The organism is Pelagimonas sp. (assembly GCF_050633425.1).
Lineage (GTDB): Bacteria > Pseudomonadota > Alphaproteobacteria > Rhodobacterales > Rhodobacteraceae > Pelagimonas.
The window spans coordinates 1-57,418 of the sequence record NZ_JBOEGM010000024.1 but is presented as its reverse complement, the minus strand read 5'-3'; the positions used below and the strand labels follow the sequence as shown (position 1 = coordinate 57,418).

Genomic DNA, 57,418 nt, shown 5'->3' with positions numbered 1-57,418 from the left:
ATTCTTGGGCACCAGAAGATAGGTTTTGCGCCCGCTGCGAATGATCAGCGTATCTAGAACTTCCTTCACAGTCTTGGCCCGAGCTTTTTGTTCCTTGGTCGGCGGCAGAACATCCGTAGGGCCTTCAAACGGCAACCGTCCATTCATCGCGCGGGTGATCCCCAGGAAAATACAGATCATCTCGATCATCAGACTAAAGGCCCAGAATGGGGCATAAGTAGCAGTAGGTTCTGCCCCTAGGATCGCTCCAATTTTTTGTGGCTCGGCCAAAATAGCATTGGCCGCATCTTTCAAGGCCGACAGGTTTTCCTTGGCGACATAGGTAATGTCCACCACAGGCAATTTGTCAGCGACCAATTGGCCCGTATCGGGCGTGGGAAGCGCCGCGAGGATCTGATCTAACTGCTGTACGGCTTCAGCGTCACTACAAAACACCGTCTTGCCATTGATCACGAATCCCGCGCCGGCGAAACTCGCCCGCTCAGTGGTTGCCCAAGACTTGATTTCACGAAAAGAATCGTCTCTTGTCAATGCGTTAGCCTTACTGAACATTCCACCCAATTTGGAGTTGTCAAGGCCAATCCGGGCATAGGCGCGCAGGTCATCCACTTGGGTCAGCAGATCTTTGGTGCTGGTGCGACGGGTGTTGGCTTCAAGGGATTGGCGCTTGCGCAATTCGCACATCGACCCGCAAGTTGCCCCAAGGTTGACGCCATCGCAGGACTTGCCGGTTTCTGTTTCCAGACGAGCTTCGCGGTTAGCAAAATCCGCGTAATCCCCAAGCAAGTCCATTGTGGTCAACGCGCTTGTTGTCACGTCTCTCACCGGGGCCAAGGTCCTTTCAATGATTCGTGTCTCAATCTCGGTCTCGATGGCGTTTCGATTGATCAAAAGAGCATTGGTCGAAGAGGCCAGCGTTCCACTCAACACTGTCCCGCTCAGCGAAAACAAAAGCATGAAAGTGCCGGCGATCAGGTTGCCACGGCCGGTCTTGCGAGCGGCTTCAGGCCAGGTCACACCGATGATGGTCTGAATAAAGGCGCTTAGCCCCAACGCTGCACCCAGGCGCAACTCTTGTCCCCAATCAACCGGCATATAGTTTTGCAACGCGTAACCCGTGGTCCCAAAGGACCACGTCATCGCGAACCAGTACAGGGTGTCGGTCTTGTTCTGAATGGGAAGTTTCATCACTTTTCTCCGGTTACTGGATTGATTTTGTCAGGGAGTGAGCCGTCAATTTGGCCAGGTCACTGCCAAAGATATCTTTGCCAAGCGGGATGTCGGCATCGGGCGAGCCAAGTGCGCCATAGGCAAAGTGCCAATGTCCTTTGCACAAAGCGCCAAGAACAAGCAGGCGGTCGCGGGCCAGACCAGTGGTACCGTCAGCGGTTCCGCTTTTCCCGACCAGGGTCTGATCGCAATCCTGCGCCGCAAGGATCGGTTTGGCGGCTCGAACCGTGCCGTAGGACACAGGGGCCGAAAGGATGCGGGTACTGGCAGCCAGCATATTGCCCGAATAGTCTTGGGTCAGGTCGAGACGTTCATCGCTATCCGGCCCAAAAACAGGCTTGCCGCTGACAATGGCCGCCATGCCACGGATCAATTGGTCGGGGGTCACCGTGGCCAGGTTACCGATGATCACACCGCGGCGCAGGTCTTCACCAAGGCGATGCGTCACTTCAAATCCGAACTGTTCAAGCCAGGCGTTGAATTCGGCATCTGCGATTTGGCGCAGCCCCCAATAGAAGGCAAGGTTAGACGAACTAGCCAAGGCATCTGAAAGGGATACCCAGCTGCTGTCATCCGAACACTTGCCGCCCTTATACCCCTGGTCGCTGAGATGAGGCACCTGTTCGCGGCACAACCGGGTCAGGCCATGTTTGACAAACAGTGGCACCATTAGCGCTTTGACTGTCGAGGCCTTGGCGCGACGCGATGGCCCGGAGACTTCCAGAACCCCACCATCGGACTGATAGACACCGCGCACCGAAATTTTGCCATCGGGTTTCAGAACAGCGACCATTTGGCCGAAATTGATGGTTTCCCCAAGACAGGTGTCATCACCGGGAGCGCATAGGCCCGGCGAAAGGCGAGGAGCGATGCTTTCATTCAAATTGCGCTCGAGCATCTCGATGAGCTGTTTTTGCACCTGCGGATCGATCGCGGTGACAATCCGGCCATCCGCAATGGTTTCGGTCTTGGCTTCCCGCGCCCAAAGGTAGGCCATCGCACCGGGCAGCTTGGAGGCGGCGCTGTTACCAGAGGTTCGGATGGATTGAGCGCTTGGCAAAGGCAGCACATCCAGCACCGCGCGATGGGCCTCCAGCTCTGACCCGTCGTACAATTTGGACAGGCAGCGCTCTTCAGCACGGTCAATGGTGTCAGCCCATTGGTTTGTGTAGGCCGCCATGTGGACAGGCTCGGCCTTGGGCCCTGGCACTTTCAGCGGTGACTTTCGAAAGCCGGACAACTGGCAACGCTCTGCCGGTATCAGCTCTTCAAGGCTTTCCTTGCCAAAAAGCTTGGCGCAATGATCACCCGCAAGGGCGATGAACCCGCCAGTGCCCGGCATGCCCTGCGCACAGATCAATTGGCCCGTGACAAACAAAGCCTTGTCTTCATAACTATAGAAATCGCGCGCCGTGATCGCTGGCACGCGGTAAAAGCGGTTCGCGATCTTGTCATAGGTTCCGGGCGACGTCATGCCCACCACTTGTTCAACGGTGGTCTCCTCAAGCCCGCTCCCGCCGACTTTGATGCCCTGGGTCACCCAATAATAAGGAATACGGGCAGTCCCAGGCACAGAGATGGAAAGCACCACACCAGGCCCACCAAGCGGGCCTTCCGCGGGCTCTTCGAAAGGTGCCTGCGCCAAAGCCCCTGTCAGTGTCGGCTGTAGAGAGCGGTAATCACGGTTCGGACAGCCGGGCTTGGCCGATGTTGTCCCCAGCACTGTGCCGTCTTCTGACACAATGCGGATGTCCTTGGCACACTCCATGTTTTCCTGAAGAGTCGCGGCCATGGCGGGTACTGGCAACATTTTATAGACAACGCGGGCCACAGCGTTCACTTGTTCAGGCACAACAAAAGAACTGGTGACAGCCGCAGCAGAGGTGGCGACAAAGAAAAGAGCAGCTGTCGCCACGCGGGATCCATCAAAGCTCAATCCGATCTTAACAAACGGTTGTGCCTTGGTGTTGCCATTCGCGGCTCTGGCTTTTTGAGGTTTGTTGCCGTTCGCGGCGCGACGGGTTGATGCAGAACCTTGCTTTCGACCAAACCCAGTCGCGGTCGATTTCAACGCGGCCAGCAGACTCGACTGACTTTTCTTAAACTCCAGGGCACCGCGTTCAAAATCTTCAATATCGCTGATGGAATCCGGTCGAAGAAGAATCTTATCGATGCCATCTTCACGTGCGGCTTCGCGGTAACCGTTTTGGTGGGTCTGTTCAGACATGGCTTCCTCCGGGCAGTGGTGAGGAAACAATGAGCACGAATCTCAGGGATCGTTCGTGAGTTAGAAAGAAATTAACCGTACGGAATTTCTGGAGCGAATTAAGATCTCAGTAACCAATTTGGATTTCGAGAGAAGGCAAGAGGTTTCTCATGAAATTGGACGTAAGAAAGTGTTTATCCGAAAAAATGAGCAATCAAGTCGCAGTCTTCTCATATTTTAGCGCTTTTGTTGTCAGAGCGACCTACCTAAAGTGGCAATCATTTACCATTTCCACGTAAAGACGAAGGTTCCGAATGCCGAAGCATCCCTTGAATTCCATTGAAGGTCTCGACCTGGCATGGCGGTCGTTTTTGGAAAATGGGGTTGAATGGGAATTTGTTCCAATTGACGGTCTCACGCATCAGGTGCGATGGCCCAAAAAGCAGATGTCTCTTGACAATGAGGCCTCGGTCCCGGTCTTGGCGCGTCATCCCCGTCGGATGGTGCTCTTTCACTGTCTGAAATCTCTCTTGGGTGACGCAGGTCAGCCATGTAGCGACGCGACACTGCAAGAAAAGCTGAAACCATTTGTGGATGCCCTACAGGACGACACAGACGAAGGTCGAAAGGTCGGTAAACTCACCAGTTATTTTAATAAGCTGAAATTGACCCACGAACTGCCCGGTGCCGAACAACAAAGAACCATGCCAGTTTGGCTGGCTATCGAAAAGGCGATGATCCAGTTGCTGGCCAAGCGGCGGGATGTCGCTCAAGATTGGTCGACCGTCTTTGAAAGTATACAGTTCAAAGGCACCTCCGCGGTGCTCGAACTCGAGAGCTTTCTTATGGGCAAGCCGGTTAAGAAAGTTGCCCCTCATAAAAACAAGAAATCCGCGCCTCGGGCCTTTGTCTACCAGAATTTTATGCTCAACGAACGGCGAGTTTTGTTTGAAAAGGTGGAGGGCTTCGCCCTGGCGCCAGAGCTCGAACAGCATGCGGTGCCGGTTTTCAATGTTTATCATTCAGGGCGATGGCGGGACGGCACCGCTTTTAGCGAAACGCTGGAAGATAAGCTAAACACAAAGTTAAAGTCCCAAGGGCGCTACCACACCCAAAACGGCGTCGCAGTATTGCGGATCGCGTTATCAGGGTACGCTCAGCAAGCAGAGCCGGGAAAGCCGGTTGCGCCCACACGATCTTTCGACGACATCCTTCTGACTTTGGCCGCGGGTGTGGGTGTCGACGAAACACATTGCGAAATCTATAAACGTAGTTACGATGCCGCGCGTCTTGTGCGTGAAATCCAGCTGGTTCTCGCCAAAAAACCTCATGTCCTGATCTTCGACGGATATTATGACGCGCTCGATACGTCTATCTGGGATGAGGACTCCATTGGGCGCGACTTGTTGCGCACTATTCGTGACGATCATTTCAGTTCCCTGATCCTGAGACTGGTCGACCCTCCGATCAGCGACACCCTAAAGGGCAACGGCCAGGATGGCACCACGGGTGACCAGTTCCTCGACCTCAAGCAATATCAGCGTAACCGCATTGTTGTGGTCTCAAACCGGCCGACCGGTCATTTTCGCCGCGAACAAAAACGCGCTGTTCTCCAAGTTCTCGAAGCCGAGATCGCGAAGCCGTCCGAGGCTGAGATTCGCCAGATTCTAGATCTGTGCCCATTGATCTATCGCGATGTGTTTAAGGACCTGATGGAAGCTCATGACTCAGAAGTCCGCGATAATGCCGATGAGACTCTCTTTGATGCAGTGGACCTTTATCTGCGTCTTGACGAAGGGCTGAGCCCCGAAAACCCAGCCGAGGCTGCAGAGGCGGTTTGGTCGCTTTTGGAAAACATGGATGAAGAGCTAGCACACGAGCATTCACCGATGCTTGCTATTGTTGAGCGCATCCTCCAGAGAATTTCAGAAACTTCAGCCCTCGCGCTGCAAACCATCCTAATGCTCGCTCAGGTGCCTTGTGGCCTCAAGGCACATAGTTTGGCCCGCATCTGCCGGCGCTTGCGTGCAATGACATCGCCAAATCTCGACGAATCCGAATTGACGGTTCTGACAGATGCCGAGGCGCTCAAAGAGTTTTTTGAAAACATCGAAGCTAGCACTGGGGGCATGATCCGCCCGACCCTGAACGACGGGTTTCCAACCTACGACAAGGCCCCGCCGATTTTTGAGACATTGGCATTAGAAAGCGACGCCCCCTGGTTACAAGGTCAAAGCGATGTCGCTTTCGAATTTGCCGACCCAATGTTCAAAGAAGCGGTCATCAAGCTGATCGCCGCAGGGCGGTTTCATACCGGAATTCACGATTTCGAGATCGTGCATCGGTCGCTGTTCGAAGAAGCCATCAGTCAGCAAACCCACGCGCTGCGGAATTTCGGAAGCGATCATGTCCCGAATGTTCGTGCCTTTCGCCGCATTTTCAGCGCGGTCTATCATGGGCTTCTCAGTCTGCCTCTGAAACGCAGCAAATTCGGGGTACGTGTCAAAAAGACCCCCGTGATGGCGAGTTGCTACTTTGAAGGTCCCGAAAACCCTCGCGAGCTTTATGTCTGGATCTACCAGTTCTTGTTTCGCCGGATTGTTGAGCGTCCCCCGGCCTGGAACCTGGCCCGCCATTACGCACGGGACAGTCTCAAGCGGGATATTCTAGCCTTGTTTGATCAACCTTGGCTGTTGAATCCATACTATGATGTTGAAAGCGACGATCATGAATCCGTCTCGTTGATCAAAGCTGAATTTCGGTTCCAGCCCAAGATCATTGAGGACTTCCTGATCAATCAAGGCCATGCGGCCATGGCACTCAACCAAAGCGACGAAGCCGCGCGCGTTATCCAACGTATCCAATCGATCCCAACTCGCAGCGTTGAAGAGTCACTGCGTCGCAAGGCACCTGCGTTTCAGCTGCGTCACCTCAAGGATGAGTTCAACATCTCCCTCCTTGATGAAACCATCGACAGCGAAACGGGATGGGAAAGACTGTGGACCTGCCTCGACGAGTTGCCTGCCGCAGGACAGAAGCTCCGCGACGTGATCGAAGCCCAACGCGACGTAGCAGCGGACAGGTATTTCAGTCTGGTCCAGTCCGGCGAGGCCTCCCAACGCAGCCCCGATACTGAGACGTTTCGGGAATGTGCGATCACGATCTTGACCTACTTTGACGACGTTGCTGATCCGATCGACCTGGCAGTAAATTTTGCGGATGCCTTGTATCGGATCAGTGAAAGAGTGGCCATTGATGCGGATTTCCTACGCGCCCGCCCATACAAGGGTTTATTGCTGAAACAAAAGCGCCGCGTCGGGGACCAGCTGACCGAGCTCGAGATCCGCTATGCAGGCGACGATCAAAAAATCAAGGACCCTTTGCGCTTGTTCTGCGAATCGCTGTCCATCTATAAGATCGCCGAAGCTCTCCGTATGGAGGTGTTTCGCCGCGAGCCCGACGGGCAAAGGTTCTTTCATTCCGGCCATGCCGGACGGTCCTGCATCCGAACGTGCCTGATCCTTGAAAGAGCGGCGCGGCGCAAGCGTATCAGTCACCAGGTTGGAAAAGAGAAGCCTGCCGGCCTTCTTCTCGGGTCCTTTTCTCGCGAGGCGCGCTGGGTCAGTGACAAATTGTCGAAACACTTGTTTCGCTATTCGCGCGAACGTGCAAGCCTGATGATCTTGGAAGCCTCGGTCTTACGAATTATGAGCCAGCCACTGGATTATAATTCGGAAACCCCGCAGGATCTCGAGTTGCACCGACAAGCTCTTTTGGACGCACGCAGGTATCTGTCGTATGCCGAAACAAATATCATCGGTCTGGATCGCAGCAACCGCGCCAGGATGCGACTGGCCTTGGAACGAATGAAGAATAGCAAGGCTATGGCGTGTCTGGCCACAGACAACACAGAACGCAAGAAATTTGTCGACTACACGAGATACGACATGGATAGCTTGGAAGAAAAGGCCGAATTGGCCAACCTTGATACGTGGTTCGCCATTTCGGCAATCCAAAGGATCAAGATTGAGGAGTCGTTTCGAAAGCTAAACGTTCAATGGTAGCACGACGCATTGGTCCCTTGGGAACACAACACCACGAAGTTTGCGATGACGCCAGATCACCTTTTTCGTTCGTATTCGGTCGGCCTCACAGCTTGTGGTAACAGTGGACGGGGCCCCATTAAGACCGCCCAACCTAAATGCACCATGTTGATCATCATTGTGAATCTAAACATGAGTGCGACAAAACTGGCTTCTAAACCGATGGCAATTGCAACATATCTGCGCTGATGTAGGTCCTCTTCGAATTTGGGATACCAAAGGTGATGCTCAACTACGCTCGGCACAAGATCAATACTTCACCGCAGCTTTGGTACGCCCGATGTGTCCACCTCGAAATCGAACGGCAACGCTAGTCAGGCCATTTGGGTAGGACCCATGGACTTGCCGACTTGGGTACGCGACGTGGTGCTAAGGTTCAGCTATAGGTGGGCATGAATGTCCGCTTGAATAAACTACGGGCAAAAATTTTTGCACACGCGGCGAATGTCGGCAATCCGCCCATCGTAGTCAAATTGCGCTTTGCACGAGTGGCTTGTAAGGGCTGAAAGCAGCCACTGGGCAGCGTTGATCACACATGATTTCGCCGCAGGTGTGCTGCCGCATCGCCGCAAGGCGGCTTGGAGCCCATGTGTCCGCCGTTCTGCATTGCGGCAGATGTCTGCTTCGGAGAATAGAACGAAAGACCTTGAATTTCTGGTCCATTGCACCAGAGTTCGTATCACCTTGTTAGCTACAATGGTGCCTGGGCAGGGTTCTTGGAACATCGCTGGTCAATCATCCCTCATTTGTGTCGCGAACGATGAACCATTGCCCCCTTCACGCCGCCCGCGCTGTGGCCAGCAGCTTTGCGATATGCGCAGGCCCTGTGGGACGAATGCCAAGCGGGTTCAGCGCTTTGATCGAATAGTAGCCCTGGGTGATGTGGTCCATGTTCACGGTGTCGATGACGCCGGGCAAGTTGAGGATGCGTTCCATATATGTGGACAGTTTGGGATAATCTGCGATGCGCAGACGGTTGGTTTTGAACAGCCCGTGATAGGCGGCATCAAACCGGATCAAGGTCACGAACACGCGGATGTCGGTTTCGGTCAAACGATCGCCGAAAAGGTATTCGCCTTGCAACAGGGACTCCAGCCGGTCGAGCGTGTCGAAAATGCCGGTGGTCGCCTCATCATAGGCCTCCTGCGAGGTTGCGAAACCTGCGCGGTAAACACCGTTGTTCAGCTTCTCGTAAATCGGCTCGTTCAGCGCCTCGATCTGGTCGGCGAGATCGTCTGGACACAGGCGCAGGTCAGACGGAACCAACCCCTCAAACGCCGTGTCCAACATGCGCAGAATATCGGCGCTTTCGTTGTTCACCATGACGTTTTGCTTCATGTCCCACAGGACGGGCACCGTCGCGCGACCGGTGAAATTCGGATCAGCCTGCGTATAGATCTGGTGCATATAGCTGGCCCCAAACAGCGGGTCATCATCGGCACCGGGATATCCGCCAAAGCGCCACCCTTGGTCGGTCAGAGTGGGGTTCACCACAGTGATTGGCAGGATGTCCTCAAGCCCTTTCAGTTTGCGCGCGATCAAGGTGCGTGATGCCCATGGGCAGATCAGCGCAACGTAAAGACGATAACGTCCTGCCTCGGCCTTAAAGCCCCCTTCGCCTGTTGGGCCTGCGCTGCCGTCAGGTGTGATCCAATTGCGAAAGGAAGAAACCTGACGCAGAAAGCGCCCGTTTTCATCCGCGTTCTGTACCGGTTGCCAATTCTCAACCCATGTACCGTTCACAAGCATCGTTTCATTCCTTCACATCGCGTGGAAAACAAAGGAGCGCATCGAAAGCGTTCCAAGATCAAAACTGTTATTCATAAAAGTCAGCTGGTCGCGCGCATCCGAAGCCCCCGCAATGGTCAGCGTCGGGATATAGTGATCCAGCGTCGGGTGCGCCTTGTGCAATAGCGCGCCAAGCTGCGGTCGGTTTGTCAGGGCACCAAAATCGCGCTCGGACAGGCGATCAGTAAACAGCGTGTCAAATTCGGTGGCCCAGTCTTTTGGCCGCCCCTGTGCCCAATCCAACGCCCGCAAATTATGCACCACATTGCCAGAGCCAAGGATCAACACGCCACGATCGCGCAAATCTGACAGCAGCTGTCCTGTTTCAAGATGCCAGTTCAGACCTTTTGTCATGTCGATGGACAGCTGAAACACCGGCACATCCGCATCTGGGTAAAGGTATTTCAGAACCGTCCAAGCCCCGTGATCAAGCCCCCAAGTGTCGTCCTCTTGCGCGTGATGGCTGGCCAACAATGAGACCACCTCGCGCGCCAATTGCGGGTTTCCGTGGGCGGGGTAAGTTTCATTGTACAACGCTTGTGGAAAGCCGCCAAAGTCGTGGATCGTTCGCGGCATGGCTGAAACGTCAACCAACGTGGAACCGCGTGTCATCCAATGGGCCGAAACCACCAATATCGCCTGTGGGCGGGGCAGCGCGCGGCCAAGATTGATCCAGCTGCGGCTATATTCAGTGTCCTCGATGGCATTCATCGGCGATCCATGCCCCAAAAAGACAAGAGGCATACGGTCGCTCGCTTTGAGGCTGCTTTTCAACTGCTGAAGGGACTGGGTCACGCTCATTGGGACTCTCCTAGACTGGTCAAAGGCCACCGAAGTGGCCTTTGAGGGATCATGTTAATCAGGCGTATTGACCCAGAACTTTTTCAATGACGGGGAGTTTCAACGCGTAGGTTCCGCTGCCCAGCAAGGCCACGACGCCTTGTGCGACGGCCCAGAACAGTGGGAATTCCCAGCCGCCACCTGCGCTACTGAACATCCAGCCATTGCCGGAATGCACCCATACAGCACCCAAAAGAACCGGCAGGACGGCCAGTGATATCAGCCGCGTTGCGACGCCAAGGATCAGTGCTGCGCCGCCAGCCAACTCGGCCAGAATGGTCAGATAGGCCACGATAGCGGGCAGGCCCAGACTTTCGAAGTAACCGACGGTGCCGGGCACGGTGAAGACCATAACTTTGGTTAGCCCATGGGCGATAAACGTGATGCCGGTCGCGACACGCAAAACAGTCGCGGCATAGGGAGCGGTTTTTTGGTCAATCATTTCAAGTCTCCTTCTCGGGGTTCAGGCTGGCAGCTCGATCTGAGCCGTCTCGTCCTTTTGAGAAGACATTAGGCCTTGCAGACCATCAACAGAATGGCGACTTTGTGGAATGACTTTCCACATTTTGTTCCTTATCGAAAGGGGACGTCTTTCATGGATATCGTCGATGGGCTCCGCGCCTTTGTGGCCACAGCGCAGACCGGCTCTTTCACGGCAGCGGCCGATCAGATGGGCATTTCAAACCGGCTAACGTCGAAATACGTGGCCGAGCTTGAGGCCCGTCTTGGTGTTCGCCTGTTACAACGCACCACCCGCAAAGTGGGTCTGACCCCCGCCGGCGAAGATCTTTTGGCGCGCGCCCCGGCCCTGTTGGACGAGCTTGACGATCTGCTGACCGAAGCGGGCGAAGGCTCGCGCGGGTTCACGGGCACCATCCGGGTGTCCGCCCCGGTGACCTTCGGCGAGATTTATGTGGCTGGAATGCTCGGCCGGTTTGGTACGGAACATCCGAACCTGCGGATAGACTTGCGGCTTAGCGATCGTTATGTCGACTTGGCGCGCGACGGGATTGATCTGGCATTTCGCATTGGTGTGACCCAGACCTTGTCCGTCAAAGCGCGCAAGCTGGGGATGCTGGAAATCATGGCTGCGGCTTCGCCCAGCTATCTGGCGGTCCACGGAGAACCCAGCCAGCCGCACGAGCTAAGCGACCATGCGTGCATCGTGGACACCAACCGCCAAGCCACACACAAATGGGGGTTCTTTAAGGGCGGGGAAGACCACAGCGCCTCGACCGCCGGGCGGTATATGGTGAACTCGGCTCATGCCGCCTGCGAGCTGGCGTTGGACGGGCATGGCATTGTCTATGGGCCGAAGTTCTCACTATCGGCGGCAATTGATGCTGGACGTTTGAAACGCCTCTTTCCCGGTTTCGAGGGCGAGACCCTTCCCGTCAGTGCCGCCTATCTTGAGGGGCGGACCTTGCCGCGCAAACTGCGCGCGCTGATCGACTTTGCGCACAGCGACATCCGTCGTTCGGGGCTTTTGTAGGTCATAAAAGTATGAACCTACAACCGTGCTTCAATCCGTCGTTCGCGCTCGATGGTAGAAATTCGACAGTCATGTTTTCACCTGACATGTTTGGGTACGTGCGCTTGTTAAATTAGGGAAATGTAGACATTCAACGCTCTCGTCAGAACGGCTGCTTCGTCCGCCCTCGGGACTTCCGCCTACACCTGAACGAAAGTCTGCTTCGGGCTGAAAGTAGCCATCGCCTAAACTATGTCGGCGTTCGGAACTGGGGGATTTGCGACGCTTACAACACGTATTCCGAAGGCGTCTCTTGGAATTAACCAACCCTACCCGAATTTAATCAAAAACCGTCGGCATATGAACTCTCAAGTGCCGATCCTCCCCCAAATTGTTCGAAGCTTCGATGGAATCGGACAGATTGGTATAAAGAGGTTTTATCTGAGCCATCAAAGCTGCGGGGCAATCTCCCCTAACCCTTCGGTGTTTTGTACAAATTGCCCTGTTGCAACAAAAGCGCCCGGTCCGTTACCGGCACCGAGCGCTCTGAAACTTGACAAGATTACGAGGTGTTTAAAACGCCTCGGGTTTGGCTTCCCGCGCCATATGATCAAGCACCGCATTGACGAATTTGCTCTCTTTCCCATCCGGGAAAAACGCCTCAGCTACGCTGACAAATTCAGAAATAACCACCTTGGGCGGTGTGTCCAGCGCCACCATTTCCGCGCCAGCAGACCGGAACAGCGCCCGCATTGTTGTGTCGATCCGGTTCAGCGGCCATTTGGCGACAAGGGCGCGATCTGTCATCTGATCAATCTTGGCCTGATAGCTCACGGCGTTCTCCAACAGGTTGGAAAACAGGGAAATATCGCCCTCAAGCATATCAACCCCGGCTTCGAGTTCAGCTCCAAATCGGTGGTCGATAAATTCTTGCCGAACCTTGTCCAGGCCCTGTTCAGACTGTTCCATCTGGAACAAAGCTTGCACAGCAAAGAGCCGCGATGCGGATTTCATTTTGCGTTTCTGGTTCCCAGAAAGATTGTCACCGATTTGGCTCATGCGAGGTCAGGTCCTTTGGCAGCGCCCGCGATTTTATACTCATCAGTGGTGGGCTTAAAACCCACCCCCTTGCGCGGACCGCCCCACTTACGAGCAAGCGCAACCAAATGCAAGGCCGCCGCCGCCGCACCGCCGCCTTTATTTTGCTCAGCGACCTCGGCGCGAATCCGCGCTTGTTCATAGTTTTCAACGGTTAAGATGCCATTGCCGATGCAAAGCCCCTGCAGCCCAAGCAGCGTAATTCCGCGCGAACTGTCGTTGCAAACCGTGTCGTAATGGGTGGTTTCGCCGCGGATCACACAGCCAAGCGCGACATAGCCGTCAAAGTTGCTCATCCGCTCCGCAATCCCGATCGCTGTTGGTATCTCCAACGCCCCCGGCACTTCGACCAGCTCCCAAGTACCGCCGGACGCTTCGATCTCGGCTTTGGCCCCGGCGACCTGCTCATCCGCAATGTCTTTGTAATAGGGCGAGGTGACGATCAGAATTTTGACCGGCTTGTCAAATTCGGCCCGCGGCATGACATGGTGATTGATTGACGCGGCCATTAGCCCAGCTCCGAAATCTTGCGAGTTCCAACAATTTCAAGGCCATAGGCCTCAAGCCCAACGACCTTTGGAACCTTGGAGTTGGTCAGCAATGTCAGTTTGGACAGGCCCAATGACGACAGGATCTGCGCGCCCAGTCCGTATTGGCGCAAGGTTTTGGGCGACACGCCCTCCCCCAGATCAAGCTTCATCGATGTATCACGCAACAAGACAACAACGCCGCGCCCTTCCTTGGCGACTTCGGCCATCGCGTGCTCAAATTCATGGGCACGCTCTTTGGGGCCGGTGCCGATCATATCCAGCATCGGATCCATCGCATGCATGCGCACCAAAACCGGATCATCACCGGAAAGATCGCCTTTTGTCAGGACGATATGCTCATCCCCATGCGTCTCATCGGTGTAAATACGCATATTCCATTCGCCGCCAAATTCGCTTTGAATGACCTCTTCGTTGCGCACTTTGACAAGGTTATCATTGCGGCGGCGATAAGCGATCAAATCGGAGATCGTGCCAATTTTCAGACCATGGCGTTGTGAAAAGGCAACCAGCTCAGGAAGACGCGACATGGTGCCATCTTCGTTCATGACCTCACAGATCACCCCGGCCGCATTCAACCCCGCCAGACGGCTCACATCGACGGCGGCTTCTGTATGGCCAGCGCGCACAAGAACACCACCCGCTTTGGCGCGCAGTGGGAACACGTGCCCCGGCGTGGCAATGTCAGCGGCCCCTTTTGACGCATCAATTGCGACCGCAACAGTGCGTGCCCGGTCGGCCGCCGAAATGCCTGTGGTCACGCCTTCGCGCGCTTCGATTGAGGTTGTGAACGCAGTTTCATGACGCGAGGAATTGTTGGTCGACATCAACGGCAGACCCAGCTCTTCGATCCGCTCACCGGTCATGGCAAGGCAAATCAAACCGCGGCCATAAAGCGCCATGAAATTGATCGCATCCGGGGTCGCCCATTGCGCCGGGATCACCAGATCGCCTTCATTTTCGCGATCTTCATGGTCGACCAAAATGAACATGCGCCCGTTGCGCGCGTCTTCGATGATCTCTTCGACCGAAGAAATGGCATCTTTCCAGTCGTCTTCAACTGGACCCGGTTTTTCGTAGTCAGCCATGTTGCCTCCTGAATGTCACCCGCGCAGATACCGCGCAGAGCCGATTTTGACCAGAAGAAACGTCGCGACACGAGTGGTGCAAAAGTCTAGTCAATAATGTCTTCGATAAAGTCGAAGGCCTCTTTGAAGAAGGAACGCCCCAGGCTTTTGGGCTTTTTCTTCTTTTTGCCTTTGCGTTTCGGCTCATCCCGACGGGCGGACCGCATATCGCCGCCAACACCAAACGCGGCTTCTTGTTTGGATTTCTTAGATTTTTTGACCTTATGGGGCCTGTCATCAAGCTTTTTGATATTCTGCAAAGGTGCTCCACATGAGCCGCAGACCAATTCATGACGTGCTTTATCCATAATCAGCGCGGCGCGGGCCCCGCAATAACAACATGTCGCGATCTTTTGGGTCATATGCACCTTGCCTCAGTCACCTATCCTCAGTCTCGGGTTTCATATGGGGCTGAAACGCTAATTTTTAAGCCCCTGCGACAAGAGATTGCGGCGCGCGCCCTGCCCGCCCATGTTCGCCTAAAAACGGCTGCCTTTGGGACAAGATATGATAGCATGATGTAAACAATTGGTGAGGATTTGGTCATGAGCAGCCAAGAAGACGGCCTTCCGTTTCGACTTAGCCTAGAGGCGGCCAACCGCACGGTTGGCGTGATCTCACTGTGTTTGCCGTTTGGCTTGCTTGGGGTGTCTCAACTTGGGCATATCTGCCCGGATCTCGACTCGCTCAGTCACTATTTTTATGCGCCAATCGGCGGTGAGCTTTTTGTTGGGGCGCTGTTTATCATCGGGCTGCTTTTGACCTTCTTTTACAAGTTACCAACCGATGACAAAGGAAACCTATTATCGGTTGAGGCCTATCGAGGGCATTACAAACGCGACATCTGGTTTGTCCGCTTTGCGGGTATCTGCGCCTTTGGCGTTGCGTTGTTCCCAACAGACGGTGCGGGGTGCGAGGCCTATGCCTCCCAAAGCGCGCGGGTCTTTCTTAGCGGGATTTCGGGGGGGAATCTGCCGCCTGACCTGCCCATTGATGGCATTGCTGGCTTCGATCTCTGGGCCACTCTGGGGCTGCCGGACGGCTGGTGGGGAGTGTTGCACTATGGGGCTGCGGGTGGGCTTTTCGCGGTGCTGGCCTATTTTGCCTTTAGCGTGTTTCCACGTCCTCAGACCAAAGACACCTGCGCGCCCAAGCGATACAGCCGGAAATGGTGGCGAAATGGCATCTATCGAGGCTGCGGCTGTTTGATCTTGATCAGCATGGCAGGGCTGATTTGGCAGATGCGTCATGTGCCCGGCACCCAAGAGCAAATCGCCTGGGACGCCAAGAACCTGACATTTTGGTTTGAAACACTTGGGCTTGTGGCCTTCGGACTAAGCTGGTGCGTCAAAGGGCGGTTGTTTGGGCTGATGCGCGACCCCGGAGATGTTTCCCCCAAGGTCGCAGCGTGCCGTCTGTGAGCGCCGGTTAAGGCCGCGCGGCGTATAGGGCAACTGCGGCGGCGTTCGACACATTGAGGGATCCAAATTCACCGGCAAAGTCGATCTTGACCAGACGATCGACAGTTTCCTTGGTCTTCTCCCGCAAGCCCGGCCCTTCGGCACCAAGCACCAAAGCCACTGGCATGTCACGGCGACCGTCCAAAGCCTGTTCAATGGTTTGATCCGCCTCACCATCAAGGCCAAGCACCAAGAACCCCATTTTCTGCAACTCAAGGATCGTGTCAGACAGGTTTCGCATCCGCAGATAAGGCTGACGTTCCAGTGCGCCAGAGGCGGTTTTTGCCAAGGCCCCGGTTTCGGGCGCGGAGTGGTGGCGTGTGCCAATCACCGCCTGCGCGCCAAACACCTCTGCCGACCGTAAAATCGCGCCAACATTGTGCGGATCGGTCACCCGATCCAGCAAAACCAACCGCAACGCATCAGCCCCACTGGGTATCGCCACCTCTTCGAGCGGCCCCCAATTGAGCGGCTTCACCTCAAGCGCGGCCCCCTGATGCACCGATTGCGGATCAAGCGGAGCTTTGAACCGGCGCGGATCATGGATTTCGGGCTCGACCCCTGATTCCTTAATGGCATCATCAAGCTTGCTGGCCGCGTTCGGTGTCAGAATCAGCCGCAATTTTTCCCGTTTAGGGTTAACAAGCGCGTCGCGCACCGCGTGTAAGCCGAACAGCCAGACGGTTTGCGCCGCCGCAGCCCGTTTTGCTTGTTCTTTTTCAATCACCCATTTCGGTTTTTCTGACATGACACGCGCCTTTTTCTGCTTGAATGCCTCCTTGCACCCATGTCGTGCGCTTGCCAAGAGATTTTCCTGTTGACGGCGCTTTTGCACGGCTGTAATCCCCCCCTCACGCCGACGATGTTGGCGCAACGGTGGGCGACAGGCCGCAAGGTGTGGCAGGGGACTGTAACTCCCTCGAGGCGACTCACGCCTGGTTCGATTCCAGGGTCGCCCACCATTTCATCACAAAGATAAGCATGTTGACGAACGTAGAGTAGACGTTTGTTTTCAATGCACTATACCAGCGCCCCCTATTTCATGTGATATGCTTCCCCTTCGCCCACCCTAGATTGCCAAAGTTTTAAGCAGTTCGGATTCACTTTTGTCGCTGCGTCTCGAAAGACTTGGCGAAGCGACGCGCCATGATTAAACTGCCGACATGACTGAGCAATCCTATACCATCACCAAAATCACCGCGCCCAATGCCGGAGTGAATGCGCTTCTGGCCCGGCACTTTTCAGATATGCGCGCCGGTTCGCCCGAAGAAAGCTGCCATGTGATGACCGCAGATGACCTACGTGCCGCCGGAGCGCAGGTTTACGCTCTGTCCGATTCCGACGGTCAGGTCTGTGCGGTCGGCGCTTTCAAGGCCTTTGACGACGGGGTTGAGCTCAAGAGCATGCACACCGCCAGAGAGGCGCGCGGCAAAGGATATGGGCGCTTGGTGTTGGAGCGTTTGATGGCCGAGGCGCGCGCCAAGGGCGCACAAAGTGCGTGGTTGGAAACCGGAACTGCCGACAGTTTCGCCCCGGCGCGTGCGCTATACAAAAAGGCGGGATTCGAGACCTGCCCCCCCTTTGGCGAATACACAACCGACCCGCTGAGCACCTTTATGACACGCAGGCTCTAGAGCGGCCCAAATCAGCTGCCCCCCCATTCAGCGACGGCCTATCAGGTGGCTCAGGGCGAACAATCCGGCGGCGGCGCACACAATGCTGGGTCCGGCGGGGGTATCGAACTCCCAGGCCGCCCACAGCCCCAACAATGCCGCGCAAATTCCGAGGCCCGCCGCCCCAACCAACATGTGCTCTGGAGTGCGTGCAAAAGGGCGCGCCGAGGCCGCAGGAATAATCAACATCGCCCCAATCAACAGCGCTCCGACGATCTTGATCGCCACGGCCACAACCAGCGCAAGCGCCACCATCAAAACGTATTTTTCGCGGCCCGGGTTCATGCCCGAGGCATAGGCAAGATCAGGCGATAGCGTCGACAACAGCAACCCGTTCCAACGCCACACAATCAGCGCCCAGACCACAGCGGCCCCAATCCAAATCAGACCAAGATCACCATGAGATACTGCCAAAATGTCGCCAAATAAGTACGCCTGAAGGTCAAGCCGCGGCCCCTCGATCAGCGTCACAGCCACCAATCCAAATGCCAACGCGGCGTGGCTTGCCACACCCAGCACCATGTCTGCCCCAAACCCGCGCCCCGTCAATCGTGCAACGGCAAAGGCCATGCCAAGCGAGACCAAAAGTGTCCCCGCAAAAATCGGGGTCGAAAACGCCAAAGCCAGCGCGACCCCAAGCACAGCAGCATGCGCCGTCGCATCTCCGAAATAGGCCATACGCCGCCAGACAACAAAGACGCCCAAAGGTGCGGCAGCCAAGGCGACACCGATCGCGCCAAAGACCGCGCGGGTCAGGAAATGGTCAAACATCAGGCGTTTTCCTGCGCTTTTTGATCCGGTTTTGCATCGTCAGAACCGTGATCGTGATCACAGTCGTCATCATGATGGTGGTGTCTATGCTGGTGGCGATAGAGCGCCAAAGTGCCGCCCGTGCCTGAGCCAAACAACGCCCGATATTCTTCGGCCTGGGCCACAACTTCGGGATGGCCTTCGCAGCAAATATGCCCGTTCACACATAACACCCGGTCAGAGGCGCTCATCACCACGTGTAAATCGTGGCTCACCATCAACACCGCGCAACCAAGGTTGTCTCGCAGCTCTTCGATCTTGCGATAGAAGGCCGCCTGCCCCGGTTGATCAAGCCCAGTTGTCGGCTCATCCAGCAACAAAATTTCCGGGCGGTTTAGCAAAGCGCGCGCCAACATCGCCCGCTGAAACTGGCCGCCAGACAAGTCAGTCAACTGGCGCTCCGCCAGCTCTTCGGCACCGGCTTCCACCAGAGCCGCATGGCTTTCCGATCGCGCCGCGCCGCGCGGCAAATCCAAAAACCGTGACACAGTCATCGGCATCGACGGATCAACGCTTAGGCTTTGGGGCACATATCCAAGGCGGAGTTTTCGTTTGCGTGTCACGATCCCCTCAGACGGAGGTACAGCGCCGATAAGGGCTTTGATCAAGCTCGATTTTCCCGAGCCATTCGGCCCGACAATCGTGACAATTTCCCGCGGTTGGATCGCAAAATCAACACCACGCAGGACCGTTGCTTCGCCGCGTTTTACCGACAGGTTCTGCGCTTGTAAAAGCGCGCTCATACTTGGGCCTCCTGACAGGTTGGGCACAGCCCCTCGGCTTCAATTGAAACCTTTTCCACCACAAACCCCAGTTGCAAGGCCGATTGGCTCACCACGTCTGCAACCGGTTTTCCCGGCGCTTCGGCAACAGTAGAACAATCACGACAAATCAAGAAACAAGGGGCGTGCTGTTCGCCCGGATGTGCGCAGGCCACAAAAGCGTTGAGACGCTCAATCCGGTGCACAAACCCATGGCTGACCAGAAAATCCAGCGCTCGGTAAGCGACAGGCGGCTGCGCCGATTTCCCATCCTCGCGCAGATGATCCAACACTTCGTAGGCCCCCATAGCGCTATGTTTTTGTAACAAAATTTCAAGAACGCGGCGACGGATCGGCGTCAGCTGCGCCCCATTTTGGCGGCATACGTTCTCAGCCACTTCGAGAGAGGACGCGATGCAATGGGCGTGGTCATGGGTTTCGAATCCCTTGGCGTTCATCGGGGCCTCATACAGCTGCATTTTCGGGGTTGATATGTTATAGACTAACAATCTACAAGGCGACTTGTTATATCATAACACTTCAAAAAGAGACCCTGATGCTTCTACGCCCTGCTTCCTGTGCCCTATTAATGACGACCAGCATTGCAATGGCGGAAGTGCCACGTGTTGTGACTGACATTCTCCCTGTTCAAAGCCTTGTCGCCATGGTGATGGACACTGTGGCCGAGCCCGATCTGCTGCTTGCGCCCGGAGCGTCGCCCCACGATCTGGCGCTGCGCCCCAGTCAGGCCAAGATGCTCAGCAAGGCAGATGTGGTGATTTGGATTGGGCCGGAATTGACCCCATCTCTGTCTGATCACCTTGAAACTCTGTCACCGAATGCGATGCAGATGGTGCTTATGGAGGCTCAAGGCGCGCATTTGTTGCCCTATCGCGATGAGGCCGTTTTTGGCGGTCATTCTGAGCATGATGATGAGGACAACCATGATGAGGATCACGCCGAAGATGGGCATGAGGACAATCATAAAGACGGGCATGAAGACGGGCACGGCGATGCGCACCATGACGAAGACGGCCATGATGACGCGCATGACCACGCGCATGGCGACGGTGAGAACGACCCCCATCTGTGGCTTGACCCGGACAATGCGATACTGTGGCTAGAGCACATCGCGCAGGCCCTTGGGCAACTCGACGAAGAAAACAGTGACACCTATTTCTACAATGCCACCAATGCGATAGAGAGCATCAAGGCCGCTCAGGCCAGTGCCCAAGAGATTTTGGCTCCGGTTAAATCTGTGCCAATGGCGGCCTATCACGATGCTTATCAGTATTACGAAACCGCCTTTGATCTCAATTTGATTGGGGCGATTTCAGACAGTGATGCGGTGCAGCCCGGTGCCAAGCGTCTTGGGACTTTGCGCGATTCATTCGAACAGCAACAGCCCAAATGTTTCCTGATGGAACCGGGGGCCAATGCCCGGCTGATCCTGTCGGTCGGTTGGGCCGGGTTGTTGGGTAACGACAGCGGCAAGGAGCCAATTGCCCGTCTTGATCCGCTCGGCGCGCATTTGGAAACGGGCCCCAAACTTTATCCGACGATGCTCACGGATTTGGCCACGCGTATTGCCGATTGCGTGTCTGAGTAACACAGTTTTGCCAGGCGGGTGATGAATTGCCCGCCTGTCGTTTCAGCAACTGCGCTGACCTTGAAACGGCTGTAAAACAACGCCCGCCGATTCCAATTTGGCCCGGACCGAGCGGGCGATTTGCAGAGCCGTTTCGCCATCACCATGCAAACAAATTGTATCAACAGCCGCCGGGATCGGATCGCCCGTTTCTGGCAAAATAGCTCCGGCTTGGACCATTTCAAGGATACGCTCGGCGGCATGGTCTGGGTCATGTATCACAGCGCCCGGCAGGCTGCGATCAACCAAAGTTGCATCCGCATTATACGCCCGATCAGCAAAGATTTCGCCCGCCCACAAGCAGCCGAGCTTTTCCACTGCCTTTTGCTGGGCCGTTGCCGCCAAAACCATGACGATAATGTCCGGGGCGATCTCCAGAGCGGCCTCATAACAGGCTGTGGCCATGGCTTCATCCGCCGAACACATATTGGCCAGCGCCCCATGCAATTTTAGATGTCGAACCTGCGCGCCCTGCGCCCGTGCCATCGCCAAGGATGCCCCCAATTGATATTGGACCAGATTACGTAGGCTCGGCAGCGCAAGCTTCATATTCCGCCGGCCAAATCCCTGCAGGTCGGGGAAACCGGGATGACAGCCAATACCAACACCGTTTTTATGGGCAGTGGCAATGGTTGTGGCCATAACGTCGGGGTCACCGGCGTGAAAGCCGCAAGCGATATTGGCCGATGTCACCACCTTCAGGAGTGCCTCATCCTGCCCCATCACCCAAGGTCCAAAGCTTTCGCCCATATCGGCGTTGAGATCGACGGTCAGTTTGGTCATTAGATGTCCTCTCCGGCGGTAACACCACTGATCAGGGTGTAGGATAAAAGGTCAGCGATATCTGCGGGGTCGCGGATCAAAGGATAGGTGGCGCGGGGCAGATTGGCCAAGTCTTTGCGATGGGCGGTTTCAATGGCCAGGGCCTCGTCGCGCGTAACAAACTGAAAGCGCAGTTTGGTGCCCGCCCCCGCTTGCGCAACACGGGGCAAATCGGCGGGAATGACAGTACCAATACGCGGATAACCCCCGGTCGTTTGGCATTCTGCCAACAGGATATATGGGGCTCCGTCGCCGGGAATTTGAATGTCACCGGGGGTGATCACCTCGGACAGAATGGTCCCACCAGCGCTAAGGCCAAATCCTTCGCCCTGAGGCAAAAGGCGTACTCCCATCCGGTTGCCACGGGTATCGCGCGTCAAGGTCGTTGTTTCGAACCGGCGACGTTGTTCTTCAGAAAAGAGTTCGGTTTGCAGGCTTGGCAATACACGAATGGTGCCGGCATCCCAACGCGGCTTTGGACTGAGCGCCAGACCCGTCACACTGCCTCTGTCGGGGGCAAGTGGCAGGGTGTCGCCGGATTGAAGCGCACGGCCCAGACCTGCGGTTAAATGCGCGCCCTGTCCACCCAACACAGGTTTGGTCGCAATACCGCCGCCAATCCCCAAATATCCGTACACCCCCTGAGTCACGGATGTAATCTCCAGAATGCTCTGCGCATTCAAACGATGCGAAGCATGCCAAGACACTGGATCGCCATCAATGCTGGCCCGCATTGGCGCGCCGCTTAGGGCGATGCGTAGTGGGGAAGTCGCCTCGAAGCGCCCACCATACCCGGCCATTTCCAACGCTGCGCCAATAGGTTGCTGCAAGAGCGCCGCCACTTCGGCAAGGGCAGTCGTATCAGCCGCCCCGCCCCGCGACAGTCCAAGATCGAGGTAACCGCTCCGGCCCATGTCCTGAACCGACACGCCGGGACCGACCTCATGTATTTTCAAAACGGTCATCACAACGGCTCACTTATAATGCCGCCAGTCGGGTCGGATGTAAGGGTTTCATAGGCCTCACGGCCAATAGAGGGAAACAGGATTTCATCGCCCGGACGCAGCAGAAAGGGCTCATCCTGTGTGGGCTGAAACAAGTGCGCAGCAGTTTGGCCGATGTGCCGCCACCCTGTGGGGGTTGAGACGGAAAACAAGACCAATTGCCGGATCGCCACCACCAAAGCCCCAACTGGAACGAGCGGCGTCAGCCCGGTTTGGCGCGGAATATCCCATTCGGGCGGAAGCGTTCCAAGATAGGGTTGGCCGGGGGCAAACCCAATGGTGGTGACGCGGGTTTGCGTGGTCGAAAGCGTTGAAATGGCTTGCTCTTGACTCTGACCCGCCGCCTTTGCGGCCTCGGCCAGTTGCGGAGCGAGATCGGTGCCATAAACAGTTGGGATGCGGTGCAACCGGCGATGTTGTGGCAGCTTGACTGCGTACCAATCCTGGGATGCGATCAAGCTGTGCAATTTCTGGCTGAGATCGGCAAAATCCACATGGAGCGGGTCAAAACGAAGATACGTGGACACCAAGGAGGTCGAACATTCCTCAACCCCCTCCCAACTCGCTTGCTCGACCGACACCCGAAAGGCTAGCGCAGCGCGATTGGCCGGTTCTGACAGGGTGCCAGCAAACCGCACCAAAACACCGTCTAATCCAACGGAATCAATGCGTGGGAAATGCGGGGGGCTGATGGGGGTCATTGCTGTTTAGTCCTCTGGATTGGAAGCAATCACAGCTGGACAGAACTGTCCAGAGGCGGCGAAGTTTCACCCCCTCCTTAGGGCAGTTTCGCAATCAGACACCACAGATTTGAAGCCGCACTTAGTGGGGTTTGCGTTGGGCCTCTTGGCTTGCCAGCGCAGCTTCTTCCATGTCTTCGGGATCGTTGGAGGGCGTCGCATATGCCCCGCCAAGCCATTTCGCCAAATCAACATCGGCGCAACGCTTGGAACAAAAGGGACGGTATTTTGCCTCCGTGGGCTTTGAGCAGATTGGGCAGGACATCGCTTATTTCCCCGCAGATTTTAGCAGTGACTTGAGCGAAACGCGATCACGCTTGCGTTGAATTTCCATCAAGCCAAGCTGTGTCCAACCGGCCAAAATGGTCTCAGTTGACTCGCGTTTGAGAGCGGCGCGCAAAGAGCCTTCGAGCTGTTTGCGATCCTTTTTCGGGCAAGGCGCAGGATCGACAATGATCTGTCCCCCCAAACCACGCAGACGCAATTGGCGCGGCAAATCTTTGAGCGCGGCAAGATTGGCCTTAAGCCCTGCAGAAAAGGACGTGTCGCCGCCGGTGTTGATATCAACCGCAACCAAAGCCGACGTGGGCTCGATGATCATCGAATAGCCGCCTGCAAGCGGCACATGGGGGCGCATGGCCGCGTCGATCATGTCGAGCACTTCGTGATGTTCAAAACTGCCATCTTGGGCAGCAATATGGGCCGGATCGGTCCATTCGCGCCACGCTTGGGCATGCGGGCCGTCCCCTTCGGAAAGGATTTCTGCCTCGGTCCCAGTGTCCGCAAGAACATTGGCAGCAAGCTGGCACATGGCGATGACGTCTTCGGTGATGTCTTCCGGCGAAGCCTCGGCGCAGCAAGACCGCAAGATCAACCCTGCCTCATCAGGAAGCGGTGCTTCGGCCAAACCTTCGTGGGCGGCTTCTTTGACCATCTCGCGGATGTCATCATCTTTGATACGACGCGACACATTGATCCCCGGCGCGCCGGGGGTCACGATGGCGTAGCGCGATTTGAACAATAGGCGCTGGGTGACAGGAATCGCTTTGCCAAGTTCCGCATAGCCAGTGACCTGAACCAAAAGCGGCTGACCGGGTTTGAGCCCTTTGACCTGACGCAAGAAGGCGTTGCCATCCGGGGTGCGCAGGAACATCCCGCCCTGCCCCTTGACCGGACGGTCTGCAATGCCACGATAAATGGTGCCGGGACGCGGCAGATCGGTGTCGATCAACAGGTCCTCAAGATGACCATCCTGAATCAGCGCGGCGGCTTCGCGGCCCTGCCAGTGGTCAAGTGCAATGGTTGTACCCTTCATGACGCGGGCTTGTAGAGCGGATAGCCCGCAGACAGAAGCAAATTCGCAGTTTCCGCCAAAGGAAGGCCAACAACCGCCGTAAATGAGCCGTTGATCCATGGGATAAACGCCCCTGCAGGGCCCTGAATGGCATACCCACCGGCCTTGCCCTGCCAATCGTTGGAGGCGAGGTAGGCATTGAGTTCTTCGTTAGACAGGTTTTTCATTTTGACCTGAGTGACAACATCGCGCTCCCAGATCTGATCCCCTTTGCGCACCGCAACAGCGGTGATCACGCGATGACGCCGCCCCGCAAGTTTGGTCAGGAATTCAGCGGCTTCGCCAGCATCGCGCGGCTTCCCAAGGATGCGACGACCCAGCGCAACTGTGGTGTCGGCCGACAAGACAATTTCACTCGGCTCCGAAGGGATCGCCTGTGCCTTTTCGCGCGCCAAACGAACGCAATAGGGGCGCGCTGCCTCGCCTTTGTGGGGGTCTTCGTTGATATCGGGCGGGCGGATATCGTCGGCAGTGATGCCAAGCTGAGCCAGCAGTTCGCGGCGGCGCGGGCTGCCTGAGCCGAGGATGAGGCGAGGCGTTTCAGTCATGAGAGCGGACCTAAAGGCAAAGGAAATGGATGTGTGAGGGGCGCGTCGGCGGCACGCGCTGTCAAAAGTTTGAAAACTTTTGCAAAATTCCGGTAGGAATTTAAGGAGCGCCCGCGACGCGGACACATATGTCATGAGGTTAGAAAAACGCCGGGCGTTTTGGCCCGGCGATTTGCTTATCAACGCTTATTTGAAGCGGTAGTTGATGCGCCCTTTGGTCAGATCATAAGGCGTCATTTCAACCTGTACGCGGTCGCCAGCCAGAACACGGATGCGGTTTTTGCGCATCTTGCCTGCCGTATGTGCGATAATCTCATGGCCGTTCTCAAGCTCGACCCGGAATGTCGCATTCGGCAGGAGTTCCTTCACGACACCGGGGAATTCGAGAGTATCTTCCTTGGCCATGTTTTATCCTATATTTGCCACCCTGCCAGACGCAGGGCACCTGCGATATGAGCCTTTTGGCAAGGATTTTCAACCCACATATAGCTGCATTAGGGTTAATGCGGCCTGAATATGGCCTTCAAATGGGCACCAAGACGTCTTTCACTGCGCTAACACAGCGATTTTAGGCCCCACTTGCCGCATCACCTTTTCGAATCGCGCTCTAGTCGCCCCATTTTTCCCGAAGCTTGTCGGCCAGTTGATCCCGCGTTTGCCGATAGGCATTGAGCTTTTGCTCACGTGTTTCACCGATGCCCGTCGGGTCCAAAATGGGCCAATATTCCACCGACAGATGGTAATACCGCGTCAGTTCAAGCGCACGGCGCTGCGAGGCCGGGGACAGGGTTACGATCACATCGAACCCCGACAACGCCTCACCATGCTCTTCCATTTCTTCAAAAGACCGAGAGCGATGGCGCGACAGTTCAACGCCGATTTCTGAACACACAGCAATGGCAAAGCCATCAATCTCAAGATCGTTCATGACCCCAACCGATTGCACATATGTTTCCGTGCCAAAGAGTTTTTTCATCACCCCTTCAGCCATGGGAGAGCGCACCGCATTGTGATCACAGCAAAACAGAATTGACTGAGGACGCGACGTCACCCGGTCAGCCCCCAAAATGCAGAACACACACCAGCGTAAACAGCCGGCGGGCGGTGGCATCGTCAATCTCAGCCTTGCCTTCCAGACGTTCTTGCAGGATGCGCGCACCTTCGTTGTGGATCCCACGACGGGCCATATCAATGGTTTCAATTTGGCTGGGCGGCAGAGTTTTCACCGCGTCAAAATAGCTTTTGCAGATCTGAAAGTAGTCTTTGACCACTTGCCGAAACGGCGACAGAGATAGATGAAACTCAGCGGCTTTTTCCTTGGCGACAGTCGTCACATCAAACACAAGCCGCTTGTCGCGGATCGACAGGCCGACATTATACGGGCCATCAGGCGTGACACGATCATCGCGCTTGGGCAAGGAAAACGAGTTTTCCTCCATCAAGTCGAACATCGCCACGCGGCGTTCTTGTTCGATCTCTGGCGTGGGTGGCGGCAGATTGGCGTCATCAAGTTCGATATGTGCGATACGGGTCATAGCAATAGTCACTTATCCTGTTGCCCAAATGTGTAACGTGGGAGCGACAAAGGAGCAATGAATAGGCAACTTAAAACACCGCGACTTTCCGCCATGCCCAATAATGCGGACATTTTACGTGTCAGTGCCGATTTCGTCCCAATTGGCATCATCGTAAGCACCGACAAGCCAATTTAATGCGTAGAGGCGTTCAAAGGTGTGCTTGGCTCCATCCAGTTCGGGATGGGCGCATGACCCAGCCGCGCACTGACGCTGGCCCAATGGTAACGATAAGCAAGGTCGGATGCATCCAAGAGTTCGCTTTGCGGGCGCAATTTGGCCTTGGACAAAACGCCATCGGCCCCCAATTCTCGAACAATACTTGCCATCGTTGCCACATCAACGATCTGGCCGGGGCGATCCATCGTGTCATAAAACCCAAGCGCCCACAGCAAGACAAATGCGGCTTCGTAGCGCCAGATCGCGTTTGTGTAATCTTGTTCAGTTGGCGTTTCATCTAGGAAAAACACGCGTTCCAGTGGCGAAAAATAAGGGAGTGCTTCGAACTCTTTGGCTACGTCTTGTGCAAATTCATGATCGCGGGTTTCCCCCTTAACCGCAACCATCAACAAGGCCAAAGCACGCTTGGCCACTTCATCGGAGGTACGGCGCAAGCTTTGTTCTTCAGTGTCACTAACCGGGAGGTGATCGATTTAGGGAACACCTTGCGACGCCAAAATCGCGATGGACCGCACCTTGCGGTCCTCTGCTTCTCCAGCCATAGCACCAAATCCCAGAGTAATACTCAATAAAACAACCAGGTAGCGCAACATCGATTTACCCGTTCAGTTTTCTCAACCGCGCAGTAACAGACAGCCCATGCGCCTCAAGGCTTTCGGACGTGGCCAATGTTTCGGCGGCGGGACCAATGGCGCGCAATGCGTCGGGCGTCATGCGCGCCAGTGTCGTACGTTTGACAAAATCCATCACCGACAGGCCGGAGCTAAAACGGGCCGAACGCGCCGTGGGCAAGACGTGGTTGGGGCCGCCGACATAATCGCCGATGGCTTCGGGTGTCCATTGGCCTAAGAAAATCGCGCCGGCATGCGGGCATTTGTCGGCCAGCGCTTCGGCATCGGCGACACAAAGCTCAAGGTGTTCAGGTGCGATACGGTTGGACAGCGCGGCCGCTTCATCGAGATCGCGTACGGTGATCACCGCGCCATAGTCGCGCCAGCTTGCTCCGGCGATGGCGCGGCGCTCGAGCGTTTCGAGTCGTTTTTCAACGGCTTGTGCCACGGCGCGGCCAAATTCTGCGTCTGTCGTGATCAAAAGCGACTGGGCGCTTTCGTCATGTTCCGCTTGGCTCATCAGGTCCAAGGCGATCCAATCCGGGTCGTTATCCGCATCTGCGATGACCAGAATTTCGGACGGGCCAGCGATCATATCAATGCCCACTTTGCCAAAAACCCGACGTTTGGCGGCTGCGACAAAAGCATTGCCCGGTCCGGTTATTTTATCAACGGGCGCAATGGTTTCCGTGCCATAGGCCAGCGCGGCAATCGCCTGAGCCCCGCCAATGCGATACACTTCGTCAACGCCGGAAATCTTGGCCGCCAGCATCACCAGCGGGTTTACAACGCCGTCAGGTGTCGGCACGGCAATGGCAAGCCGTTCCACCCCGGCAACCTTGGCTGGGATAGCGTTCATCAACACCGACGACGGATAGGAGGCAAGACCGCCGGGCACATAGAGCCCCGCTGCCGAAACCGCAGTCCAGCGCCAGCCAAGCTCTGCGCCGCTCTCATCCGTCCAGCGTTCATCCTGGGGCATTTGACGGCTGTGATAAGCGCGGATACGCGCGGCCGCCAGCTCTAAGGCTTGGCGCTCATCCTCGGGGACTTGGGCGCAATATGCATCGATTTCCTGAGCCGTAAAGCGCAAGCCAGACGCCTCAAGTTCTAGCCGATCAAACTTGGCCGTCAGCTCCAGAACCGCCGCATCGCCGCGCGCGCGCACATCGGCGATGATACCGGCCACAACCGCATCAACATCCGGGCTGTCTTCACGTTTGGCATTGAGCAGCGCGGTAAAGGCGGTCTCAAAATCAGGCTGGCTGGCATCAAGAAAGACTGGCATGGCGGCATCTCCGAAGTTACGGGCGTTGCATAGCCGTTGCGCTGACAAGCCTCAAGCCGCGTCGAGCGCTTTGAGCATTATCAAATCGTCGCGCGCGATGCCGTTAATGATCACAGAGCGGGGGCGCAACCCGATTTGAGCGAACCCAGCAGCGCGATACAGAGAAATGGCGCGGCTGTTTGTGGCATCCACGCAAAGCTCAAGCTGAAGCAGGCCGAGATCACGCGCGGCCTGTTCCGCCGCATCCAGCAACCCTTTGGCCACCCCCTGCCCCTGCGCGCTTGGGTGAATGTATAGGGGGCCAATATCGGCCATATGGCGCAACCGTTCCGGGCCACCCCGATGCATGGCAATCAGGCCAACAAGCCTATCGTCCTGAAAGGCCCCAAAGAACTGTCCAGACGCAAGTTTGGCGATCAAAGCGGTATCCGCAAATCCCAAAGCTTCGACCTCGGTCAGCAAAAATGCTTCGGGAACGCGTCGAAGCCCGTCAAGCCAAAGGGCACGATAGGCCTCGATATCATCGGGACCAAGGACGCGGATCATTCTGGGTGGCTGGGAGCTTTGCCCGACGGGGCGATATACGGGCGGGTGACATCGCGCAATGTAACTTCAAGCGCTTCGACCTCTGCCCGCAAGGCCCCATCACCGGCCAGCGTCAGCAAAACATGCCCTGCCCCATCTTGCCCAGCTTCAAACGCGACAGACAAGATCGACAAAACCATATCTTTGTCCGACTTATCAACGCCTTGCGCACCAACAGCCAAAGCGTTTTCGATGGTCAAAAGCGATTGCACCCGTTCTACCGGGCGGCCAGATTTACCAGCCGCCTCAATATCTTCGTGGCGCACACGGTTGAGCAGCAACCCCAAGCGGTGATGGCGCTTTTGGAAGGCGATTTCGGTCACCGGCAAAACCGCATCTTGCACAAGGGCAGAAATGACCTGAAGGTCATCCGTGTCCATCGCACCAAGGTTTAGCGGGTGGTCACCGCCGTCCTCAAACCGTGCATCTTCGCTCATTCGCCTTTGACCCTTTCGATCTGTGCACCAACGCTCGACAGCTTGCGCACAACGTGTTCATACCCGCGATCTAAGTGGTAGACGCGGGAAACTTTGGTTTCACCTTCAGCGGCAAGCCCCGCCAAAATCAGCGACACAGAGGCGCGCAAATCGGTGGCCATAACCGGCGCGCCACGCAGTTTGTTGACGCCTGTTACAGTGGCGGTTCCGCCATGCACTTCGATCTCAGCGCCCATGCGGGTCAGCTCAGGGGCGTGCATAAAGCGGTTTTCAAAGATCTTCTCTTCGAGAACGGACGTCCCTTCGGCAGTACATAACAACGCCATCATCTGGGCCTGCAAATCGGTCGGGAAACCTGGAAATGGCTCGGTAGTGATGTTCACCGCCTTAATACGGTCGCTGTTTCGCGTCACGGTCAGGCCGCGCTCCGATTCAGTGACCGAAACGCCAGCCTCTTCGAGCTTGTCACAAAAAGCCGCCAGCAAATCGCGACGCCCGCCAAGGCAGGTGACTTCACCGCCACAAAAGGCCGGGGCCAGCATATATGTACCAAGTTCAATCCGGTCGGTCACAACGCGATGGGTCGCGCCTCCAAGGCGATCAACCCCCTGAATGGTGATTGAGCTGGTGCCATCGCCCTCGATTTGGGCACCCATTTTACGCAGGCAATCGGCCAGATCGACAATCTCGGGCTCGCGCGCGGCGTTGTTGAGAACAGTTGTTCCCTTGGCCAAGACAGCTGCCAGCAAAGCATTTTCGGTCGCGCCAACAGAGGCAAAGGCGAAATCGACAGTGCCACCACGCAACCCGCCCTTGGGGGCTTTGGCATGGACATATCCGTCGCGCAGATCAAGCTCCGCGCCCATGGCTTCGAACGCCTTGAGGTGGAGATCAACCGGGCGGGCCCCAATGGCGCATCCACCAGGAAGCGACACTTCGGCGTAACCATAGCGTGCTAATAGTGGCCCCAGCACCAGGATAGAGGCGCGCATTTTGCGCACGATGTCATATTCGGCGCGTTGGCTGGTCAAATTGTGACTGCTCATCGCCAAAACCTGGCCCTCCTGCATGCTGGTGACTTCGGCCCCCAGCGATTGCAACAGTGTCGTCATCGTGCGGATATCAGACAGGCGCGGCGCATTGGTGAGCGTCAGAGGCTCTTCGCTCAGCAAGGTCGCTGGCATCAAAGTCAAACAGGCGTTTTTTGCGCCAGCAATCGGAATATCACCTTTTAAGGGGCCATTGCCCGTAACAACTATTGAATCCATGCCTGTCAGTCCTTGTCCTGTGCCGCCTCTGGCCCCGATTTTTGCGCACTTTGTTCTGCCATGTTGCGTGCTTTGGCCTGCGCCTTGCGGCGTCCCATATTGGCCTTAAGCGCCGCCTTCAAGCGGTCTTCGCGTTGGGCATCCTTGTGCTTTCTGGGGGCTGGTTTGTTTTGGTCCATAACCTTTGCTTTACCGCAGCCTGCCCTATCGGTCTAGTGGTGGCTGAGCGGCTGAGCGCAAGCGGCGGCTAAGAAATTTATCCAAGATGACATTTTTTCATATTCCCCCCTTGCGCGCCGCCATTGGCGCGTCTAGAAGCCCGCTCACAGTGCTGCTGTAGCTCAGAGGTAGAGCACTCCCTTGGTAAGGGAGAGGTCGAGAGTTCGATTCTCTCCAGCAGCACCACCGGTCTTTATTTTGAAAAGGCTTTTTACCTCTAGAAAATGTATTGTGCGGCAGTGGTTGCGAAGCAACGATGAGAGCTTCAACTGTTCAAGTTTTGCTTCAAGGTCTGCACCAGAAAATCATGTCATTTTGGTTTTTCCTGCACGGAAGAGGCAACGATCCAACGGCAAGCCTGTTTCTCTGCTCGCGCTGCGCCGCCACACACTGCGACACCACTTGTCGGGCGTTTGCCATATCAGTTTGGCCTTTGATGCCGGTCGAAATATAGAGACAACGTTTTGCCCAGCTATTTTTGCAAAGCATGTCCCGCGCGAAGAAAACGTCGAGTGCCACCAATCCAATAACGCCAACGACGCTTTGAAAGCGCCAAAACACTTGACGCAAATTATTCGTGAATTTGGCGGCCCCTGATCGGACGAAGCGAACCTTTGCCGGCTGAGACCACACAAACACTTTTTGAGCCCATCTTTGAGCAAGCCTATCAGTTTGCGGTTGTCCCGCAGTTGCTTGCTACAAACGCAGTGTTGGGAGTTGCGCCATGCATGCACATCCCCTCCAGCCGCGTACAGCAGGGTTTTGCAAAGGAAGCCCGAGCGTTCGGAGTAGGCTAAGCATCGCCTTGATTGGTGCCCCGCAGCTGCGACAATGCAAATGATAGCTTGGCCGCTGGAACGGTTCCTTCGCAAAGCTGCGATGTGTTGCCCATCGGTTCGGGAAAGCTGGGTGATTGAAGTGGATGTGCACCTGTGCCAGATTCGTCGGCGCAAAGGGCAAGCAGGTGCCCCGCCAGGCGGACGGCACGCCAGAGGTTAGCAATTGCTCCAAAATTTAGCCCAGCGCGGCCACCGACGCGCACAAGGGTGGACAAAATTTTCCGCTAAATTCGTCGGATGCGCCTTGCGGTCAAGAACATAGAATGCGCTTGGGTCCACACCCCGAGCCAACGCCCTCACATACATGTTCACGTAAATCCGCTCTCGGGGACTGCGTGCGCGCAAAATTTGCAGCAGCCCCGGCCGTTCTGTGCTTGGATCACCGGCACCCACAAGCGCGGATCACCTACCCCATACGTTCAGAGGCATAAGAGCCCGGTGAGGCGGGGAAGACCACTGTCTTATCGCCATTCAAGAAGACGCGGCGGTGAATATGTGCGTGGATCGCACGGGCAAGAACCTGGCTCTCAACATCGCGCCCCAGTGAGACATAATCTTCGGGTGATTGAGCGTGGGTGATGCGCACGATATCCTGTTCGATAATCGGACCTTCGTCCAGATCAGCCGTCACATAATGAGACGTGGCCCCGATCAACTTTACCCCTCGTTCAAAGGCCTGTTTGTAAGGGTTTGCCCCCTTAAAGCTCGGTAGGAACGAGTGGTGAATGTTGATGATCTTCCCCGACATCTTTTGGCACATTTCATCGCTCAGGATCTGCATATAGCGCGCCAACACGATCAATTCGGCGTCGGTCTCTTCGACGACCCGCATAATCGCTGCCTCGGCCTCGGGTTTGTTTTGCTTGGTCACCTTGATGCAATGAAACGGGATGTCATGGTTCACGACAACCTTTTGGTAATCCATGTGGTTCGAAATCACCGCGACGATATCAATCGGCAGCGCCCCAATGCGCCAGCGATACAAGAGATCGTTCAGGCAGTGACCAAAGCGCGAGACCATGATCACGACCTTCATCCGCTCAGATTCATCGTGGAACTGATAACTCATACCGAACTTGGCTGCGGTTTCGATGAAGTTTTCGCGCAGCGTGTCCAAGTCACCCCCGGTTTCGCTGTTAAAACTGACCCGCATAAAGAAGTTGCCAGTTTCAAGGCTGTCAAACTGCGCACTGTCGCTGATGTTGCAGCCATTGTCGGCCAAGTAATTGGCAATCCCTGCAACGATCCCACGAGTCGATTGGCAGGTGACGGTCAAAGCATATTTGCTCATGATGTTCTCCAGTTGAACTGTCTGAGGGGCGCGTTGCGCCAAATCGAAAAGGGTCAGGCCGTTAGACCTTCGGGCGCGACCAAAGCGTTGGCGTGACAACAGGCGGTCAGGGTATTTGCCAACAGGCAGGCGATGGTCATCGGACCGACGCCGCCGGGAACAGGCGTGATTGCCCCTGCCACACCGGCCGCTGTCTCAAAATCAACGTCGCCCACAAGCCGGGTGCCGCCCCCGTCTATCTCAATGCGATTGTTCCCCATATCAATCACCGTGGCGCCGGGCTTGATCCAATCGCCAGTCACCCTCTTGGGGCGGTCTATGTCGGCCACCAGAATATCAGCGCGGCGGCACAGCTCTTGGATGTTTTGGCTGCCGGAATGGGCGATTGTCACCGTACAGCTATCACGCATCAAGAGCTGCGCCATGGGGGTGCTGGCAAGACTGGTCTCCCCAACCACAACGGCATTCAACCCCGACAGGTTTCCAAGATGATGGCGCAGCAGCATCAAACAGCCCAAAGGCGTGCAAGGCACCATCGCCGCTTGCCCAGTCGCCAGCAGACCAGCGTTTGAGATGTGAAAGCCATCAACGTCCTTTTCGGGCGAAATCGACTGGACCACCATTTCTTCGTCAAGATGGTCAGGCAGCGGCAATTGCACCAAAATCCCATGGACCGCCGGTTCCGCGTTGAGCTTTTGGATCAATGCAAGCACATCTGATTGGCGCGTCTCGGCATCCAGATCGTGATGGAACAGGGCCATGCCGCATTCTAGCGCTTGCTTGCCTTTGGTACGGATATGCGTCTGGCTGGCCGGGTCTCGCCCAACGAGCACCAAGGCCAGTCCAGGCGTGATCCCGGTGTCCTCCTTGAGAGCAGAAACGCGCGTCGCAATGGTTGCCCGCATGTCGGCGGCAAACGCTTTGCCCTCAATGATCGTGGCCGTCATGTTTGATCTCCTGCGGCGAGACGCGCGGCAGCCGTGTCCAACGCATGCCACAAGGATAGAGCCGCAGACCGCATGCCAAGAATGGTCACACAATCCGCGCTTGCGCGCAGTACAAACACGCTCTGATGTTCTAATCCAGTGCGAAGCGCCATGCCGGGAGCGATTGTTTTGGGGTGAGCATTCACCAGACGTTCCAATAGGCGCTCAAGGTTTCCTTTGGGCGCGCTAATCTCGAAAGCGACCCAAGCATCTGTTTGCTCGGTAACCGCATGGCCGGGTGCCTGTGCCAAAACCTCGGCGGCAAAATCGTCTTCGGCGCGCCCTTGGGCACAGACCATCCATTGCTCTGCCCCGGTCCAAAAGGCACTGAAACCTTGACCACCAACCAAACCGCCCGTGTCGGGCAACGCCATCCCAAAGGGCACGGGTTGTGCCCCGTTGTGGCACATGGCCAAGGATGCAAGCCCAAGGTCGCTCTTTTCAGTCAGTACAATTGAACCATGGGTCACGGTTCGCGGGCTTGTGGCCCCAAGTGCTGTGATTGGGATCAGATCAGACACGCAAGCGTCCTCCCTCAGGGTCAATGAAATGCGGGCTGACAACACGCACACGGGTGCTTTGCCCCTCAAGCGGATTGGCTGCCAGGACCTCTTCGCCAAGCCGCTCAGCGCCTTGCACAAGATACCCCAAACCAATTCCACACTTCAAATGCGGAGAATGACAGGCAGAGGTTATCCACCCCTGATCCGTGTCGGTCTTCTGCTCATCCCCGATGGTAAAGAGATGCGCCCCCGCAACAACCGGTTCGTCAGGATCAACCGCCTGCAGACCGACAAGGGTGCGCGTCTCTGCCAGCAGCCCGTCACGCCGTGACATGACTGACCCGATCGCGTCTTTCTTGGTGGACACCATCCGCCCCATGCCAAGCATTTGCGCGCTTGCGTGCCCGCCAAGTTCATTGCCTGCTGCATGCCCTTTTTCGATCCGCAACACACTGAGGGTTTCGGTGCCGTAGGGTGTCGCGCCGAGGTCTTGGCCCACGTCGACCAAACGCGCCATCAAAGCACCACCATAGCGGGCTGGGACTGCGATCTCATAGGCGAGTTCGCCAGAAAAGGAGATCCGAAACAGGCGTGCACGCACCCCGCCACAGACGGTCAGAGAGGCGCAGGCCATGAAGGGGAATCCCTCATTCGAGAGGTCAAAATCATCCACCACCCGCGCAAGCAAACTGCGCGCGTTTGGACCGGCCACAGATATCTGCGCCCAGGCATCTGTGGTCGAAATCAGATGGACATCCAGCTCCGGCCACAGACATTGGCGGGCAAATTCCATATGTCGATAAACCGGGCCAGCCTGCGCCGTCGTCGTCGTGACCACATAGTGGTTTTCGGACATCCGGGCACATGTCCCATCGTCCATCGCCATGCCGTCTTCGCGCAGCATGAGCCCATATCGCACCATGCCAACCTTGAGCGTTTTAAATCCGTTGCAATACAGTCGGTTTATAAATTCGTTGGCATCCGCCCCCTGAACATCAACCTTGCCAAGCGTGGTCACATCGCAAAGCCCAACTCCGGCACGTGTGGCCAGAACTTCGCGATCCACCGTTTGGCGCCAATGGTCTTCACCCGGTTGCGGAAAGTATTGCGCGCGCATCCACGGGCCGACTTCGACAAAGACCGCGCCCCGTTCTTTGGCCCAATGATGGGTCGGCGTCAGACGGCAGGGCCGGAAATTCGCACCCGTGTTCCCGCCCCCCAAAACCGACAGCGACACTGGGGTATAGGGCGGGCGAAAAATGGTTGTTCCCGTCTCAGGGATCGTTGCGCCGGTAAGCTCGGACATGACCGCCAGCGCTGTGACATTTGATGTTTTGCCTTGATCCGTTGCCATGCCCAGCGTTGTCCAGCGTTTCAGATGCTCAACGGGACGCATGTTTTCCTGATGAGCCAGCGCAATGTCCTTGACCGTTACATCGTTCTGGAAATCGACCCAAGCGCGTTTCTTGGAGGGCACATGCCAGATTGCGGTCTGCTGGAGTGGGGCATCTTCTGCGGTGGGCAGATCGGGTTTAACGGCAGGTATTCCCAGGTCGCTCAACCCCGTCATGGCCGCTTGCGCGCCTGAGGTCAGCGCACCATGCGACGAGCCCAGCCCCATAGCCGCGCCGCAAGAGATCATTCCCGCGGGGCCGTCTGGGCCCGGAACGAATGTCAAAAGATCGTCAGACCATTCGGGACGACCACGGTGATGCGATGACAGATGCAGGTTTGGATTCCAGCCCCCCGCCACGCCCAGCGCCCCGCACTCCAGCCAAAACACTTTGTTGCCCTGACGCACCTCGACGTGACGCAGCCCCAAACGGCCCAGTGTGTTGGTCACCACCGCACCCGGAAAGATCGGAAAATCGCCCATGGCTTTAGGCTCTGGTCTTGGGTCGATGACGCCCGCAATCTCAACTCCTTTGGCCGCGAGATCCATCGCCGTGCGATAGCCATCATCATTGTTGGTGAAAATCGCCACACGTTTCGCCGGACAGGCCGCCCAGCGATTGGCATAGGCGCGCAAACTGCCTGCGAGCATAATGCCCGGACGATCATTATTGGCAAACGGGATGTGACGCTCTGTGGCCCCTGTTGCAAGGACCACGCGTTTGGACGTGATACGCCACAGTGTTTGACGCACACCATTGCCTGGGGTGGCCATGTGATCCGCGACACGTTCCACAGCACCGTAGATGCCATGATCGAAGGTTCCGAACACCGTGCAGCGACGCATTATCCGAACGTTTGGCAGGCTGATCAGTTCTTGCTCAATCTCAGAAACCCAATCGAGCGCAGGGGCATCATCCAACAGATGGTTTTCTGAAAGAAGCCGCCCGCCCAATCGGAAATCCTCATCTGCCAGGATCACGCTTGCGCCACTGCGCCCCGCCGTAACCGCAGCAGAGAGACCGGCAGCCCCCGCACCGACCACCATCAAATCACAATGCAAGAACCCCTTGTCATAAGCATCGGGATCGGCCTCAAGAGACAACCGCCCCAATCCGGCTGCATTGCGAATGATCGGCTCATACAGCTTTTCCCAAAACGCCTTCGGCCACATAAAGGTTTTGTAATAAAACCCCGCAGACAAAAACGGCGCAAGAACATCATTCACGCTCAGAGCGTCAATTGCGAGCGAGGGCCAGCGGTTTTGGCTATTGGCCTCAAGACCCTCGAACAACTCTACAGTGGTGGAGCGGGTATTTGGCTCTTGGCGCGGCCCGGTGCGTAGCTCGACCAGCGCGTTCGGCTCTTCTGATCCTGACGAAAACACGCCGCGCGGGCGGTGGTATTTGAAACTCCGCCCCATCAGGCGTACGTCATTCGCCAAGAGCGCCGAGGCCAGTGTATCGCCCCGATACCCTGTAAATTTTTTCCCATCAAAACTGAAAGACACTTCAGTGCTGCGGTCAATCAAACCGCCTGACAGCCGGGTCATGACGACGTCTCCTTACGGGCCAAGGCAACGTCGCGGGCAAACTCTGCGCCGAGAATTTCATGTGTGATCGTGTTGCGGGTCACCACAAGCCATGAGCGGTCGCCCTGTTCGTGAAACCATAGCTCCCGATGGATACCGGCGGGGTTGTCGCGCAGATAGACATACTCTGCAAAGGCGGCGTCGCTGCCGGGGGCCATACCGTCAGGACGATCTAGCAGACTGGCATCGCCGAGATATGTGAACTCTTGTGAATCACGCAAACCAAGTCGCGGATGGGGGATCAGCATGGCAGTACCTCAGTGCAAGTTGGGCGTTGCGCCCACACCTTTTTCATCAACAACATTGCCGCGCGCAAACCGATCCAATCGGTAAGCCTTGGCAGTTTCATGCGGCGTGTCCGTGGCCAGAAGATGGGCAAAAGCAAAGCCGCTTGCGGGCGTCGCCTTGAAGCCGCCATAACACCAGCCACCATTCAGAAAGAGACCGTCGATTGGGGTGCGGTCGATGATCGGAGACCCGTCCATCGACATGTCCATGATCCCGCCCCAAGCGCGCAAAAGCCGGGCACGCCCTATCATCGGCATCAACGCCAAGCCCCCCTCGGCCACATCTTCCATAGCCGGTAGGTTCCCGCGCTGTGCATAGGAATTGTATCCATCCAGATCGCCGCCAAAGACCAATCCTCCCTTGTCAGATTGGCTCACATAAAAATGCCCAGCGCCAAAGGTGATCACCCCCGGAATGGTCGGCTTAAGCCCCTCGGATACGAAAGCCTGCAAGACGTGGCTTTCCAACGGCAACCGCAGCCCTGCCATTTGCATGACACGGCCCGAAGACCCGGCAACAGCCACGCCGACTTTGCCCGCACCAATATAGCCGCGGGATGTTTCCACGCCTTTGACCGCCCCGTCTTCAACCCGAAACCCGGTGACTTCACAGTTCTGGATCAGGTCCACACCGGCCATATCAGCGCCGCGGGCATAGCCCCACGCCACACCGTCATGGCGCGCCGTCCCGGCCCGCCGTTGCATCAACCCGCCCTTGATCGGGAACCGCGCATTGTCAAAATTGAGAAACGGCACCTCTTGGCGCACTTGCTCGGCGCTCATCAGCTCAGCATCCGCGCCAGACAAAAGCATCGCATTGCCGCGGCGGCGAAACGCATCGCGCTGCGCGTCCGAATGGATCAAGTTCAAAATGCCACGCTGGCTCACCATGGCGTTAAAGTTGAATTCTTGCTCCAACCCTTCCCACAGTTTCATCGAGAATTCGTAGAAGGGCTGATTGCCGGGTAGCAAATAGTTGGATCGGATGATCGTAGTGTTTCGCCCGATATTCCCCGACCCCAACCAGCCTTTTTCAAGCACCGCTATCCGGGCTTTGCCAAAGGTCTTGGCCAAGTAATAGGCCGTGGCAAGCCCATGACCACCACCGCCAACGATCACAAAATCATAGGCCGGTTTGGGATCGGGGTTTCGCCACAGCGGGCGCCAACCGGCATGGCCGGTCAATGCCTCGGCAATCACGCGGAATCCTGAAAAGCGCATGGGTCACATTCCTGCTATCGGGTTAGATATCGAGCGTGTTGTCACGTTCCCATTGCGAAAAATGGGTCACAAAAGAATTCCATTCCTGCATCTTCATCTTGATGTAGGAATTCGAAAACTCAGTGCCGAGCTTTGCCTTGAGATCGGGATCCTCATCGAACCAGCGGATCGCATCAAGAAGGTTCAACGGCAATTTGGGCGCATCGGTGATCTTGTGGCCTTCGGCATACATATCGATATCATAGCGCGGGCCGGGATCTGCCTTGGTTTGGATGCCCGACAAACCGGCTGCAATGATAACCGCTTGCAACAGATAGGGGTTCGCGGCCCCGTCTGGCAGGCGCAATTCAAAACGGCCAGGCCCCGGAACGCGCACCATATGTGTCCGGTTATTGCCGGTCCATGTGACCGTATTAGGGGCCCATGTTGCGCCGGACATCGTCCGGGGCGCATTGATCCGCTTGTAGCTGTTAACGGTTGGGTTGGTGAGCGCGGGCAATGCGCTCGCGTGTTTCATGATCCCGCCTAGGAAAAACTTACCCTGCTCTGACAGCCCCAATTCTCCGGTTTGCCCCTCGCCCTTTTGGGTCGCAAAGACGTTGGTCTTGCTTTCAAGGTCCCAAACCGAGATATGCGCGTGGCAACCATTGCCCGTCAGCCCTTCCACGGGTTTGGGCATAAACGTCGCCCGCAAACCATGTTTTTCGGCGACAGATTTAACCATGAATTTGAAAAAGCTGTGTTTGTCGGCGGTCTTCAAGGCGTCGTCAAATTCCCAATTCATTTCGAACTGGCCATTGGCGTCCTCATGGTCGTTTTGATACGGGCCCCAACCTAGCTCCAGCATGTAATCACACACTTCGGCAATCACATCGTAGCGGCGCATCACGGCCTGTTGGTCATAACAGGGTTTTTCCGCCGTATCAGCAGGGTCCGAAATTTTATCCCCTTCCGGTGTCAGCAAGAAGAATTCCGCTTCAATCCCGGTTTTGACGTTCAGACCCAAGTCGGCCGCTTCGGCGACCAGCTTGCGCAGAACGTTGCGCGGTGCCTGGCTGACATCGGCCCCTTCCATCACAGGATTGGCAGCAACCCATGCCACCTCGGGTTTCCATGGCAGTTGGATAACCGTGTCTGGATCAGGCACAGCCAGCATGTCGGGATGCGCAGGGGTCATGTCCAGCCAGGTCGCGAACCCGGCAAAACCGGCACCATCTTGTTGCATGTCTGCAATGGCCTGCGCAGGCACAAGTTTGGCGCGCTGCCCACCAAAGAGGTCGGTGAACGAAATCATAAAATACTTGATACCCTTTTCCTGGGCAAAAGCGGCGAGATCAGTCATTTTTGTCGGTCCCTATTGGTTTGTGCATGGGCGAAGATCACTCCCCGCCCGATGGGTCTTTCAAAAACCGGCTTTGCCGGGGTACCAATTTGTGCCAGCCAGCGGCACCTGGGCCATTGCTGCGGCCTCCATCGTCAAGGCACACAAGTCTTCTGGCTCAAGGTTGTGAACATGACTCTTGCCACAGGCCCGCGCCAAAGTTTGGCATTCCAACGTCATGACGTTGAGGTAATTTCGCAAACGACGGCCTGCTTCCGTTGGGTCGAGCCGGGCCATCAACTCAGGGTCCTGCGTCGTGATCCCAGCCGGGTCACGACCTTCGTGCCAATCATCATAGGCACCTGCGGTCGATCCGAGTTTCTGGTACTCGGCTTCCCACTTGGGATCATTGTCGCCCAAGGCCACCAAGGCGGCGGTGCCCACCGACACAGCATCCGCACCAAGAGCCAATGCCTTGGCCACATCTGCTCCGTTTCGAATACCGCCCGACACAACCAGCTGTACTTCGCGATGCATGCCCAGATCCTGCAACGCCTGTACGGCGGGGCGGATACAAGCCAAGGTCGGCTGACCAACATGTTCGATAAACACGTCTTGCGTCGCGGCTGTGCCACCCTGCATTCCGTCCATAACCACCACATCAGCGCCCGCTTTCACGGCCAGAGCAGTATCATAATAGGGGCGTGCGCCACCGATCTTAACGTAAATCGGCTTTTCCCAATTGGTAATTTCGCGAAGTTCCAAAATCTTGATCTCAAGATCATCAGGACCGGTCCAATCAGGATGACGGCAGGCCGATCTCTGGTCGATGCCTTCTGGCAGACACCGCATGCCAGCCACCCGTTCCGTAATTTTTTGCCCAAGCAGCATACCGCCCCCGCCTGGCTTGGCCCCCTGCCCGACAACGATCTCAATCGCATCGGCCCGGCGCAAATCATCTGGGTTCATGCCGTAGCGGCTTGGAAGATACTGATAGACAAGCTTTTGCGAATGCCCGCGTTCTTCTTCGGTCATGCCACCATCCCCGGTGGTGGTGGATGTGCCCGCCATGGTCGCCCCGCGTCCCAAAGCCTCTTTGGCCGGACCCGAGAGCGATCCAAAGGACATGCCCGCAATGGTGATCGGGATATCCAGCTCAATCGGATTTTTGGCGAAACGGGTGCCCAGCGTCACACTGGTTGTGCATTTCTCGCGATAGCCTTCCAAAGGATAGCGGCTCATCGAAGCGCCAAGGAATAGCAGATCGTCGAAATGCGGCACGCGACGCTTTGCGCCACCGCCCCGAATGTCATAAATGCCGGTCGCCGCAGCACGTCGAATTTCCGAATTGATCTCGTTCGAAAACGTCCACGACTGACGCGGCAGGGTGTTTGGTGTGTCTTCCATCTGTCGCGCTCCTAGTATTCGCCGGCGTGGTCAATGTTGAAATTGTAAAGTTTGCGAGCCGACCCATATCGCTTGAAGTCTTGGGGCTTGGCGTCGGCACCTGCCTTGTCCAAGAGATCGGCCAAGATCGCGATATGCTCAGGGCGCATCTCTTTTTCGACGCAGTCCGCGCCAAGAGATTTGACATCCCCACGCACAAACAAACGGGCTTCATACAGGCTGTCGCCCAACGCATCACCCGCATCGCCCAAAACAACAAGGTTGCCTTTTTGCGCCATGAAGGCCGACATATGGCCGATATTGCCATGCACTACGATGTCGATCCCCTTCATCGAAATGCCGCAGCGGCTTGATGCGTTCCCCTTGATGTTGAGCAATCCGCCATGCCCTGTCGCCCCGGCATATTGGCTTGCGTCGCCTTCAATGGTGACAGTGCCAGACATCATATTTTCAGCAACGCCGGGACCAGCAGAGCCCTGAACAGTGATAAGCGCCTCTTTGTTCATACCCGCGCAGTAATAGCCGGTCGATCCTTTGACCGTTACAGTGACGGCCCCATCCAGCCCGCAAGCCATGGCATGGCTCCCGCGTGGGTTTTCAATGACAAAATCATCGTGGTCCGTAGCTTTGGCCGCGGATTGAAGGGTGGTATTGACGCTGCGCAGATCAATTTGCGCCATGTCGAGAGTGACAGTCATAGATCAACGCTCCCAGAAATAGACGGTTGCAGGTTCAGGTTCCCAGACACGGGCATTTTCGATGCCAGGCAGGTCCGCAAAGGCGCGGTATTCACTGGCAAAAGCGACATAATCATCGGTTTCAGCCATCACGGCGGGTTTGCAGGCGATGGGGTCTCTCACCACGCCGAACCCGTCTTTTGTCCCGGCGACAAAAGTAAAGAACCCATCCAGATCTTTGAGCGTCCCTTCGAGGGCCTCCCCCAAAGATGCCCCCTCGGCGACGCGCGACGAGATATATGCCGCGCCGACTTCCGTGTCATTTTCAGACCGGGTCAACACACCCTTCTTGGCCAGCTTGCGCCGCATCTGGTTGTGGTTCGACAAAGACCCGTTGTGGACCAGACACTGATCATTTGCGGTTGAAAACGGATGCGCGCCCATGGTGGTGACCGAGGATTCTGTCGCCATGCGTGTGTGGCCAATTCCGTGGCTCCCGCCCATGTCGCGCAGACCAAAACGATCGGCAACTTCCCGTGGCAGGCCGACCTCTTTGTATATTTCCATTGACTGCCCAGAGCCCATAATCCGCAGGCCCCTGTCTTCTAGCCAAGCACTGGTGGCGGACTCGGCCTCACGTGGCACGCTAAGTACCGCATGGGTGCTGACCACCTTGAGCGATACCGGCGCGCCGATTTCTGCACTCAGCGCCTGTTCAATCCCATCAAATGCCTCATCGGGGGCGTCTGATTGAATTGTAAACTTTGCTTTGTCCCCATTCGCGTCACCGTAAATCGCGATCCCCGCACTGTCGGGGCCACGATCCGACATAGTGATCAGCATGTCCGTAAGCAGATTTCCCAAGCTCGGGTGCAGCTCTTCCTTTTTTAGGAATAATCCTACGATACCACACATAGTCATCTCCGTTCGCTATCGGCCGAGGGCCGTCGTAAGTTTCCTAGCAGGAAAATTACTTCACGCTCAATGGGTATTTTCACCCTCGAGAAAAATTATTCACCAGACGCACATCACCCTGAGCGTTGCCCAAATCAAAGGCCAACACCCCAGCAATGATCAAACATTAGGCGTAGAAAAGACTATTTCTGCTGCGGATAGGTGATAATCGACAGGTATCGCGCCGGAAGACTCACCAAGACTTCGGGCCCATGCGGAGCATCAGCATCAAACAAAAGACTGTCGCCCGGCTCCATCCGGTAAATCTGATCGCCGTGGCGGTAATCAACGATGCCCTCCAGCATATAGAGCATTTCAATACCCTCGTGCTGAAACATCGGGAACCGATCACTTTCGGTGGTCAGTACAATCAAATACGGCTCAACCACCACACCTGAATTGTTCGATCCGATATGGCCCAGCAACTGGTATTGATGCCCTGCTCGGGTGCCAGCACGCTCGGCCTCAGCCCCCTCCCCGGCTTTGACCTGCATCGCGCCTCGTCGCTCTTCGTACCCTGAGAATAGCTGCATTACCGGAACGCTCAACGCGTTGGCCAACACTTGCAATGTCGTCAGAGACGGCGAAGTTGCACCATTTTCAATCTTTGACAGCATGCCCACAGACAAGCCTGACAAATTGGCAAGGTCCGCCCCTGTCAGGCGCTGCCGTTTGCGCAACTCGCGGACCTGGCGTCCAATGGCAACTTCAAGATTCCGCTCGGGCGTCTCGCGCACGGCATGGGGGTCTTGGGTCAGTTTGGTAGATGCTGCCGCGGGCCCTTTGCCCGATACCGTGGTTGTCGCCATCGTGACACGATCTCATTTCATTCTGTTGTGCTTCGATTCAACAAAAACACGGGTTGTCATCATGTTCAGAGCAAAGATGCCCGTTGAACGTTCCAAAGCATGAAACGCTTTCGGCGCAAAGTCCAGCAAGCAGCCCAAGCCGGTTTAGGGCACCGATGGCTGATTTTTCTGGAGGTTTACGAGCCGAACGCGGGTGCGCTGCGCACCTGAGACTGGACGGGCTTGCCACCGCAAGACGACAACTTGGGGCGTCTGTCTCCGATACTAAGGCCGCTAAGCCCCCTATGCCTATGGATGAAAGATCTAGGCGGCAACAAACTCAATCGTGGTGGACAGTTTCAAGAACTCGTCCTTGGAAAGGGCCTTGGAGAACAAGTAACCTTGTCCCAAAGCACAGCCGCGTTGCTGGAAGAACCGCAGCTGAGCTTCGCGTTCAATCCCTTCTGCAATGGCTTTGCTCCCAAGGCGTTGTGACAAACCCAAGATTGTCTCGCAAAGCCCGGTTGCACGCACGCTTTCTGGTGCGTTCTGCGCGAATTCGCGGTCGATTTTGAGGTAATCAAACTCGTTATTCAGGAAATAGATCAAACTGGAGTATCCTGCGCCGAAATCGTCCAGCGCCACTTCGATCCCCGAATTCCGAAACGATTTCAGTGTTTCAAGCGTAAAGGGCGTCGGGTCGAGAAGAGCCCCTTCGGTGATCTCAATCAGGATCGAGGCATCGGGCGGTGTATTTTGGCAAATATAGCTGGCCCAATCCAATCCTTCGCCATTTTCGCGCGCGCTCAGTTCCGTCGGAGAATGGTTCACACAGACCTGAAAACCCGCGCCGAAATGGTCGCGAAACGCCGTCAAATCACGGCAGGCCTGCTGCAATCCTGTATCGCCAAGAGCAACCATCAGCCCCGCCTCCTCCGCAAAGGACAAAAACCGATCTGGCGTTAGCACTCCAAACTCGGGATGGTTCCAACGCAACAACGCCTCTGCCAAAACGATACGACCGGTTCTGAGGTCAACAATCGGCTGATAATAAAGTTCAAACTCGCCAAATTCCAAGGCGCGATGCAGATCATCCAACATCCGCAATCGATGGGCATTCCGATGACCGATCTCAGGCGTGTAATGCCGGATACGGCCACCACCCTCAGCTTTTGCCAAGTACATGGCCTGATCCGCCGCGCTGAGCAAAGCCTGCGGTGTGGTTGCATCATCCGGACTGCGCGCAATACCAATCGACGCAGCAATCGAAACGGTTTCTGTGCCGACTTCAAACGGGCGCTGCATCGTTGCTAAGACACGCTGCGCGACCCGGTCAACCCGTTGCAACGCCGTTGCCCCACGCAACAAAATCACAAACTCGTCCCCAGCATGCCGTGCCACAAAATCGGTGTCTGACACGCAACTGCGCATGCGTTGCGCAACGAGTTTGAGCAACCCATCGCCAGTGGCATGCCCCAAACGGTCGTTCACTTTCTTCAGGCCATCCAGATCAATAAACATCAAAATCAAAGACTGGCCCAGCTGTTTGGCTTCGTAGGCCGCCGCTTCGGCTTCGGCTGTCAGACTGGCCCGGTTGGGCAAGCGGGTGAGAAAATCGGTCCGAGCCTGAAGCAATATTTTTTCGCGCGCACGCTTGACCTCAGAAATGTTGCGCACGACCAGAACGGTCTCTTCAGACCCTGGTATCGCGCGCAATCTTGCTTCAAAATCAGTCCGAATATTGTTGATCTCCAGCTCGTACTCCCAAGTTACGGCCTTGCCAGTACTGCGAAAGCGCTGGACATTTGCCTCGAACAAGGCGTGAACGTCTGGAGGGAAAATTTCTTCCACACGCCGCCCCAAAAACATTTCGGGAGACATGAGCAAATCTTGCTCATCCGCAGCCTTGTAATCCAAGATGGTCCCATCCTTGGCAAGGCGGAAATAGGTGTCAGGCAGGGCTTCCAACAGCGCCTGCAATTGCTGGCGACGCTCGGTTTCCAGAGCCTCTGCGGTGAGGCGTGCATGAGACATGCGTTTAAAGCTGCCTGAGATGTTTTCGAAGTCAGCGACTTTGGTGGCATGCGGGTCCAGAATTTCGTCTTCAACCTGGCCTTTTTCAAACCCTTGAATAGCGTGATTGAGCGCTGTTAACGGCCTAAGTATCTGTCTTTCCAGCATTCTGAGGGCTAAAACGCTAAAAATAGCAGCCAGAGAACACAAGATCGCCAAACGCAAAAGAACCGTATTACGTGCCGCATCAAAGGCACTGTTTACAGGTAGGCCAAGGCTCACCACAAGCGGCTGCCCGCCCCCGTCTTCGATCATAATCTGCTGTGAAAAGACACGTCTAATGCCGTCTGCACCGCGAAAAACCGAGCCGTTTTCAAGCGGGGCGCTACGCTCTGCCCCCGCATGCTGCGCGAATGTTTGACCCAAGGCCGACGGGTCGGGCGGATGAATGGACACGATGACACCATCACGATCAGTCATCGTTGCGAAGGCCTCTGAGGGAATGGCCCCCAGCATCAATTGATTTGTCCACCAATCGGGTTCAAGCACCGCAACGACCGCCCCGGTTGCGTCTTGATCTGGGTTGGATAAAACTGGATATGCGAGGCTAATACGGACAGTTCCTGCAGAAGGATCCGCGAAGTAACGACTGATACTAAAAGACTTTTCATCAAGCGCAGCCCGTATATACGGCCTATCAGACAGGGTGCGTAAATCGCCACTGGGCACAGCGTTGCAAAGCAAGCGCCCCTGTGCATCTAGCACTCCTAAATTCTGAAACTGTTTCGACAAGCGTAGAACTTGATCCAAGTAGACGCTGCATTCTGGGGCCGAAGGGGGATCAATGGCATCAGAGGTCGCCAGTGTCTTTAGAAAATCTCGGCTGTCAGAAATCATGGACTGCTGGGTTGTCACTAGCTGGGTCGTGATCCGTTGCGTTTCCAGCGACGTTCTCTCAATCTCCGTCCGATAGCTATCAAAACCAAAGTAGACGATACTGGCAGCACTTGGCAGTGCGACCAGTAAAACCATGGCCTGCAAGCGGCTTCGAAGGGGGCGTATTCCAGCTTTGTGACCCGTGTCGAACTGCTGCGGTAAGCTCACCAAGTCAGCCCCTCCTCAAACTGTAAAGCTTGGGCACAAGGGACTGACACGCCCGTTTTTTGAGTAGATTGGGTAAGTTGCAATTTCAGTTGTAAAACGAACACGTGATGATGAGGCCTTTTGCCAGTCTGCATACGATCGCACCGCTAAAACGCGATCACTGAATCCAAATACCACTTGGAGGTTAGAGGATGATTGGACGCGTTTCCAGCACGCAAAACTGAGACTGGCATCTCTCATTGAGACTGTCACAGTTTTGCAAATTAGTTAACAAAAGGAGCATCCTAGCAGAAATAGATCCACCCGCAGGTTAACAAACTTTAACACTCGAAGTCTTCAGGATAGATTTCAGCCCTTGAATTCGTTAGCATAACCCTAATCTGACTTTAACAAGTGCATTTTCGGCAGAGCATCATTGTAAAATTGATCTAGCCGAACTTCATTAAAAGGTTGAGTTTACCCCGTGGCCAGAGTGGATGAAAAAAACCATCTTAAACATCGATCGGGCGAGCTGGAAGCGGAGTTCGAAACCTTTGGAAAGCTGGTTTTTCGTTTGGCTGGCGCGATGCTGGGCGGTGCTCTTTGCATCGTCATGATCAGGATAACGCAAACAGGCTTACCCTCTCTTCGTATTTATCAACTCGTGACAATTTTAGTTGGACTGTTTTTTGCGCTTGGTTCGGTGAAAATGTCAGACCAGGTCAGGATGAAAGGCTTGCTTTTCAGCTTGCTCTTGATGTCAGTGTTGGGATTGTTGCAATTCGGCCCCTCAGGCCCTGCCCTTTTCGGACTTGTTCTGGTTCCTCTATTGGCGGTCTCAACAGTTGGCAGGCGATTTGGCTACTTTTTCTTTGCGGCCTGTTTGACGATATTCTTTGCGCTCGCGGGTCTTTCTTCACAGGGCCTATTTACGCCGTCGCAAGACTTGGTAGGATATAGCACTGAGCCTTCCAATTGGACGAGCGTCGGAATCGGTTTGGCTCTTATCTCATTCTTCGGAATAACCATCATAGTACAATTGCGCTCCTATTGGGAGAATGCCTGTAAAAAATCCAATTTGCGAGCACAGCAAATTCAGGCCTTAATCAATCACGCACCTGAGGCCGTCGCAATATTAGACGTTGAAACCGGCCGTTTCATCCAAGCCAACAGCCACGCTTTGCAGCTATTTTCAACCTCAGAAGATGCCACAATAGAGCAGCTGCAGTTTTGCGAACTTGCAAAACTAGGAGATTGGGCTGGATCGCCATCGACCAAGACCTTGGAAAACCACATCAGATCGGCTGCTGAAGGTCGTTCAGTGCTGTTGGAATGGCGCAGCCGAAACGAAATTGGCCTTATGCGAACATTCACTGTCACTTTGTCGCCACTTCCCTCTCAGGCCGGCTCACTGATACGTCTAAGTTTGACGGATATAACCCGCCTAATCACCGCATCGGAAGCCTTGCAGAAACAGGTGTTAACCGATTCACTGACCGGGCTCCCCAATCGTCAACACCTCGTCTTGCATTTGGCCGATTTACTATTGCAGGATCATGCCCAAGACGAAACTTCCGGCCTGATTTTATTTGACATCGAAGGACTAAAATCCATCAATCGTCAAATGGGCTACACGATGGGAGACCGCGTTTTGACGAAAATCGCCCATCGACTTACGAGGCACATAAATGAAAACGGGTTTGTCGCGCGCCATGCTGGTGATGAATTTGCGGTAACGATTTCACACATACCAAATCATAAAAACCTCAATGATATATTGTTGGACTTTGTTTCAATTCTTCAAATGCCGATCCATATTAGCGGAGCAAAGATCATACCGAACATTTCCGCAGGAATGGCCGCCGCAGATGATCAATGCCGCGATCCAGACGACCTAATCAAAAAGGCTGAGATTGCGCTATATGAAGCCAAAGAGACGTCGGCACGCGGCTATTTGACCTATTCGCCCGAAATTGGACAAAAGGCGGATGATCAAATTCGACTGGTTGACGAATTGCGCAACGGATTGGATCAGGACGAATTTATGCTTTTGTACCAGCCAGTTGTGGAACTGAGATCGGGCCGCATTGCCAAGGCCGAAGCTTTGGTACGATGGAACCATCCCCGTTTGGGGCTTCTAAGCCCTAACCGGTTTATTCAATTGGCAGAAGATACCAATCTGATCTCGCATATTGGGGATCGAGTGTTGGAGCAAAGCAGCCGTGATTTGCCGAGAATGCAGCGCCATTTCGGAGGTGCGTTTCAGGCCTGTGTGAATGTTTCCGCTGTCGAGTTGATGCACCATCACCCCGATCATCAACGGGAATGGGAAAACCTGATTTCTCGAGCCACCCAGTCTGATTGCTCCTTTGTCATTGAAATCACAGAAAGCGCTTTGTTGTCTCCCGACCCGTCAGTGTCTGCGCAACTCGCCCAACTGCGGGCTGCGGGTGCGCAGCTAGCGCTGGATGATTTTGGGGCCGGGTATTCCAGTCTGCTCTACTTTTTGGACCACGATTTTGATTATCTCAAAATCGACCGTGGCTTTGTGCGCGACCTGCAATTTAACGTTCAGGCCCAATCGCTCTGCGAAACGATGTTTGGGTTCGCAAACACTTTGGGCGGCAAGGCGATTGCCGAAGGCATTGAAACAAAGAAGCAATTGCAAATTCTTCGTGGTCTCGGCTGTCCGCTTGGGCAGGGATTTTTGTTTTCCCCACCCGTACCTGTCGAAGCGATTTTAAAGATGCCTCAGCGTTTGGCGGCTTGATCCAGAGTGAGTTTGCTCGCTCCGACAGCGCTCATTGCAAGCATAAAGGCCGCCACAAACAGGCAAAGCACAATACCACCAATCTGGTAGCTCAGCCCAGACAAAAGTGTGCCCAACAAACGCCCCGCAGCATTGGCCATATAGTAAAAGCCGACATCCATCGTCACCCGTTCCCCCTTGGAAAAGGCGAGGATGAGGTAGGAATGCAGCGATGAGTTCACCGCAAATATTGCGCCAAAGATCAACAGCCCGAGGATCAGGCAAATCGTTAACCACATCGCGGGCTCGTCCGACATCCAGACCAAACCTGCCAACGTTACGGGAACGATCATCAACGCCGCAGCCCATGTGCGCGCCGCCGAAACGATCTCATGTTCTGGGCGTTCCTTGGCGCGCAGAAGGTTTGGCGCGGCCCCTTGCACAGCCCCATAAAGGATCGTCCAGACCGCCATAAAACTGCCGATGGTAAAGAAGGCCAACCGGTTCCCCTCATGCGAGCCATCAGACAAGACCGCATAGAAATATACCGGGATACCGACGACAAACCACACATCTCGGGCACCAAACAGGAAAACACGGGCAAAGCTGAGCCAATTGATGTTGCGATCTTTTGACAGCACGTCTTTGAATTTGGCGTCTTTTTTGCCACCGGGAAGACCGGGCGGCATGCGCAGGATAATCGCGATCAGCACCACAGCCAACGCCGCCGCCATGCCCAGAACGGCTGGGACAAAGCCAGCCAGAGCCAAAAGGCCCGCCCCCAGCAAGAAGCCAACCCCTTTCACAGCGTTTTTGGAGCCTGTTAGCGCCGCCACCCATTTGAACAACCCGCCTTGCCCTGTTGGCGCCAAAAGTTTCACCGCAGATTTGGCCGACATTTTGGACAAATCTTTGGCCACGCCCGAGAGCCCTTGCACCGCCATGACGAACACGACCGACGCCGTCAGCCCCCAACTTGGATCAAGCTGCGCCAAAGCCAAAAGGGCAACGATTTGCAAACCAAGCCCAACATATAACGTGCTGGTCAGCCCAAACCGCGCCGCGATCCACCCCGCCGACAGGTTGGTCACGATACCAGCCAGTTCATACAGCAAGAACAGGTAGGCCAGTTGAACCGGCGAAAATCCCAAGCTGTGAAAATGAAGCAGCACCAACATGCGCAACGCGCCATCGGTGAGCATAAAGGCCCAATAGGCGGCGGTAACGGCAATATAAGCCGCCACGCCTTGAGATTTTTTCTCAGCCTGATCCATCATTTCACCTACAGAGACGCGCCGACTTTGTGGGCGACATCCGCCAAGCGGTGCGCATAACCCCACTCATTGTCATACCACGCGTAGATTTTGACCTGCGTGCCGTTCACAACCATGGTCGAAAGCGCATCAACAATCGAGCTGCGCGCATCATTGACGTAATCGGTCGAGACCAACGGGCGTGTTTCATAGCCGAGAATGTCGTTCAGCTCACCTTCGGAGGCGGCTTTGAACATCGCGTTGACCTCTTCCACAGTCGTGGCACGCTCCACTTCAAAAACGCAATCCGTGAGAGAGGCGTTCAACAAGGGCACCCGCACCGCATGGCCGTTCAGCCGCCCCGTAAGCTCGGGATAGATCAGCGTAATTGCGGTGGCCGAGCCCGTCGAGGTTGGGATCAGCGAGTTTAAAGCCGAACGCGCGCGGCGCAGGTCCTTGTGTGGTTTGTCGACGATGGTCTGGGTGTTGGTAACATCGTGGATGGTCGTCATTGAGCCATGTTTGATGCCCAAACCTTCGTGGATCACCTTGACCACCGGGGCAAGGCAGTTGGTTGTGCAAGACGCAGCAGTGACGATGTTATGCACCGCCGGGTCATAGATGTCATCGTTCACACCAATCACGAGGTTCGCCGCATTGCCATCCTTGACCGGGGCGGACACCACCACCTTTTTTATCCCTGCATCGAAATAGGGCTGAATGCGGGCTTCGGTTTTGAAATATCCGGTGCAATCAATCACCACGTCCACCCCCTCCATTGGCAGGTCTGCCAAATCACGGGTTTGGTAGGTTGGAATTCGGGTGCCATTGATGGTGATGCTGTCGTCATCGCTGGAAAATTCCGCGTCCCATCGCCCATGCACCGTGTCAAATTCCATGAGATGGGCATGCATCGCGGCATCGCCAACCGCATCATTGACCCATGCAATTTTTGATCCCGCTTCAAGCATCGGCTTGATAACCAGTTTTCCCATACGGCCCAGGCCGTTAATCGCGTAAGTTGTCATATGTTAATCTTTCGTTTTGGCGATGTCGTCGATGCTGTTTTGCAGGCTGGCGCGATCCAATGTCTCAAACGGAAGCGCAGCAAAGGCCCGAACCCGGTTGCGCAATGCGCCATATACCTGTTGGAAGGCCAATCGCTTTTCCGCGTCGGTGCCTTCGGCTTTGACAGGGTCAGGCTGCCCCCAATGGCCATTCATTGGTTGTCCGGGCCACGGCGGGCATTCTTCGTTGGCGGCGCTGTCGCAAACGGTAAAAACGAAGTCCATTCCTGGCGCATCCTCGCCGCGAAACTCATTTACGTTTTTGGCTTTTAAAGAGCTGGTGTCGAAGCCTTTAGAGGCCAACAGATCGACCGCGTAAGGGTTCAGCTCAGACTGTGGTCGGGTGCCGGCCGAATAGACGTCAAAGCGGTCACCGGCCTCGGCACGCAGCAGGGTTTCAGCAAAGATAGAGCGGGCCGAATTGCCCGAGCAAAGGAATAAAACGTTGTGTTTTCGCTGAGACATATTGGCCTCCATAGGCGCGCTGAAAGACAGACATTGCTCGGGGCGGCCCCGACAACAATCCGAGGACAGATATCCAACCAATTGCGAAGCGGACCCGGCATCAGCAGTATATTGTAGAGACGTTCCATCACGGTTTTGCGTCACTAGCCTTGCCTGTCGCAGATGCGCCAAACAGGTTGACAATGATGAGGCAGGTAACTCCAATATCTGCGCGATTTCACCGGCTGCAATGGCATCCGGGTAGCGGCGCATCAACAGCCGGAATACGGCCAAACGCCGCTCATGTGCCAAGGCCGAAAGCTGAGAGATCACTTCTTTTTCCATATTTCTGGAATTACGGAAATTTTTGGAATTCGCCAAGTGAAACTTTAATGACAAAAGGCCCGAGCGATGCCGGGCCTTTCAAGATCGAGGAAATGGTCTCGAACACTACGCGCTATGCCAATGATGGCAACCACAGCACAATCGCCGGAAACGCCACCAACAATGCGATCGTCACAGCGTCCGCGATAAAGAAAGGTGTAACTCCGCGAAACACGTCTTGGACGGACAGTTCCGGGCGAACCCCGGCAACCACGAAACAGTTCAAGCCGATGGGCGGGGTGATCAGGCAAAACTCAGCCATTTTCACCACCAAAATCCCGAACCAAATTGCGCACATCGTGCCGGACATGCCAAAGGCGCTATCCGCTGCCGCAACAGTTTCGCCACCGTTCAGCGCCATGACCGCCGGGTAGACCACCGGTAGGGTCAAAAGCAGCATGCCGATGGCATCCATAAACATGCCGAGCACCGCATAGGCCAACAGGATACACACCAAGATCAACATCGGTGAATATTCCAGCGACGTGATCCAATCGGCAAAGGCGGTCGGAAGATCGGCAAAGCCCAGGAAACGCACATAGATCAACACGCCCCAAATGATCGAAAAGATCATGATCGTGAGCTTGGCCGTCTCCTTCAAGGCGTCTTTGAGTTCACTCATCCGCATGCCTTGGAACAGCGCCATGCAAAAGACGATAAACGCGCCAATCGCGCCGCCTTCGGTCGGGGTACCCCAAGCGTCGCCGCCAAAGGGGTTGTAGACAAAACAAATTATGATCACGACCACAGCAACAATCGGCAGCGCCGGGGGCAGTGACGCAAAGCGTTGCCGCCATGTGAACCCTGTGACAGGCGGACCAAAGTTTGGAACGGTCAAGGCAAGACCGATGATCAACAACGCATAAATGATTGCGGAAAATACACCCGGAATAAACCCAGCAAGCAACAGACGCCCCACATCTTGTTCGACGATAATTGCGTAGATCACCAAGATCGCCGACGGCGGGATAAGACTTGCCAAAGTGCCGCCAGCGGCCACGACCCCGGCTGCAAACCGTTTATCATAGCCGACCTTGAGCATCTCAGGGATCGCAATACGCGCAAAGACCGCCGCAGTGGCCACGGATGCGCCCGACACCGCTGCAAACCCAGCAGTGGCAAAGACAGTCGACACCGCCAAACCGCCCGGCACCCAGGCGATCCAACGTTTAGCCGCTTCGAACAATGCACGGGTCAGGCCGGCATAATAGGCAAGGTACCCAATAAGGATAAAGGTCGGAATTAGGCTGAGCGCCTGACTGCTTACCTTGGAATGCGGCACCTGCCCGGCGATTTTAACGCTGATTTCAATGGCTTTCCATAGCCGCTCCGGGTCATATCCGAACTGATCCCAACGCAGCCAGACCAGCCCGATAAGACCTGCCAGACCTGCCGCAAAGGCGACGCGCATGCCAAGAACAACCATGACCAACATGCCGCTGGTCACCCAGAGGCCAATTTCAATCTTGTCCATCAGTCATCATGCCCCGAGATATGTGCCGCTTCTTCGGCGGCCTGTTCTGCCACTGTTTGCACCAATGGCACCGCCACGGGGCGTTCTTGCCCAGTGACGAACGCGCGCCCATAGCCCCATAGTTGAATGACAACGCGCATGGCCATCACTGAGAATGCCACCGGCACCACGAGTTTCGCAGGCCATATCGGCAAACCGATATCAATCGAACTGTCTCGGCTCCAATTCGGCTTTCCGAAATCAAAGCTACGATCAAAATGCGCCCAAGACCCCCAGATCAAAGCCAACATCAGGATCAACACTCCAAAGGTGGTGATGAATTCCATCACCCAAAGCAGACGCCCCTTGAGCCTCCCGACAAGAATGTCCATGCGAATATGACCACCAGAGCGTTGCACATAGGCAATGCCAAAGATTGCGATGAACGGCATCGCCAGTTCGATCCAATCCACATAGCCCGGTAGCGGCTTGTTAAACATATTGCGCCCGGACACAGACACCACGGCCAGGATCATCAGGCAAAACGCACCGATGCCCGACAAAAATGCCATGGCGCTTTCGAGACGCTCAAGCTTTTGATCCAACCTGCTGATTAGGCTGTCATCGCTGAGCACGGCTGACTGACCCGCCATCGCTGCCCCCCTCTTTATCGTTTGAAAAACTTGCGGCGCGCGCCCAAAAGCTTTGCAAAACTTTTGTAATACGCATCTTCGCGTTTTAGCCCCGTCTCAGATCAAGAGACTGCGGCCCCGACGATGCATCGGGGCCGACATAATCAGTTCGCGGCGCGAACGTCTTCCAATGTTTTGAACACAAGATCATAGAGTTCCTGAGCTGGAAGGCCCTGGGCGCTCATATCTGCCAACCATGCGTCATGGATGGGCTTGCCCGCAACATCGCGGAATTTCGCAAGCTCATCCTCGCTGATTTCCACTTTGGTCACGCCTTTTTCGGCCAAAACCCCATCCCACTTCTCAAGCAGGGCTCCGTAGTTGGCGAGGTAATGCGCAATCGCTTCTTCGACCGAGCTGTCAAGAGCGGCACGATGTTCGTCTGACAGGCTGTCATAAGCATCAGTGTTCACCACAACCGGGCAGTTCACCGTGCCGGGGTTCAGATTCGCAGTCCACCAATCGGCTTTGTTGATCGTACCAAAGGCCAAATGCGCGTGCTGAGCAAAGGCGACGGTGTCGACGACACCACTGTCCATGGCTTGGAACGCTTCTGTTGCGGTCACAGATGTCGGCACGCCGCCGACAGCAGCAAAGGCTTTGCCCAAACCGCCGGTCGCACGAACCCGCATTCCGTCAAAATCCGCCAGCTCATCACGCGGATCGCCGGTGCCAACAATATTATACTGTGGCATAGGAGAGGTCATCAGCAGCTTGGCGCTCCACTGTGCCATTTCCTCCTGGACGGCAGGATGAGCATAAACCGCATGGCTAACGGCCACCTCTTCTTCGAGGTTGCTGACACCGAGGAACGGCAACTCAAGCACAGTGATCGCGCGGTTCTTGTCTGCGTGATAGCCAGCACAGAACTGCGCGACTTCAAAGGCCCCGATGGAAATGCCATCAAGGTTTTCTTTGTTTTTGGACAGCCCACCGTAGGAGATATTCATTGTGAATTCGCCACCGGTTTTCTCGGACACCAGCTCGGCCAGTTTCTCAACATGTTCGGTGAATGCGCGGCGCTTACCCCAGACCGAGACATTCCATTCGGTGGCAAGGGCTTCGCCAGCAAAGCTGATCGCAAGGGCTGTTGTCAGTAATTTCGCAGTGATCGTTTTCATTATTTCCTCCCAAAATGCGACGGTTTTCCCGTCTTGGCATGAGCGTAGCGCATCCGCGCTTCCTCGCAAGGACTAATCTGGGGATTCGCGCAGAGGGCGAGCGACCCAGGCACGCCGCACTGTTAGCGCCTCACATTCAGGACACGCAACATTATGTCACACCATACCCAATACTGCGTAGCTACGACCTTAGTCGCAACCAGCCCAAAAGGTTAACAAATGCTTGCGCAAACAGAATTTGGGCAGAGTGTGAAAAACAAAGGGGTTAGCGGAAAAATCGCAAATTCATTTACAAGTTTTCGACTATCTGTGAAAACTATTTACATATAACTCCTTATTTTTGCTTACCTTCTACAAAAATTTTCAAACCCCTCTATGCTCACACCAAGTTGATGACGTGACGGAAGTCCGCATCACGGGGGAGCAATTCGTACTGGGAGGAGACATCCATGAGCGATCAAACCACATCCGCCGGCACAGTGGCCAGCTATCCACCATCATCGGCACTG

Annotated in this window: 53 protein-coding genes and 2 tRNA genes (1 of these 55 cut by a window edge); 9 read left to right on the top strand and 46 right to left on the bottom strand. The window is 55.6% G+C overall.

The annotated features are described in order from the left end of the window. On the bottom strand, positions 1–1,188 hold the 5' portion of the coding sequence (locus ACRBB0_RS20270; RefSeq protein ID WP_431376282.1) for a hypothetical protein. It extends 246 nt beyond the left edge of the window; 1,188 of the gene's 1,434 nt are visible here — the first part of the coding sequence; it begins with the start codon at positions 1,186–1,188; its stop codon lies beyond the left edge, outside the window. 13 nt (positions 1,189–1,201) lie between these two features. Then, a complete protein-coding gene (locus tag ACRBB0_RS20265; RefSeq protein WP_431376281.1) occupies positions 1,202–3,457 on the bottom strand; it encodes a penicillin-binding transpeptidase domain-containing protein in 2,256 nt (751 codons plus the stop codon). 293 nt (positions 3,458–3,750) lie between these two features. Between ACRBB0_RS20265 and ACRBB0_RS20260 the strand changes: the two genes are divergently transcribed. Beyond that, positions 3,751–7,500 carry a hypothetical protein gene (locus tag ACRBB0_RS20260; RefSeq protein WP_431376280.1) on the top strand — a complete coding sequence of 1,250 codons (3,750 nt, stop codon included), beginning with the start codon at positions 3,751–3,753 and terminating at the stop codon, positions 7,498–7,500. A gap of 816 nt (positions 7,501–8,316) precedes the next feature. Here the strand turns inward: ACRBB0_RS20260 and ACRBB0_RS20255 are convergent. The 3 genes from ACRBB0_RS20255 to ACRBB0_RS20245 are packed head-to-tail and all read right to left on the bottom strand — an operon-like array spanning position 8,317 to position 10,609. Then, the gene (locus ACRBB0_RS20255; protein WP_431376279.1) at positions 8,317–9,288 is read right to left on the bottom strand and encodes a glutathione S-transferase family protein; all 972 of its coding nucleotides are present in this window, start codon (positions 9,286–9,288) and stop codon (positions 8,317–8,319) included. Between the two features lie 12 nt (positions 9,289–9,300). Continuing rightward, entirely contained in the window at positions 9,301–10,128 is an 828-nt protein-coding gene (gene ygiD / locus ACRBB0_RS20250) for a 4,5-DOPA dioxygenase extradiol (RefSeq protein WP_431376278.1), read from the bottom strand. A gap of 58 nt (positions 10,129–10,186) precedes the next feature. Next, positions 10,187–10,609: a DoxX family protein gene (locus ACRBB0_RS20245; RefSeq protein ID WP_431376277.1), complete on the bottom strand. Its 423-nt coding sequence runs from the start codon at positions 10,607–10,609 to the stop codon at positions 10,187–10,189. A gap of 153 nt (positions 10,610–10,762) precedes the next feature. Here ACRBB0_RS20245 and ACRBB0_RS20240 point away from each other — a divergent pair, with 153 nt between their 5' ends. Beyond that, entirely contained in the window at positions 10,763–11,659 is an 897-nt protein-coding gene (locus ACRBB0_RS20240) for a LysR family transcriptional regulator (protein ID WP_431376276.1), read from the top strand. 552 nt (positions 11,660–12,211) lie between these two features. On the opposite strand, the gene nusB is transcribed toward ACRBB0_RS20240, so the two are convergent. The 4 genes from nusB to ACRBB0_RS20220 form a co-directional block, all read right to left on the bottom strand. Beyond that, positions 12,212–12,697 carry a transcription antitermination factor NusB gene (gene nusB / locus ACRBB0_RS20235; protein ID WP_431376275.1) on the bottom strand — a complete coding sequence of 162 codons (486 nt, stop codon included), beginning with the start codon at positions 12,695–12,697 and terminating at the stop codon, positions 12,212–12,214. Further along, complete coding sequence (locus ACRBB0_RS20230; RefSeq protein ID WP_431376274.1) at positions 12,694–13,245, bottom strand: 6,7-dimethyl-8-ribityllumazine synthase; 552 nt, start codon at positions 13,243–13,245, stop codon at positions 12,694–12,696. Before ACRBB0_RS20230 ends, nusB begins: the two co-directional genes overlap by 4 nt. Beyond that, entirely contained in the window at positions 13,245–14,372 is a 1,128-nt protein-coding gene (gene ribB, locus ACRBB0_RS20225) for a 3,4-dihydroxy-2-butanone-4-phosphate synthase (protein WP_431376273.1), read from the bottom strand. Before ribB ends, ACRBB0_RS20230 begins: the two co-directional genes overlap by 1 nt. 86 nt (positions 14,373–14,458) lie before the next feature. After that, entirely contained in the window at positions 14,459–14,773 is a 315-nt protein-coding gene (locus ACRBB0_RS20220; RefSeq protein WP_431376272.1) for a hypothetical protein, read from the bottom strand. 183 nt (positions 14,774–14,956) lie between these two features. On the opposite strand from ACRBB0_RS20220, the gene ACRBB0_RS20215 reads away from it, so the two are divergent. Further along, complete coding sequence (locus tag ACRBB0_RS20215; protein ID WP_431376271.1) at positions 14,957–15,832, top strand: hypothetical protein; 876 nt, start codon at positions 14,957–14,959, stop codon at positions 15,830–15,832. Between the two features lie 7 nt (positions 15,833–15,839). On the opposite strand, the gene rlmB is transcribed toward ACRBB0_RS20215, so the two are convergent. Next, entirely contained in the window at positions 15,840–16,619 is a 780-nt protein-coding gene (rlmB, locus tag ACRBB0_RS20210; protein WP_431376270.1) for a 23S rRNA (guanosine(2251)-2'-O)-methyltransferase RlmB, read from the bottom strand. A gap of 130 nt (positions 16,620–16,749) precedes the next feature. Between rlmB and ACRBB0_RS20205 the strand changes: the two genes are divergently transcribed. After that, positions 16,750–16,833, top strand: a tRNA-Tyr gene (locus tag ACRBB0_RS20205). A 201-nt stretch (positions 16,834–17,034) separates the two neighbouring features. After that, the gene (locus ACRBB0_RS20200; RefSeq protein WP_431376269.1) at positions 17,035–17,505 is read left to right on the top strand and encodes a GNAT family N-acetyltransferase; all 471 of its coding nucleotides are present in this window, start codon (positions 17,035–17,037) and stop codon (positions 17,503–17,505) included. Between the two features lie 27 nt (positions 17,506–17,532). Here the strand turns inward: ACRBB0_RS20200 and ACRBB0_RS20195 are convergent, their stop codons facing one another. From ACRBB0_RS20195 to ACRBB0_RS20185, 3 genes are read right to left on the bottom strand one after another with little or no spacing between them, the layout of a single operon-like run. Beyond that, complete coding sequence (locus ACRBB0_RS20195; protein ID WP_431376268.1) at positions 17,533–18,315, bottom strand: metal ABC transporter permease; 783 nt, start codon at positions 18,313–18,315, stop codon at positions 17,533–17,535. Continuing rightward, on the bottom strand, positions 18,315–19,097 hold the full coding sequence (locus tag ACRBB0_RS20190) for a metal ABC transporter ATP-binding protein (RefSeq protein WP_431376267.1): 783 nt from the start codon (positions 19,095–19,097) through the stop codon (positions 18,315–18,317). Before ACRBB0_RS20190 ends, ACRBB0_RS20195 begins: the two co-directional genes overlap by 1 nt. Next, positions 19,094–19,573, bottom strand: a complete 480-nt coding sequence (locus tag ACRBB0_RS20185) for a transcriptional repressor (RefSeq protein WP_431376266.1) — start codon at positions 19,571–19,573, stop codon at positions 19,094–19,096. Before ACRBB0_RS20185 ends, ACRBB0_RS20190 begins: the two co-directional genes overlap by 4 nt. A 131-nt stretch (positions 19,574–19,704) precedes the next feature. Here ACRBB0_RS20185 and ACRBB0_RS20180 point away from each other — a divergent pair, with 131 nt between their 5' ends. Further along, positions 19,705–20,724, top strand: coding sequence for a zinc ABC transporter substrate-binding protein (locus tag ACRBB0_RS20180; protein ID WP_431376265.1), 1,020 nt, complete (start codon positions 19,705–19,707; stop codon positions 20,722–20,724). A gap of 42 nt (positions 20,725–20,766) precedes the next feature. On the opposite strand, the gene ACRBB0_RS20175 is transcribed toward ACRBB0_RS20180, so the two are convergent. The 15 genes from ACRBB0_RS20175 to ACRBB0_RS20105 all read right to left on the bottom strand — a co-directional run bounded on the left by ACRBB0_RS20175 (position 20,767) and on the right by ACRBB0_RS20105 (position 31,353). After that, entirely contained in the window at positions 20,767–21,546 is a 780-nt protein-coding gene (locus tag ACRBB0_RS20175) for a LamB/YcsF family protein (RefSeq protein ID WP_431376264.1), read from the bottom strand. After that, a complete protein-coding gene (locus tag ACRBB0_RS20170) occupies positions 21,546–22,550 on the bottom strand; it encodes a biotin-dependent carboxyltransferase family protein (protein WP_431376263.1) in 1,005 nt (334 codons plus the stop codon). Before ACRBB0_RS20170 ends, ACRBB0_RS20175 begins: the two co-directional genes overlap by 1 nt. After that, the gene (locus tag ACRBB0_RS20165) at positions 22,550–23,290 is read right to left on the bottom strand and encodes a 5-oxoprolinase subunit B family protein (RefSeq protein ID WP_431376262.1); all 741 of its coding nucleotides are present in this window, start codon (positions 23,288–23,290) and stop codon (positions 22,550–22,552) included. The genes ACRBB0_RS20170 and ACRBB0_RS20165 overlap by 1 nt, the downstream gene beginning before the upstream one ends. Positions 23,291–23,411: 121 nt before the next feature. Continuing rightward, the gene (locus ACRBB0_RS20160) at positions 23,412–23,594 is read right to left on the bottom strand and encodes a DNA gyrase inhibitor YacG (RefSeq protein WP_431376261.1); all 183 of its coding nucleotides are present in this window, start codon (positions 23,592–23,594) and stop codon (positions 23,412–23,414) included. A 3-nt stretch (positions 23,595–23,597) separates the two neighbouring features. Further along, positions 23,598–24,644 (bottom strand): ribonuclease E/G, encoded by a 1,047-nt coding sequence (locus ACRBB0_RS20155; protein WP_431376260.1) that lies wholly within the window; start codon positions 24,642–24,644, stop codon positions 23,598–23,600. After that, the gene (locus ACRBB0_RS20150; RefSeq protein WP_431376259.1) at positions 24,641–25,231 is read right to left on the bottom strand and encodes a Maf family protein; all 591 of its coding nucleotides are present in this window, start codon (positions 25,229–25,231) and stop codon (positions 24,641–24,643) included. Before ACRBB0_RS20150 ends, ACRBB0_RS20155 begins: the two co-directional genes overlap by 4 nt. A 186-nt stretch (positions 25,232–25,417) precedes the next feature. Next, positions 25,418–25,636 (bottom strand): translation initiation factor IF-1, encoded by a 219-nt coding sequence (gene infA, locus ACRBB0_RS20145; protein WP_005620785.1) that lies wholly within the window; start codon positions 25,634–25,636, stop codon positions 25,418–25,420. 202 nt (positions 25,637–25,838) lie between these two features. Beyond that, positions 25,839–26,282 carry a low molecular weight phosphatase family protein gene (locus tag ACRBB0_RS20140; protein ID WP_431376258.1) on the bottom strand — a complete coding sequence of 148 codons (444 nt, stop codon included), beginning with the start codon at positions 26,280–26,282 and terminating at the stop codon, positions 25,839–25,841. Positions 26,283–26,286: 4 nt separating this feature from the next. Continuing rightward, positions 26,287–26,766 (bottom strand): UPF0262 family protein, encoded by a 480-nt coding sequence (locus ACRBB0_RS20135; protein ID WP_431376257.1) that lies wholly within the window; start codon positions 26,764–26,766, stop codon positions 26,287–26,289. Positions 26,767–26,939: 173 nt separating this feature from the next. Continuing rightward, positions 26,940–27,458, bottom strand: a complete 519-nt coding sequence (locus ACRBB0_RS20130; RefSeq protein ID WP_431376311.1) for a DUF4272 domain-containing protein — start codon at positions 27,456–27,458, stop codon at positions 26,940–26,942. A gap of 124 nt (positions 27,459–27,582) precedes the next feature. Beyond that, a complete protein-coding gene (gene hisD, locus ACRBB0_RS20125; protein ID WP_431376256.1) occupies positions 27,583–28,884 on the bottom strand; it encodes a histidinol dehydrogenase in 1,302 nt (433 codons plus the stop codon). A gap of 51 nt (positions 28,885–28,935) precedes the next feature. Then, positions 28,936–29,430 (bottom strand): N-acetyltransferase family protein, encoded by a 495-nt coding sequence (locus ACRBB0_RS20120; RefSeq protein WP_431376255.1) that lies wholly within the window; start codon positions 29,428–29,430, stop codon positions 28,936–28,938. After that, positions 29,427–29,906, bottom strand: coding sequence for a DUF2948 family protein (locus tag ACRBB0_RS20115; protein WP_431376254.1), 480 nt, complete (start codon positions 29,904–29,906; stop codon positions 29,427–29,429). Before ACRBB0_RS20115 ends, ACRBB0_RS20120 begins: the two co-directional genes overlap by 4 nt. Continuing rightward, complete coding sequence (murA, locus tag ACRBB0_RS20110; protein WP_431376253.1) at positions 29,903–31,174, bottom strand: UDP-N-acetylglucosamine 1-carboxyvinyltransferase; 1,272 nt, start codon at positions 31,172–31,174, stop codon at positions 29,903–29,905. The genes ACRBB0_RS20115 and murA overlap by 4 nt, the downstream gene beginning before the upstream one ends. A 5-nt stretch (positions 31,175–31,179) precedes the next feature. Continuing rightward, the gene (locus ACRBB0_RS20105) at positions 31,180–31,353 is read right to left on the bottom strand and encodes a hypothetical protein (protein WP_431376252.1); all 174 of its coding nucleotides are present in this window, start codon (positions 31,351–31,353) and stop codon (positions 31,180–31,182) included. Positions 31,354–31,504: 151 nt separating this feature from the next. On the opposite strand from ACRBB0_RS20105, the gene ACRBB0_RS20100 reads away from it, so the two are divergent. Both ACRBB0_RS20100 and ACRBB0_RS20095 read left to right on the top strand, forming a co-directional pair. After that, positions 31,505–31,579 (top strand) — tRNA-Thr (locus ACRBB0_RS20100). A gap of 45 nt (positions 31,580–31,624) precedes the next feature. After that, positions 31,625–31,990, top strand: a complete 366-nt coding sequence (locus ACRBB0_RS20095; protein WP_431376251.1) for a hypothetical protein — start codon at positions 31,625–31,627, stop codon at positions 31,988–31,990. Positions 31,991–32,638: 648 nt separating this feature from the next. Here ACRBB0_RS20095 and purU read toward each other — a convergent pair. The 12 genes from purU to ACRBB0_RS20035 all read right to left on the bottom strand — a co-directional run bounded on the left by purU (position 32,639) and on the right by ACRBB0_RS20035 (position 47,767). After that, positions 32,639–33,523 (bottom strand): formyltetrahydrofolate deformylase, encoded by an 885-nt coding sequence (gene purU / locus ACRBB0_RS20090; protein WP_431376250.1) that lies wholly within the window; start codon positions 33,521–33,523, stop codon positions 32,639–32,641. 53 nt (positions 33,524–33,576) lie between these two features. Continuing rightward, positions 33,577–34,470 (bottom strand): bifunctional methylenetetrahydrofolate dehydrogenase/methenyltetrahydrofolate cyclohydrolase FolD, encoded by an 894-nt coding sequence (folD, locus tag ACRBB0_RS20085; RefSeq protein WP_431376249.1) that lies wholly within the window; start codon positions 34,468–34,470, stop codon positions 33,577–33,579. Then, positions 34,467–35,030: a sarcosine oxidase subunit gamma gene (locus ACRBB0_RS20080; protein WP_431376248.1), complete on the bottom strand. Its 564-nt coding sequence runs from the start codon at positions 35,028–35,030 to the stop codon at positions 34,467–34,469. Before ACRBB0_RS20080 ends, folD begins: the two co-directional genes overlap by 4 nt. Then, on the bottom strand, positions 35,023–37,956 hold the full coding sequence (locus ACRBB0_RS20075; protein WP_431376247.1) for a sarcosine oxidase subunit alpha family protein: 2,934 nt from the start codon (positions 37,954–37,956) through the stop codon (positions 35,023–35,025). The genes ACRBB0_RS20080 and ACRBB0_RS20075 overlap by 8 nt, the downstream gene beginning before the upstream one ends. Then, positions 37,953–38,243 (bottom strand): sarcosine oxidase subunit delta, encoded by a 291-nt coding sequence (locus ACRBB0_RS20070; RefSeq protein ID WP_431376246.1) that lies wholly within the window; start codon positions 38,241–38,243, stop codon positions 37,953–37,955. The genes ACRBB0_RS20075 and ACRBB0_RS20070 overlap by 4 nt, the downstream gene beginning before the upstream one ends. Positions 38,244–38,252: 9 nt before the next feature. Beyond that, complete coding sequence (locus ACRBB0_RS20065; RefSeq protein ID WP_431376245.1) at positions 38,253–39,503, bottom strand: sarcosine oxidase subunit beta family protein; 1,251 nt, start codon at positions 39,501–39,503, stop codon at positions 38,253–38,255. 22 nt (positions 39,504–39,525) lie between these two features. Continuing rightward, complete coding sequence (gene glnT / locus ACRBB0_RS20060) at positions 39,526–40,845, bottom strand: type III glutamate--ammonia ligase (protein WP_431376244.1); 1,320 nt, start codon at positions 40,843–40,845, stop codon at positions 39,526–39,528. A gap of 60 nt (positions 40,846–40,905) precedes the next feature. Then, on the bottom strand, positions 40,906–42,231 hold the full coding sequence (locus tag ACRBB0_RS20055) for an FMN-binding glutamate synthase family protein (RefSeq protein ID WP_431376243.1): 1,326 nt from the start codon (positions 42,229–42,231) through the stop codon (positions 40,906–40,908). 11 nt (positions 42,232–42,242) lie between these two features. Further along, a complete protein-coding gene (locus ACRBB0_RS20050) occupies positions 42,243–42,929 on the bottom strand; it encodes a protein GlxC (protein ID WP_431376242.1) in 687 nt (228 codons plus the stop codon). 3 nt (positions 42,930–42,932) lie between these two features. Beyond that, positions 42,933–43,823 carry a class II glutamine amidotransferase gene (locus ACRBB0_RS20045; protein ID WP_431376241.1) on the bottom strand — a complete coding sequence of 297 codons (891 nt, stop codon included), beginning with the start codon at positions 43,821–43,823 and terminating at the stop codon, positions 42,933–42,935. Between the two features lie 182 nt (positions 43,824–44,005). Then, positions 44,006–44,671, bottom strand: coding sequence for a helix-turn-helix domain-containing protein (locus tag ACRBB0_RS20040; protein WP_431376240.1), 666 nt, complete (start codon positions 44,669–44,671; stop codon positions 44,006–44,008). 303 nt (positions 44,672–44,974) lie between these two features. Next, on the bottom strand, positions 44,975–47,767 hold the full coding sequence (locus ACRBB0_RS20035) for a bifunctional diguanylate cyclase/phosphodiesterase (RefSeq protein ID WP_431376239.1): 2,793 nt from the start codon (positions 47,765–47,767) through the stop codon (positions 44,975–44,977). A gap of 976 nt (positions 47,768–48,743) precedes the next feature. On the opposite strand from ACRBB0_RS20035, the gene ACRBB0_RS20030 reads away from it, so the two are divergent. Continuing rightward, on the top strand, positions 48,744–50,516 hold the full coding sequence (locus ACRBB0_RS20030; protein WP_431376238.1) for a putative bifunctional diguanylate cyclase/phosphodiesterase: 1,773 nt from the start codon (positions 48,744–48,746) through the stop codon (positions 50,514–50,516). Here the strand turns inward: ACRBB0_RS20030 and arsJ are convergent. The 6 genes from arsJ to ACRBB0_RS20000 form a co-directional block, all read right to left on the bottom strand. After that, positions 50,498–51,769 (bottom strand): organoarsenical effux MFS transporter ArsJ, encoded by a 1,272-nt coding sequence (gene arsJ / locus ACRBB0_RS20025; RefSeq protein ID WP_431376310.1) that lies wholly within the window; start codon positions 51,767–51,769, stop codon positions 50,498–50,500. The two genes, ACRBB0_RS20030 and arsJ, sit on opposite strands and share 19 nt — an antisense overlap. 8 nt (positions 51,770–51,777) lie before the next feature. Next, positions 51,778–52,776 carry an ArsJ-associated glyceraldehyde-3-phosphate dehydrogenase gene (locus tag ACRBB0_RS20020; protein ID WP_431376237.1) on the bottom strand — a complete coding sequence of 333 codons (999 nt, stop codon included), beginning with the start codon at positions 52,774–52,776 and terminating at the stop codon, positions 51,778–51,780. Between the two features lie 3 nt (positions 52,777–52,779). Next, on the bottom strand, positions 52,780–53,604 hold the full coding sequence (locus ACRBB0_RS20015; protein WP_431376236.1) for an ArsR family transcriptional regulator: 825 nt from the start codon (positions 53,602–53,604) through the stop codon (positions 52,780–52,782). A gap of 112 nt (positions 53,605–53,716) precedes the next feature. Next, positions 53,717–55,117, bottom strand: coding sequence for a TRAP transporter large permease (locus ACRBB0_RS20010; protein ID WP_431376235.1), 1,401 nt, complete (start codon positions 55,115–55,117; stop codon positions 53,717–53,719). Then, the gene (locus ACRBB0_RS20005) at positions 55,117–55,749 is read right to left on the bottom strand and encodes a TRAP transporter small permease subunit (protein WP_431376234.1); all 633 of its coding nucleotides are present in this window, start codon (positions 55,747–55,749) and stop codon (positions 55,117–55,119) included. Before ACRBB0_RS20005 ends, ACRBB0_RS20010 begins: the two co-directional genes overlap by 1 nt. A gap of 143 nt (positions 55,750–55,892) precedes the next feature. Next, the gene (locus ACRBB0_RS20000) at positions 55,893–56,909 is read right to left on the bottom strand and encodes a C4-dicarboxylate TRAP transporter substrate-binding protein (protein ID WP_431376233.1); all 1,017 of its coding nucleotides are present in this window, start codon (positions 56,907–56,909) and stop codon (positions 55,893–55,895) included. Positions 56,910–57,418: the final 509 nt, after the last annotated feature.

Coding starts and splice junctions, on each gene's coding strand:
- ACRBB0_RS20150 (WP_431376259.1), bottom strand. CDS start 25,231: ATGACTGAAACGCCTCGCCTCATCCTCGGCTCAGGCAGCCCGCGCCGC.
- ACRBB0_RS20200 (WP_431376269.1), top strand. CDS start 17,035: ATGACTGAGCAATCCTATACCATCACCAAAATCACCGCGCCCAATGCC.
- ACRBB0_RS20255 (WP_431376279.1), bottom strand. CDS start 9,288: ATGCTTGTGAACGGTACATGGGTTGAGAATTGGCAACCGGTACAGAAC.
- ACRBB0_RS20215 (WP_431376271.1), top strand. CDS start 14,957: ATGAGCAGCCAAGAAGACGGCCTTCCGTTTCGACTTAGCCTAGAGGCG.
- ACRBB0_RS20040 (WP_431376240.1), bottom strand. CDS start 44,671: ATGGCGACAACCACGGTATCGGGCAAAGGGCCCGCGGCAGCATCTACC.
- ACRBB0_RS20045 (WP_431376241.1), bottom strand. CDS start 43,823: ATGTGTGGTATCGTAGGATTATTCCTAAAAAAGGAAGAGCTGCACCCG.
- rlmB (WP_431376270.1), bottom strand. CDS start 16,619: ATGTCAGAAAAACCGAAATGGGTGATTGAAAAAGAACAAGCAAAACGG.
- ACRBB0_RS20135 (WP_431376257.1), bottom strand. CDS start 26,766: ATGACCCGTATCGCACATATCGAACTTGATGACGCCAATCTGCCGCCA.
- glnT (WP_431376244.1), bottom strand. CDS start 40,845: ATGACTGATCTCGCCGCTTTTGCCCAGGAAAAGGGTATCAAGTATTTT.
- ACRBB0_RS20165 (WP_431376262.1), bottom strand. CDS start 23,290: ATGACCCCCATCAGCCCCCCGCATTTCCCACGCATTGATTCCGTTGGA.
- ACRBB0_RS20050 (WP_431376242.1), bottom strand. CDS start 42,929: ATGACTGTCACTCTCGACATGGCGCAAATTGATCTGCGCAGCGTCAAT.
- ACRBB0_RS20195 (WP_431376268.1), bottom strand. CDS start 18,315: ATGTTTGACCATTTCCTGACCCGCGCGGTCTTTGGCGCGATCGGTGTC.
- ACRBB0_RS20120 (WP_431376255.1), bottom strand. CDS start 29,430: ATGATCCGCGTCCTTGGTCCCGATGATATCGAGGCCTATCGTGCCCTT.
- ACRBB0_RS20190 (WP_431376267.1), bottom strand. CDS start 19,097: ATGAGCGCGCTTTTACAAGCGCAGAACCTGTCGGTAAAACGCGGCGAA.
- ribB (WP_431376273.1), bottom strand. CDS start 14,372: ATGGCTGACTACGAAAAACCGGGTCCAGTTGAAGACGACTGGAAAGAT.
- ACRBB0_RS20160 (WP_431376261.1), bottom strand. CDS start 23,594: ATGTCCTGCCCAATCTGCTCAAAGCCCACGGAGGCAAAATACCGTCCC.
- ACRBB0_RS20265 (WP_431376281.1), bottom strand. CDS start 3,457: ATGTCTGAACAGACCCACCAAAACGGTTACCGCGAAGCCGCACGTGAA.
- ACRBB0_RS20070 (WP_431376246.1), bottom strand. CDS start 38,243: ATGCTGATCCCCCATCCGCGACTTGGTTTGCGTGATTCACAAGAGTTC.
- ACRBB0_RS20065 (WP_431376245.1), bottom strand. CDS start 39,503: ATGCGCTTTTCAGGATTCCGCGTGATTGCCGAGGCATTGACCGGCCAT.
- ACRBB0_RS20185 (WP_431376266.1), bottom strand. CDS start 19,573: ATGAACGCCAAGGGATTCGAAACCCATGACCACGCCCATTGCATCGCG.
- nusB (WP_431376275.1), bottom strand. CDS start 12,697: ATGAGCCAAATCGGTGACAATCTTTCTGGGAACCAGAAACGCAAAATG.
- ACRBB0_RS20170 (WP_431376263.1), bottom strand. CDS start 22,550: ATGACCGTTTTGAAAATACATGAGGTCGGTCCCGGCGTGTCGGTTCAG.
- ACRBB0_RS20005 (WP_431376234.1), bottom strand. CDS start 55,749: ATGGCGGGTCAGTCAGCCGTGCTCAGCGATGACAGCCTAATCAGCAGG.
- ACRBB0_RS20220 (WP_431376272.1), bottom strand. CDS start 14,773: ATGACCCAAAAGATCGCGACATGTTGTTATTGCGGGGCCCGCGCCGCG.
- hisD (WP_431376256.1), bottom strand. CDS start 28,884: ATGCCAGTCTTTCTTGATGCCAGCCAGCCTGATTTTGAGACCGCCTTT.
- ACRBB0_RS20245 (WP_431376277.1), bottom strand. CDS start 10,609: ATGATTGACCAAAAAACCGCTCCCTATGCCGCGACTGTTTTGCGTGTC.
- ACRBB0_RS20175 (WP_431376264.1), bottom strand. CDS start 21,546: ATGACCAAACTGACCGTCGATCTCAACGCCGATATGGGCGAAAGCTTT.
- ACRBB0_RS20115 (WP_431376254.1), bottom strand. CDS start 29,906: ATGAGCGAAGATGCACGGTTTGAGGACGGCGGTGACCACCCGCTAAAC.
- ACRBB0_RS20105 (WP_431376252.1), bottom strand. CDS start 31,353: ATGGACCAAAACAAACCAGCCCCCAGAAAGCACAAGGATGCCCAACGC.
- ACRBB0_RS20020 (WP_431376237.1), bottom strand. CDS start 52,776: ATGACAACTTACGCGATTAACGGCCTGGGCCGTATGGGAAAACTGGTT.
- ACRBB0_RS20180 (WP_431376265.1), top strand. CDS start 19,705: ATGACGACCAGCATTGCAATGGCGGAAGTGCCACGTGTTGTGACTGAC.
- ACRBB0_RS20000 (WP_431376233.1), bottom strand. CDS start 56,909: ATGAAAACGATCACTGCGAAATTACTGACAACAGCCCTTGCGATCAGC.
- purU (WP_431376250.1), bottom strand. CDS start 33,523: ATGAGCAAATATGCTTTGACCGTCACCTGCCAATCGACTCGTGGGATC.
- ACRBB0_RS20240 (WP_431376276.1), top strand. CDS start 10,763: ATGGATATCGTCGATGGGCTCCGCGCCTTTGTGGCCACAGCGCAGACC.
- ACRBB0_RS20230 (WP_431376274.1), bottom strand. CDS start 13,245: ATGGCCGCGTCAATCAATCACCATGTCATGCCGCGGGCCGAATTTGAC.
- ACRBB0_RS20155 (WP_431376260.1), bottom strand. CDS start 24,644: ATGAAGGGTACAACCATTGCACTTGACCACTGGCAGGGCCGCGAAGCC.
- ACRBB0_RS20260 (WP_431376280.1), top strand. CDS start 3,751: ATGCCGAAGCATCCCTTGAATTCCATTGAAGGTCTCGACCTGGCATGG.
- ygiD (WP_431376278.1), bottom strand. CDS start 10,128: ATGAGCGTGACCCAGTCCCTTCAGCAGTTGAAAAGCAGCCTCAAAGCG.
- ACRBB0_RS20075 (WP_431376247.1), bottom strand. CDS start 37,956: ATGACCCGGCTGTCAGGCGGTTTGATTGACCGCAGCACTGAAGTGTCT.
- ACRBB0_RS20015 (WP_431376236.1), bottom strand. CDS start 53,604: ATGGAAAAAGAAGTGATCTCTCAGCTTTCGGCCTTGGCACATGAGCGG.
- arsJ (WP_431376310.1), bottom strand. CDS start 51,769: ATGGATCAGGCTGAGAAAAAATCTCAAGGCGTGGCGGCTTATATTGCC.
- folD (WP_431376249.1), bottom strand. CDS start 34,470: ATGACGGCCACGATCATTGAGGGCAAAGCGTTTGCCGCCGACATGCGG.
- infA (WP_005620785.1), bottom strand. CDS start 25,636: ATGGCCAAGGAAGATACTCTCGAATTCCCCGGTGTCGTGAAGGAACTC.
- ACRBB0_RS20010 (WP_431376235.1), bottom strand. CDS start 55,117: ATGGACAAGATTGAAATTGGCCTCTGGGTGACCAGCGGCATGTTGGTC.
- murA (WP_431376253.1), bottom strand. CDS start 31,174: ATGGATTCAATAGTTGTTACGGGCAATGGCCCCTTAAAAGGTGATATT.
- ACRBB0_RS20055 (WP_431376243.1), bottom strand. CDS start 42,231: ATGGAAGACACACCAAACACCCTGCCGCGTCAGTCGTGGACGTTTTCG.